General features: G+C 61.5%; 40 protein-coding genes and 1 tRNA gene. 15 read left to right on the top strand and 26 right to left on the bottom strand.

The window, feature by feature from the left end; all coding sequences use genetic code 11:
* Positions 1-39: 39 nt before the first annotated feature.
* The 4 genes from OPU69_RS17780 to OPU69_RS17765 all read right to left on the bottom strand — a co-directional run bounded on the left by OPU69_RS17780 (position 40) and on the right by OPU69_RS17765 (position 6,829).
* Positions 40-816 (bottom strand): PD-(D/E)XK motif protein, encoded by a 777-nt coding sequence (locus tag OPU69_RS17780; RefSeq protein ID WP_498512850.1) that lies wholly within the window; start codon positions 814-816, stop codon positions 40-42.
* Positions 813-3,506, bottom strand: coding sequence for a Z1 domain-containing protein (locus OPU69_RS17775; protein ID WP_498512848.1), 2,694 nt, complete (start codon positions 3,504-3,506; stop codon positions 813-815). The genes OPU69_RS17780 and OPU69_RS17775 overlap by 4 nt, the downstream gene beginning before the upstream one ends.
* A gap of 157 nt (positions 3,507-3,663) precedes the next feature.
* The gene (locus OPU69_RS17770) at positions 3,664-5,469 is read right to left on the bottom strand and encodes a DUF262 domain-containing protein (protein ID WP_498512846.1); all 1,806 of its coding nucleotides are present in this window, start codon (positions 5,467-5,469) and stop codon (positions 3,664-3,666) included.
* 28 nt (positions 5,470-5,497) lie between these two features.
* A complete protein-coding gene (locus OPU69_RS17765; protein ID WP_498512844.1) occupies positions 5,498-6,829 on the bottom strand; it encodes a DNA cytosine methyltransferase in 1,332 nt (443 codons plus the stop codon).
* A 389-nt stretch (positions 6,830-7,218) separates the two neighbouring features.
* Between OPU69_RS17765 and OPU69_RS17760 the strand changes: the two genes are divergently transcribed.
* Complete coding sequence (locus OPU69_RS17760) at positions 7,219-7,437, top strand: hypothetical protein (protein WP_498512842.1); 219 nt, start codon at positions 7,219-7,221, stop codon at positions 7,435-7,437.
* Positions 7,438-7,440: 3 nt separating this feature from the next.
* Here OPU69_RS17760 and OPU69_RS17755 read toward each other — a convergent pair whose 3' ends face one another.
* Genes OPU69_RS17755 through OPU69_RS17670 form a run of 18 tightly spaced genes read right to left on the bottom strand, consistent with a single transcriptional unit; the run spans position 7,441 to position 25,510 of the window.
* On the bottom strand, positions 7,441-10,143 hold the full coding sequence (locus tag OPU69_RS17755) for a conjugal transfer protein TraG N-terminal domain-containing protein (RefSeq protein WP_498512840.1): 2,703 nt from the start codon (positions 10,141-10,143) through the stop codon (positions 7,441-7,443).
* A 33-nt stretch (positions 10,144-10,176) separates the two neighbouring features.
* Entirely contained in the window at positions 10,177-11,613 is a 1,437-nt protein-coding gene (locus OPU69_RS17750; protein ID WP_498512838.1) for a conjugal transfer protein TraH, read from the bottom strand.
* Position 11,614: 1 nt separating this feature from the next.
* Positions 11,615-12,460 (bottom strand): conjugal transfer protein TraF, encoded by an 846-nt coding sequence (locus OPU69_RS17745; protein WP_054725518.1) that lies wholly within the window; start codon positions 12,458-12,460, stop codon positions 11,615-11,617.
* Positions 12,441-14,168: a conjugal transfer protein TraN gene (locus OPU69_RS17740; RefSeq protein WP_498512836.1), complete on the bottom strand. Its 1,728-nt coding sequence runs from the start codon at positions 14,166-14,168 to the stop codon at positions 12,441-12,443. Before OPU69_RS17740 ends, OPU69_RS17745 begins: the two co-directional genes overlap by 20 nt.
* Positions 14,165-14,929: a type-F conjugative transfer system pilin assembly protein TrbC gene (trbC, locus tag OPU69_RS17735; protein ID WP_498512834.1), complete on the bottom strand. Its 765-nt coding sequence runs from the start codon at positions 14,927-14,929 to the stop codon at positions 14,165-14,167. Before trbC ends, OPU69_RS17740 begins: the two co-directional genes overlap by 4 nt.
* Complete coding sequence (gene traU / locus OPU69_RS17730; protein WP_498512832.1) at positions 14,926-15,954, bottom strand: conjugal transfer pilus assembly protein TraU; 1,029 nt, start codon at positions 15,952-15,954, stop codon at positions 14,926-14,928. The genes trbC and traU overlap by 4 nt, the downstream gene beginning before the upstream one ends.
* Positions 15,951-16,598 carry a type-F conjugative transfer system protein TraW gene (gene traW / locus OPU69_RS17725; protein ID WP_498512830.1) on the bottom strand — a complete coding sequence of 216 codons (648 nt, stop codon included), beginning with the start codon at positions 16,596-16,598 and terminating at the stop codon, positions 15,951-15,953. The genes traU and traW overlap by 4 nt, the downstream gene beginning before the upstream one ends.
* Positions 16,595-17,119 carry a S26 family signal peptidase gene (locus OPU69_RS17720; protein WP_498512828.1) on the bottom strand — a complete coding sequence of 175 codons (525 nt, stop codon included), beginning with the start codon at positions 17,117-17,119 and terminating at the stop codon, positions 16,595-16,597. Before OPU69_RS17720 ends, traW begins: the two co-directional genes overlap by 4 nt.
* A complete protein-coding gene (locus OPU69_RS17715; RefSeq protein WP_498512826.1) occupies positions 17,106-17,513 on the bottom strand; it encodes a type-F conjugative transfer system protein TrbI in 408 nt (135 codons plus the stop codon). The genes OPU69_RS17720 and OPU69_RS17715 overlap by 14 nt, the downstream gene beginning before the upstream one ends.
* On the bottom strand, positions 17,510-17,902 hold the full coding sequence (locus tag OPU69_RS17710; RefSeq protein WP_498512824.1) for a hypothetical protein: 393 nt from the start codon (positions 17,900-17,902) through the stop codon (positions 17,510-17,512). The genes OPU69_RS17715 and OPU69_RS17710 overlap by 4 nt, the downstream gene beginning before the upstream one ends.
* Positions 17,903-17,930: 28 nt before the next feature.
* A complete protein-coding gene (traC, locus tag OPU69_RS17705; RefSeq protein ID WP_498512822.1) occupies positions 17,931-20,474 on the bottom strand; it encodes a type IV secretion system protein TraC in 2,544 nt (847 codons plus the stop codon).
* Entirely contained in the window at positions 20,474-21,286 is an 813-nt protein-coding gene (locus OPU69_RS17700) for a conjugal transfer protein TraV (protein WP_498512820.1), read from the bottom strand. The genes traC and OPU69_RS17700 overlap by 1 nt, the downstream gene beginning before the upstream one ends.
* Before the next feature lie 4 nt (positions 21,287-21,290).
* Positions 21,291-22,193, bottom strand: coding sequence for a DsbC family protein (locus OPU69_RS17695; protein WP_498512818.1), 903 nt, complete (start codon positions 22,191-22,193; stop codon positions 21,291-21,293).
* Complete coding sequence (locus tag OPU69_RS17690; protein ID WP_498512816.1) at positions 22,190-23,530, bottom strand: TrbI/VirB10 family protein; 1,341 nt, start codon at positions 23,528-23,530, stop codon at positions 22,190-22,192. Before OPU69_RS17690 ends, OPU69_RS17695 begins: the two co-directional genes overlap by 4 nt.
* Positions 23,523-24,281, bottom strand: a complete 759-nt coding sequence (locus OPU69_RS17685) for a type-F conjugative transfer system secretin TraK (protein ID WP_498512852.1) — start codon at positions 24,279-24,281, stop codon at positions 23,523-23,525. Before OPU69_RS17685 ends, OPU69_RS17690 begins: the two co-directional genes overlap by 8 nt.
* Positions 24,281-24,853: a type IV conjugative transfer system protein TraE gene (locus OPU69_RS17680; protein WP_498512814.1), complete on the bottom strand. Its 573-nt coding sequence runs from the start codon at positions 24,851-24,853 to the stop codon at positions 24,281-24,283. Before OPU69_RS17680 ends, OPU69_RS17685 begins: the two co-directional genes overlap by 1 nt.
* Positions 24,854-24,865: 12 nt before the next feature.
* Entirely contained in the window at positions 24,866-25,153 is a 288-nt protein-coding gene (traL, locus tag OPU69_RS17675) for a type IV conjugative transfer system protein TraL (RefSeq protein WP_020819170.1), read from the bottom strand.
* A 27-nt stretch (positions 25,154-25,180) separates the two neighbouring features.
* Positions 25,181-25,510, bottom strand: coding sequence for a hypothetical protein (locus OPU69_RS17670; protein WP_054725555.1), 330 nt, complete (start codon positions 25,508-25,510; stop codon positions 25,181-25,183).
* 350 nt (positions 25,511-25,860) lie between these two features.
* Here OPU69_RS17670 and OPU69_RS17665 point away from each other — a divergent pair, with 350 nt between their 5' ends.
* The 3 genes from OPU69_RS17665 to OPU69_RS17655 are packed head-to-tail and all read left to right on the top strand — an operon-like array spanning position 25,861 to position 27,348.
* Positions 25,861-26,322 carry a transcriptional regulator gene (locus OPU69_RS17665; RefSeq protein ID WP_486570763.1) on the top strand — a complete coding sequence of 154 codons (462 nt, stop codon included), beginning with the start codon at positions 25,861-25,863 and terminating at the stop codon, positions 26,320-26,322.
* Positions 26,323-26,367: 45 nt separating this feature from the next.
* Complete coding sequence (locus OPU69_RS17660) at positions 26,368-26,607, top strand: AlpA family transcriptional regulator (protein WP_031286199.1); 240 nt, start codon at positions 26,368-26,370, stop codon at positions 26,605-26,607.
* A 48-nt stretch (positions 26,608-26,655) separates the two neighbouring features.
* Positions 26,656-27,348 carry a hypothetical protein gene (locus OPU69_RS17655; RefSeq protein ID WP_498512811.1) on the top strand — a complete coding sequence of 231 codons (693 nt, stop codon included), beginning with the start codon at positions 26,656-26,658 and terminating at the stop codon, positions 27,346-27,348.
* A gap of 21 nt (positions 27,349-27,369) precedes the next feature.
* Here OPU69_RS17655 and OPU69_RS17650 read toward each other — a convergent pair whose 3' ends face one another.
* Entirely contained in the window at positions 27,370-29,445 is a 2,076-nt protein-coding gene (locus OPU69_RS17650) for an AAA family ATPase (protein WP_498512809.1), read from the bottom strand.
* A gap of 104 nt (positions 29,446-29,549) precedes the next feature.
* Here OPU69_RS17650 and OPU69_RS17645 point away from each other — a divergent pair, with 104 nt between their 5' ends.
* The 7 genes from OPU69_RS17645 (at position 29,550) to OPU69_RS17615 (ending at position 43,179) form a co-directional block, all read left to right on the top strand.
* Positions 29,550-30,542 carry a helix-turn-helix transcriptional regulator gene (locus OPU69_RS17645; RefSeq protein WP_498512807.1) on the top strand — a complete coding sequence of 331 codons (993 nt, stop codon included), beginning with the start codon at positions 29,550-29,552 and terminating at the stop codon, positions 30,540-30,542.
* Between the two features lie 109 nt (positions 30,543-30,651).
* The gene (locus tag OPU69_RS17640; RefSeq protein ID WP_498512805.1) at positions 30,652-33,315 is read left to right on the top strand and encodes a PD-(D/E)XK nuclease family protein; all 2,664 of its coding nucleotides are present in this window, start codon (positions 30,652-30,654) and stop codon (positions 33,313-33,315) included.
* Positions 33,308-36,466 (top strand): UvrD-helicase domain-containing protein, encoded by a 3,159-nt coding sequence (locus OPU69_RS17635; protein ID WP_498512803.1) that lies wholly within the window; start codon positions 33,308-33,310, stop codon positions 36,464-36,466. The genes OPU69_RS17640 and OPU69_RS17635 overlap by 8 nt, the downstream gene beginning before the upstream one ends.
* 36 nt (positions 36,467-36,502) lie before the next feature.
* A complete protein-coding gene (locus tag OPU69_RS17630; RefSeq protein ID WP_498512801.1) occupies positions 36,503-37,711 on the top strand; it encodes a DUF6361 family protein in 1,209 nt (402 codons plus the stop codon).
* The gene (locus OPU69_RS17625) at positions 37,708-39,552 is read left to right on the top strand and encodes a phospholipase D family protein (protein ID WP_498512799.1); all 1,845 of its coding nucleotides are present in this window, start codon (positions 37,708-37,710) and stop codon (positions 39,550-39,552) included. Before OPU69_RS17630 ends, OPU69_RS17625 begins: the two co-directional genes overlap by 4 nt.
* Positions 39,549-42,629, top strand: a complete 3,081-nt coding sequence (locus tag OPU69_RS17620) for a C-terminal helicase domain-containing protein (protein ID WP_498512797.1) — start codon at positions 39,549-39,551, stop codon at positions 42,627-42,629. The genes OPU69_RS17625 and OPU69_RS17620 overlap by 4 nt, the downstream gene beginning before the upstream one ends.
* Before the next feature lie 64 nt (positions 42,630-42,693).
* Positions 42,694-43,179: a GIY-YIG nuclease family protein gene (locus tag OPU69_RS17615; protein WP_498512795.1), complete on the top strand. Its 486-nt coding sequence runs from the start codon at positions 42,694-42,696 to the stop codon at positions 43,177-43,179.
* Between the two features lie 159 nt (positions 43,180-43,338).
* On the opposite strand, the gene OPU69_RS17610 is transcribed toward OPU69_RS17615, so the two are convergent.
* Positions 43,339-43,854, bottom strand: a complete 516-nt coding sequence (locus OPU69_RS17610) for a hypothetical protein (RefSeq protein ID WP_498512793.1) — start codon at positions 43,852-43,854, stop codon at positions 43,339-43,341.
* A gap of 273 nt (positions 43,855-44,127) precedes the next feature.
* On the opposite strand from OPU69_RS17610, the gene OPU69_RS17605 reads away from it, so the two are divergent.
* The 3 genes from OPU69_RS17605 (at position 44,128) to OPU69_RS17595 (ending at position 47,145) form a co-directional block, all read left to right on the top strand.
* Entirely contained in the window at positions 44,128-44,784 is a 657-nt protein-coding gene (locus tag OPU69_RS17605; RefSeq protein ID WP_498512792.1) for a hypothetical protein, read from the top strand.
* Positions 44,785-44,812: 28 nt separating this feature from the next.
* A complete protein-coding gene (locus OPU69_RS17600; protein ID WP_498512790.1) occupies positions 44,813-45,589 on the top strand; it encodes an NYN domain-containing protein in 777 nt (258 codons plus the stop codon).
* A gap of 92 nt (positions 45,590-45,681) precedes the next feature.
* Positions 45,682-47,145: an ADP-ribosylglycohydrolase family protein gene (locus OPU69_RS17595; RefSeq protein WP_066275471.1), complete on the top strand. Its 1,464-nt coding sequence runs from the start codon at positions 45,682-45,684 to the stop codon at positions 47,143-47,145.
* Positions 47,146-47,337: 192 nt separating this feature from the next.
* Here OPU69_RS17595 and OPU69_RS17590 read toward each other — a convergent pair whose 3' ends face one another.
* The gene (locus OPU69_RS17590; protein ID WP_066275477.1) at positions 47,338-48,450 is read right to left on the bottom strand and encodes an IS110 family RNA-guided transposase; all 1,113 of its coding nucleotides are present in this window, start codon (positions 48,448-48,450) and stop codon (positions 47,338-47,340) included.
* Positions 48,451-48,569: 119 nt separating this feature from the next.
* On the opposite strand from OPU69_RS17590, the gene OPU69_RS17585 reads away from it, so the two are divergent.
* Complete coding sequence (locus OPU69_RS17585) at positions 48,570-49,181, top strand: S24 family peptidase (protein WP_066275480.1); 612 nt, start codon at positions 48,570-48,572, stop codon at positions 49,179-49,181.
* Between the two features lie 297 nt (positions 49,182-49,478).
* Here OPU69_RS17585 and OPU69_RS17580 read toward each other — a convergent pair.
* Positions 49,479-49,546, bottom strand: a tRNA-OTHER gene (locus OPU69_RS17580).
* Between the last annotated feature and the right edge of the window lie 133 nt (positions 49,547-49,679).

Here is a 49,679-nt window from a genome sequence, read left to right as displayed (position 1 = left end):
CCTGCTCCCCTGGAACTGGCGACCCGCTCAAATCCACCGTCAGGCTGCCTGAACCGCGGTACTCACCGCAGGCTTACTCAACAATCCAATAATACTGTCGACAATCGCCGGAAGTGTTTCGCCAACCGAGGTCGACGCGACGAGGCCGATGCTGAGTAGATGAAGTTGCTCCCGTCCCCCTGAAGGTAGGGTCGTGGGCTCGAGTTGGTGCAACCCACTGAACTCGTGGGCAGAGAAGCTCGACTGTGTCGTCTTTACCTCTATTGCATGGTCACCGATACGAAAGTCACGACCGCCGTCTTGCCAGCCCTGCCAATATTCGAGCGCTCGCATCATCTCAGTGGGGCGATTTGTGCGCGTCAGCAGCAACTGCCTAAGCACGGTCAACTCCCCGATCAGGCCGATGACCACATTTTCCGGCAATGCGCCCCTGCGGATTGCCATCTCGATGATTGGCTCGACGTCGCTGAATGCGGGTTGCGGGCCGTGCGGAGTTGTAATCCCCGCGCGCAGCAACTCAATCGCGATTAAGGCAGCAACTGAGGCGAAGTGCGGCGCGGCGGGCAAGACGATCCGACTAGCGGAGAAGGGCTCACCTCCTTCCTCTGGACGCCACTCGCCGTGTTGGAGATGGCGGCGAACGAGAGGCGACGAAGCCTGCACCTCGGTCCCGCGAATGAAAATCTCAAAGTCCCCGGATGGCGTACGGCCGATGGCCAGCGGTACCGCGAGCCATCGCATCTTGCGGGCCTGCCCTTGAGGAACGTCCAGTGCCTCCAATTCGGCTCGCAGCGCCTCGAAGTGAAAGTCGCTCATGTGCGAAGCGCCGCGATATGGTCTGGGCCACCATGCGGTAACCCCAAGCCGATCGCCAAGAAATCGGTCGGCAACTCAGGCGCGCTGACGACATGAAGCAGAGCCAAGCCTGGATGCCCCCTGGGCCGCCAACTAGCTCCACCTTGGATGCCAGGGACTGGCGTCGTGCGGTGGTAGTAATAGTCCACCAACTCGTCGCCATGATAGGAGCCGCCATAGCCTCGAGTGCCCCATAAGGTTTGCAATGCTGCGCCGCTTTCGTTGCGATCTCTAGTCACCGCCCGGATGCCAAGAGCCGCAAGTCGCGGATCACGCGCCTGTGCTTGGCCGTGGCGAAAGGCGAGGTAGAAGTCAGGCATGCTTGCGTGCATCGTGTCGGAATAGTTCCATGGCACCTCGGGCCTGTCGGTAGGATAGAAGCCGGGAGCGGAGTGGTCGCCGGTCAGCGAGGCCCATAAGCGGAGATAGGCCGCGATCGAATATGGGCAGGATTGCGGCTCCGTGCCGTAACCTTGAGAATTGCGCATGGGCGGCGAAAAAAGAGGGTCATCGATCCCCAACAAGCGCGCGTAATGGTCCCAGCGCTGGCTGAGTTCGTTACCTAGGTCAGGGTCATGATGCGAGTAGCGAAGCCCATCTAGTAGGTCGGCAAGGGCCCTAGCGCTTATGGGCTCGGAGCGGATGATACCACGCTCCAAGCCATTATCGTCCTTTAACGGCACCCATTCACCGTCCCCCAGCAGGTCCACCGCGAGTTGGATATTGTGACGTGCCAAGTCGTCATCCTCCGATTCGACGAGGCGGACCGAAGGCCGCGGCCCAGGTGACAGGGGAACCTTGCGCGCCTCCACCTTGCTGGTGGCGACGAAGCTTGCGCCCTGCAGCACGAGGGCGGGGCCACTCACGTCGTCATCGCCATCCATGACGGAGATGATCTCGGATTTTAGTGCATTATCATTGACATGATACCGGCGGAACAACTGCAACTGGTCCTCATAGGTGAAGACGCGGCAGAAAGGCAGGAAGTCACCGCGATAGCCAAACCATCGCTGCATCTGCATCTGCGTGTCAGCGGCAGGCTCAGCTGCGCCGCGCAAGAAAAGGCTGGTCGTGAGCCCCTCAAGCGTAAGACCGCGTGACAGGACGTTGCCGGCGACGAAGATCGAGAGGCTATCTGGCGGCACATGGAACCCCGCCTCATCCTCGCCAACCTCGAACCGAGGCCGGTCATCGGAGGCAGGATCGCTGTTGAGCACACGGATCCGCAGGTTTGGAAAGATACGGTCGACGAGCGCTGCTCTGACCTGTGGCCAGCTTGCTGGAGAGATTGGCTGATACGGCGTGTGCGGAAGGCTGGCGAAACCGATACGAGTTGCCTCAAAACGAGCCAGCCACGCTGACCACTGATCCTCCTCCAAGCTGAGCCGCCGAGCCAGCGCGTCGCGCGGCACGACCAGCAGTTCGGAAACCTCATCGTTGAGTTCGACTTCCACCTCCTTTCCCGGCTCGGCTAAGGCCCACCGAACTATATCCTGCGCGGTGCTGAAATGATCTTCTTTTCGGGCCGAGGGGTGGATCAGCATGGTGTGGGGACCCGCGGCAGCTTGGCGCGCCTCGGCCTCAGTGTCGTAGCGGCGCTCGTGATCATATGCCGCCTCCCAGCCTGGCTGAAGGCTCCGTACTGCAGCGCCCACCAGGAAGCAGCGAATGGCATCGGAGAGCATGGTCCAGCGTAGCGCATCGCGGCGTGCAGAAAGTTCTGCCTCGCTCTCGCCGGGGCGCAGGTCCGGGAATAGCGAGGTTTGGCAGAGCGCCCCGGTGCCTGCGTGCCGCAACTTTTCGTAGAAGATATCACCGCCGCAATAATAGGAGCGAACCCCGGTCGGCTCTGCATAAGACAGTGATCTTGGCTCAAGCGACCCGATAGCGCCTGGCGTCCGCAAGGCCGCATTAAAATCACGCGGACTGAGCGGGTTGTGCGTCGCTTGCAGGAAGTTCGCCTGCGGTGTCGCGGTGTAGGCGACATAGGTCGCAAGCATGTTGGGGTGTCGTGTCGTAGCCTCGTCCGGGTCACCGCTCCACAATGAGGCGATGAGCCGGGGCGTCAGCTTCTGTGACCGATCACTGTCCAGCACGCTTGCGTCGTCCGCTTCATCGTCGAGCAGCACCATTGAGTAGGGCCTGTCTCGTGCATCGAGGAGGTCCTGCGTCACGACGTCGGCGAGGAATCGTCGAAGCATGATGAGGTGATCGTCCTCCTTGGGCACGACACAAATGATTGGCCGGCCCGCTTTCAACGCTTGGCGAGCCATTGGTCGTTGAAGATAGCGGGCCGGGTCCGCTCGTTGCTCATGCAGGATGTCGGCGGGTTGGGGAAGGATCAGGCGCTGGTTGCGTCGACAGTAGGCATTCTCCGGCGTAGAACCGTCGAGTTGCGCGAGCAGGCGTTCGTAGGTTTGCAGCCAAAGGCTAACCCTGGTGCCAGCAAGGAGGATCAGTAGGTCAACTCCTGCATCGAGCGCGAGTGCAGCGACACCGAGCATGCTTGCGGTCTTGCCGGACTGCACCGAGCCGACGACCATGCCTGTCCGGACCCGTGAAGTCGGCCAGGCTGCTTCGTCAAGCGCCCCGTCAACGCCAGGCAGCGCTCTCTCGACCACGTAACGCGCGTCGGCTTCCAGCGCGGCCAAGGCTGTTCCAGACAGCCGACCAGCAACATTGGCACGATAGCGTGCCCACCAAGAGGCTTCGTCACGCGATGTTTCTGCGCTTACGTCATGTGCGTCAACAAGCCCACCTACTGGGACAATCGTCACTGGGCCGACGCTGGGCTCGCCTACGGTCATATCAGATCATCGGGATCTTGCGGATCTCAAGAAGTGCCTCGATTGCACTATCTCCGTATCGGTCGCGCACTGCGGCATCCGCGTCAGCGATGTTGACCCCGAGTGTCTCCAGGATGCTGGTCGAGGCGTTCGCGATGTGCGCCCACTGGGTCTTGTTTTGCGTGCTCTGGGGACCAACCATCTTCGCGGTCAGGTCGCGGACGGCGTCAATACCATCCTCCAGCTTCTGATTCTCGCCGGTGATCACGAGCACGAGGCAGGCCAGCACGCTGGCCACGACCGGCAACTCCTCCCACCGAGAGGCCATCTCACTCTTGCCTTTGCGCCGGAACTTTGGGTGCCAGGCATCGGAGGTCTGCTGGTGAAGGTCCAAGGCCGCGATAAGGTCACGAGCCAAGTTTTCGAGCGTCGTTTTCGACCGGAATTGCGCGAGGCGATCGCTGTCGATGGAGCGCAGGAATTCGTCGATATGGCTGGCTGTGGACGGTGTGCGATAAGCTTTATCGGGACCTTGGGCGGGCTTAAGGATCAGCGTCGCCACGGTCCACAACAGGACCTTGGTGCGCTTGAACCGAGTGATGCCAAACCCCAGCGCCTTGATGTTCTCGTGCGCTTCGGTCGGGTCGATCCCTGCCTTCACGAGTTCCGGGGCGATCTCGGGTTCGGGACGGTCGCCGCCAACGAAAAGCATGAGCCGTGAGATCATCAGATGGTTGAAGACCGCGTTGCGGATCTCCTCTGCGTTCAGCTTCATCCCCTGTTGGTTGTAGAGGCGAAAGACCTTGTGGATGTCGCGAACCTGGGTATCGCGGTAAATGAGCACGGGAATAAAGTAGTCGCAGGCGCGCTCAAACAGGTCGGCCACGGTGATGGACTCACCGGCGATCCTAACTTGCTTATCTTTGATCTCGCAATAGTATCGGCCTCCAAGCAGCTTAAGCGGGTCATTGTCATCGGTATACTTTTTAGTTTTAAAGGGTAGGTACTTCTCCCGGATGTCAGTCGCTCTCAGGTTGTTGCGTCGAGCAAACTGGCTGAAGTTGGTATCAAAGAGCTGATAGTCTTTCATTCCCTTAGCATTTTCACGGCCTTCCGGATGCGCGCCCATGAAGCGGAGAATCGCGGTCAGACGCTGCTTGCCGTCTACAATCTGGAAGCGCTGGCTGCTCGAAACCCGAGCTAGAATAATTGAAGGTAATGGGATGCCTCGCAGGATCGATTCGATCAGCATCTGCGAGTCTGCGTTCGACCAGACGAAGTCGCGCTGGTAAGTCGGATTTAGCTCAAGCTGTCCCTGCTGCGCCCTACCAGCGAGGTCGTAGATGCGCCATTTGTCTACCGTAGCGTTGATTGACAGTGGCTCGGTTGCTGGAGCCTCGTTCCAAGCGTCGATCCATGCTTCGGTGGCGGCTGCCACCGACAATTCATCCTCTAGCATCTGAAGGAAGGCAGAACGATTGCTGACTGCGCGGCTGAGCCTCTCTTCCAGGGTTTGAGCGCCCATCTCGGTCAGGAGGACATGTCCATCACTCACCTCAAAGCTTGCTTCTGCCTTACCAGGGGAGAGCTCATCGAAGAGCCGCAGGGCTACGGCCTTGGGCGACTCTTTGTCATCGAAGGTAGTGTCCAGGTTGAGCCAAATCGCCACCTCTAGGACGCGGGCAAGCCAAGCGCTTGAGGTGAAGTCGATGTCCGAGCCATCGAACGAGCGTGGCCCCTTACGGCCCCCTTCTAGCTTTGGCACCAAGCTCGGCTGCGACAACTCCGACAACAGCGTCGCAATCTGGTCAAAATCCAAGTCTTCCAAGGCATCTTCCCCTTTTGGCCGCTATGGCTCAGGCAGCTGCCTCAAGCGATGATGGGCGGTTATTTACTGATAGCTGGAGGTATCCAACCTTCGGATCGTCCCGTCCGAGTAGCGCCCCCGCAACAGCCCTGATGACGTCGACGTTGACAGCATTTCCGAGCGCCTTGAACGCCCCGGTCTGTGTTTCAGGAAGAAATTGCAGTTCACCCATGCTTTGAAGGCGAGCGCACTCGCGCATGGTCATGTAGCGCCGCTCCCAAGGGATGACGGGCACCTGACTGGTCGTGAGCGCGACCAGCGATGGCGCGGCGGTCGGGCGCTTTGCTCGGATGCCCGATGCGCGGAACTGGATTATGCATTGGTTGAGGTCGCGTGGGCCGCCCTTCCAGTTCCACTCAAGCTTCTGGAAGCTGGGGGCAAAGTTGAGGATGGTTGGCAACCACCTGTCAATTACCGCCTTGTGCTCCCGATAGAACTGGCGATTTTGTTCAATGAACCTGATCTTCCAATCTGGGAAGGATACGTTCGTGTCGCGCGCATATGGAGGCAGTGCATCGAGGACCTCCGCTTCTGATAACCCGCGAAGAGTTCTTCCGAAGGCGCCTCGGAATGATTGAATCTCCATAAGGCCATGCCCGGCGGGGGAGCCGGTACGGGCAGGATAGGTTGCACCGAACTCCATTGCCCAAATTGGGAAGGAGGGGAGATCTGAGGTCGATGGTAGGGCGTCGAGGAGCGCCTGCCATGCGTCGAGATAGCCGATGAAAGATGGAGGGAGCGGCTTCGCGTCGTTCGGCGACTTGTCCAGGATCGACCGAATATCAACCTCGCTTGCATCATGAGTCGGCTCTGGCCATGCGAAGTGGCCAAGCCCTTGCCGAGCGCCAACGATGATCGCACGTTCGCGAAGCTGGGGTACGCCGAACATGTGTGGCGAAAGGAGCGCTGAGTCGATGTCGTACCCGACACCTCGCAGGCGCTTCTTCACCTTGTGCCAGGTGTTCCCGTTATCATGCCGCATAATGTTTGGGACGTTCTCGATGATGAGGTAGCTCGGTTCATGACGCTCCAGGATCATGATCATATAGTCGAACAAGTCGCCCCATTGGGGGCAGTCAAAACCTTTCTGCTCGCCCGCCTTCGAGAAGGGCTGACAAGGGAAGCCAGCGCAAAGAATGTCATGCGAGGGTACTTCCTCGATAGCCTGGCGAATATCCCCATGCGGCTTCACGCCGAAGTTGCGATTGTAGAGGTCGGCCAGATCGCTATTAAGTTCAGACGCAAAGACGCATTCGTGTCCCAAGCTTTCCAGCGCTTGATGGAAGCCGCCGAGGCCAGCAAACAAGTCGATGAACTTCATGGTTTGCGCTCCAGCGGGAAGGAAAGTTGCTGAGCTGCGGATTGTTGAAGCAGGTTTCGAACCGCTAAACGGACAAGGTACTGCAGGTTTAGCGGAGGGTTTACCGACTGACCTAGCGCGACGAGAGCGTCATAGTCGATTTGATCGACGGACACGGTAAACCGCTTCTGTTTCGGCAAGGATAACATACTCAAGGCTCCCCTGCACCAGAATGCACCAAATTGCACTAGTATGCACGTCGATTTTGATCGGCGGAGATTTTCCGCACGTCTCGCCATTCGATCTGAGTAGGCTCTTCTTGCTGGGGGCCCGAAAGGCGTTGGCCGATTTTCCTCGCTCCGCGCCGGTGTTTTTGCTATATTCTTGGCTCAAATGAGATGGCTGCCATCATGAAAAATTTCGACAGTGAACGCGCGGTGGCAAGCGGAAGCCCCAAATGGGAGGGGCTGGCTGAAATCGATCAGGCAATCCGCGACAACCGCGTGATGGAGTATCGGATCAAGAAGTCTTGGGCTGATCCGTGGTCTCGGACCCTGAGTATCGGCGTCGTGCTTATCCTTGCCCTTTTCGCTGGATTCGTGATTTATTGGGACCTTCTGAGGGCCTGACGCCTACCACTCTTTGACGTCATCGGCAGCCTCCGCACTAGCGCCTTGTGCCCCCTTGGTGATCGCGTCCAGACGTCCCCTGGAGCCGGTAATCTTCTGGTGACCGGTCACCTGAGCGTTTCGCACCTCTTCTTGGAGATCGCCGGCACTCACGCGGGGCACTGAACCGGAACCCCCGCCACCTGTCTGAACTCGGCCGCGAACCGACCCCGCGCTAGAGATTGCCGGACGAGATACGGGCGGTCCGGGCGTGAGTGCGATGCGATCTTCGATCCCCTCACGGAGTTGCTCGGCATAGCTCTCGATGAACTTTGCCTGCAACGCTTGGCCTTCTGGACTGAGCTGGAAACTGACGTCGTCGAACCGCGCGGTTCCATAGAAATCGCGGTTGCTCTCGATCTCAGCAAGGCCCCATTCGCGGTAGGCTTGGGACAGATTGAGGCTGCCTGCAGCGCTGTTGCCCTGGACGAAGGACACCTGGCTCTCGAGGCGGTGGGCAAGCTCCTCGGCGCGGCGAGCCTCCCGGCTGTAGCTTTGCGCCTCGGTCAGCGACGCGGTCATGCCGCTTGCAGTTGTTGAGATCGACGAGTTGCTCGAGGTGTTCACTGAGCGTACGAACCCATCGCGGGTGCTCGACCAATTTCGGCTGTCAGACATCTGGGACAGGCTCCCAAAGATCCGCGAACGATCTTCCGAGGCGATACCGATGTCGCTGTCGGTCCAGGCCTGGTTTCGACCACCCTTGGCTCCGATGTTCGCCGATGCCACTCCATTCGTGATGCCGGCACTTGCGCCAGCCTCTCCATTCAGAAACCAGGAAACAGTTATGTCATCGGCCGCTCTGCGCGATAGCCCGAATTGCCGCTGCAGATTGGTCGATGCCTGATCGACCTCGCTGAATGCCGTCTGGATGCTGTCGGAGTTCGAGGTGCCGGTCGCGCTCTCGAAGGATGCGCCTCGGCTGAACTGGTCCCTGAGCTCGCGGAACTTCGTGACGGCGCTGGTCGTCGATTCCGTCGCGACATTGGCATAGGTCTCACTGTTGGCGCGGGCCTGCGATGCCATCGTCGAAAGGCGCGCGGTGAACTCCTGGCCCAGCGTCGGCGTGAAGGGATAGCTGGAGGTTGGGATCTGATCGTAGCTGCCATCCGGGAAGCTTGTGGTCATCGAGCCGGTCTCGCTGAATGTCCGCGTCTGCGGTGCACCATAGGTGAAGCTCGGAGCAATCGTGCCTTGGGCGAACTGACGCGTGAGGACGCTCGAGTTTTCGAAGCTGGTGTTGCCGAGTGACACGTTGCCGGTGCTCGCCTCCCGGGCCGCTTCTTCCGCCGCGTTCTGGCTCGGGTTGAGGTAGCTCGTCGCGTGGTGCGAGATCGCCATGGCGCCCTTGGCCACACCGCCTGCCAGGAACGGGACCGAGGCGATGAGGTAGCCTGCCAGCAGACCGATATCGCTGTTGACGTCAGCCATGCCGGTAAAGCTTGCAAGGCTGAGGCCGTTGCTGCCCGTGACCGCGCTCATGTCAGCCGCGCCCTTGTACATCAGCATCATGTGGAGGATCACGAACAGCGGCCCCCAGGCCGCGAGATAGAAGAAGCCCGTCACATAGCCCTTGAGTGCGACCGGCCCCGTCTTGGGGAGCAGGAACAGCGGGAAAAGCACCGGGAAGAGGGCGTAGAACAGCACGGTCAGCACGACGTTCAGGAGCGGGACCCACTTCATTGCGTTGCTCGCGATCGAACCATAAGTCCGCTCGGTCTGAATGTCGGCGCGGGTCTGGGCATAAACGTCAACGTTGCCCGCGCCGCTGCTGCCGGACATCGAGTGCATGGCCTGGCTCATCGCGTTGATGGTCAGCGTCTGCTTGAAGATCTCGGTCGCATTAGCCGAGACCCCGGTCAGGTACTGATAGGCGACTGGCAGATCTGCGAAGAGCTTCGCCTTGGCGAGCGCGGCCGTCTGATTGGGGTAAAGCTGTCGGCCGAACACCGATCCCATCGCGTCGACCAGTCCGGCCCACTGCGCATTGAGCGTGTCGTAGGCCTCGCGGCAGGTGACAATGTTCGAGCTCACCTGGCCCGTGGTCGCATCGCGGGTCAGGAACCGCTGCGCGCGTGCCTGGCTGCCCGGTGCGATCGTCGCCCAGATGTCACCCGTCTCCGCCAGCTCCTTCATCGAGTAGCGGCCGAGCAGTACGTCGTAGAACACGCATTGCCGGAAATGCTCATCGAGATTAGCGGCGAACTCGGGATCGGAAATCCGCAAGGATCGGGTCGCATCGTAGAGCCGCGCGCCGTAGATCATGCCGTTCTTCGAATAGTTGAGATCACCCGGCAGGCCAAACACCACCTCGGCCGATCCCGTGAGATAGTCGCCGACCTGGCTGGTAAAGCTCGCCATGAGTGCCAGGCCCAGTGGCACATTGCTGACATTGGCAGGCGCAAGGCTGGGGTTGAGCCGGTCGGTCACATGGACGTCGAGCCGCGGCACCATCAGGCAAGAGTAGATGAGGGTCGCGCCGAGGAACCAGTTGATCCACGCCCGCCAGTCCTGATTGAACGCCAGGGTCAGGGCGGACAGGCCAAGGCCCATCACCATGACCACCTGGAGCAGGCTTTTATAGCCGCCGTTACCGGTCCAGGCAGCGACTGCCTGGAAGACGTTGACCAGATAGTCGCCGCCACCGACCGTGAAAATCTCGACCATGTCTATTGTTCCGCCTGGATGTGGTTGGTCCGGTCAGTGGGTGAGGGCGCGGCTCTGGACGCCGCGCGACCAGTCGAGCGATGCGGCCATTCCGGGTGACATCGAGGCAGCCAGCACGTTCTCGATGAACGCCGTCTTCTCGATGATCTGCAGCACCGCATTGACCTTGAGATGCGTGTTGGCCTGCCGGTCAGCCAGCGCCTGACGCACGACATTGACCTGGCTCTGCCACATCGCGATCTTTGCTTCGTCGGCCCCAATGAAGCTCGACATTGAGCGGCCAGCCTCGCTGACAATGCGATCGAGCACGGCAAACAGCAGGTCGACACTGGCGATCTCGGCCAGGGTCTCGCGGTCGTCGGTCGGCATGCCGCGGCCATAGGCCGCCTGGACGGTCAGGATCTTGTAGAGCGGGATCGATGCGACCTGCAGCAGTTCCTTCTGCTCTTCGCTGATCGCAGTATCGTCGCGGATGGCCTGAACCATCCCGCCAATGAGCGCGGCCACGCGTGGCCGCAGCGCTTTCGATGCCGGCAGGCTCAGCGACTTGAACCCTGGATCGAGGCACTTCTCCGCCTCGTCGCAGTCGAAGATCAAGACGTTGCCGCTTGTGGTACCGTCCAGCAACGAGGTGACGAGCGTCGATGATGCTTCGCCGACGATCGGCACGAACTTGCCGGGCTCATTGTCCTTGGGCGGCACGTAGATGATCGTTCCCAGCAGCGTCATCGCATATTCGGCGAACTCCTCGTCGAACTGGCCCCCTGGCGAAAAGAACGCCGACTTCTTGAGGATCGTCCACGTGTAGTTTCGGGGTACACCGGGATTGACGTCATCGTACTTGCCCGAGCCTTGCGCTGTCGTGCTCGAACGCTGCCCCTTGGTGCCGCAGCCGTGCTTGGCTGCGGCATAATCGGTGAAGATGCCTTCGGAGTTGCCGATGGCTTCGCAGATCGCCTTGTCGGCAAGGTCGCCCTTGGGCCAGATCCCGCCCACCAAGCCCTGCGCCATCTCGCAGGAATTGATGTTGAGGTTGTTCATGAGCTGAGCCTTCTGGCTGAACTCCTGCATGATCTTCGAGCATTCCGGACAGACCGTGTCGATCGCCAGGCTGAAGGCGAAGCCGACTGCATTGTTGGCGACTGCCTTCAGCATCGCCACGATCTCGCTCGCGTTGATGAAGCTGAACGAGCCGGCGAAGATGTCGATGCCACCGCACCCAGCACGGGCGCGCGGCAGCTGGAGGTTGGCGATGTTGGTCGTCTTCTGCGGGAAGCGCGTCCAGACATTGCCGAGGCTGTAATAACCGGCTGACTGCCCCTGGAACGCGGTCGGCCCGTTGACGTTGGCTGCGCCTCCGACGTCGTTCAGAAACGAGTCCATCGAGCTGCCGACATCCGCCGATGCGCCGGATAGCGGGAGGGTGAGGGGAAGGGTCGCTGCAAGGATCGCAGCGACGACTCTTTTCATCCTAGTAGTCACGTCCAGCTTCCTTCGATGTGAGGAGGTAAATCCGGTCCTGAAGCTCGTCGGCGCTCATGACGCCGTAGCCGATCGGAATGGGGCGGCCGGTCAGGGCGTCCCAGAGCACGACCGCTGGCGTGATTTTGGGCTCCAAGCCCATGCGGCTGCGCTGGTTGGTCTCGACCGTGTAGTTCGGGAAATGTCGCGATGGACCGCCATCGGTCGAAATCGCCCGCACCGCGATGTGCCAGGTCGAGGCAACGCTCTGCACGATCGGCGACATGACCTCGCAGGCACCGCAGCTCTGGGCGAAGAAGTAGAAGAGACCGTAACGCTCGGAGAGCTCGGCCATTGCCGCGTTCCGCTCCGCGCTGCGCGCATCCTGCCACTGGCGCTTGCCAAGCGTCGAGACCGGCCGCTGCAGCGTGTAGTCGAGTTCGGGATCCTGCCAGATGGCCCGCTGCCAGACGTCGCTGAAGAGCGACGCCCGGTCGAGCTGGGCGCGCTGGAACCGGATGTAGGCCGTCACATTGGCAGGCGTGGGCTCGAGGATCGCCTTGGCCTTGAGCTCCCGCAAGGTCGCCGTGATCGCGTCAAGCTGGCTCGTGGCGCTCGCCGCCGGCGCGGGTGCCTGCTGTTCCGGCGGCTTGGGCCGGTTGCAGTAGAACCAGTACCCAAGCCGGCGCTCCTCGCAGTAGAAGCTGTCCTGCTGCTCGTTCGTCTCGGCGCGTGGCGGCGCATCGGTTTGGGTGGTGGTCGTCTGCGCGGTCGCGGGCGAAAGGAAACAAGCGGCATTGGAAATCGCGCAGGCGGCAAGCAGCCGCCACGCGGCCTTACTGGCGTGCGCGGGCATAGTAGTCCTCGATCTTCTGTTGGATGTCCTGGGTGGCCTGCAGTTCGTCAGGCAAACGGGCGGCGTCGGTGAACTCGGCATAGACTTCGCTGAAGTCCATCCGACTGAGGTCGAGCTGGGCGAACTCGTCGATGGTGAAGCCCTGGCATTGTTCGGTCTTGGGCTTGCCCCAAGGCTTGTTCAGCTGCTGGCGGCCCTGCTCCTGCAGGATCCGGGAAAGCTTGGACTCGAAGCAGCAGTAGACCTTCTTCTTGGTCAGGCAGACGCCGAGGAAGCTGTCCGAGCAATAGGTGCCGACATAGGCGCACAGGCCCTGGGCATCCCGCTGATGGAGCAGCATCTCCTCGCGGCTGCAGCCGAGCGCGACGAGCAGCTGGATGCCGGGGATGAGCGGGAAGCCTTTGCCCTTGCAGCAGTTGAGTACACCGAAGACCTTGGACGAGCAGGTGTTGCGCGTGCCTTTGAACAAGGTGAGCGTGTCGGGATCGAACTCACGCCGGGCCTGCGCCATCGCATTGAGCGCGACAGCGGCATCCTTGAACTCGTCGTTGGCCTCGCGCTGGATGGTCTCGCACGAGCCATCAATGCAGTAGACGTCGCCGTCGCAGATGAACTGGTTGGTGCTCGCGGGCTGGTCCGGGACCGGGCAATCATAGACCCGCTCCCAGGTGCGGCAGGGCTCGCCAGCGAGACAGTCTTCGCGCACCAGCTTACAGCCCGGTGTGGCTTCAAGCGTCTGGCAGTCCTGAGCCTGCGTGAACTGTGCGCAGCTGTAACTGCGGCTCCATGCCCAGCAAGGCTGCGTCACGGCGATGCCATCGACGATGCGGGTCACCGGATCGCTGTCGGTGCAAGTCTCGGTGTCCTGCTGGCACGAGTTGTCGGCTGCGAGGCCAGCACACTGGCTTTCGTCGCGTGTGGTCGTGACGACGTTCTCGCCCGTCACCGTATAAGGCGTCGCGCCCTCGACCGGCGCGGTGCAACTGACGAGATCAATCCTGAGATCGCCGGAGTTGCAGCCCCAGTAGATCCCGAAATAGGGATCGCACAGGTTGATCGGATAGGACTGCGTGACCGTGCATTGCGGTGCGGAGTAGCGGTTGCAGTTGTAGACCGAAGCCGGGTCGACCCCGCTGCCGCCCACGCAGTAGTAGCCGTAGACCTGACGTTGCTCGACCCGCGCGGTCAATGTCACGGGGCAGGTCCGCGTTTCTTGGCTGGCGGTGTAACCGACATTGCAGGTCGCCATGTAGCGCGCCGCAGTTCCGCTGGCTGGCGGCAAGGGCACGCAGCGCCCCTGTGTGCCGCCGATGGCCATCCCGCTCGTATAGGCGAGCGGGTCATCGCTGATCACATTGCTGCGTGCGATCGTCGCATCGAGATCCTGCGGCGCAAACCGGGCGCGGCGGTCCATGGAGTCCCGCATAGTCTTGTAGCCGGTACTGGTCGTGGCCTGGCTGGCCGCTTCGCGGCTCATCCGATCCGGATCATCGAAATAGCCCGACTGACTTGGTGTGCCGCCAAAATTGGGAATGCGGCTGGCGTCAGGGTTTGTCGTCGCCGCGCTTTGCGCCGAGGCCGCCTTGTCTCGCCCGAAAGCCTTGCCGTCTGCCTTGGCAGCATCGGTCGTGGTCTGGGCGTGAAGCGGCCCGGTCAGGGTGAGCAGGAGCGCACTCAAGCAGGCGACAGGAAGGAATAGCCGTTTCATGGAACCTGCCTTTCAAGACGGGCGAGGTGCTGGGCCGCGAGCAAAGCGCCAGGGCCGCCGCCGCGCGCGAAGGTCTCAAGCGCGTAGGCTGCGCTGACATTGCCGCTCATCCGGTCGTGGGGCGGAACTTGCGTGCGGCAGTCGAAGCCATCACAGAGGTCGAAGTCGCTGCTGGTCACGACGTAGGCAGGAACCGCCTCAATCCCGAAGGCGCGGAACAGGCGCGGGTCGATGCCGACGCCGTCCAGTTGTTCCCCCGGCTTTGCCACTTTGGCCAATGCGTCCGTGAGAGCCTTGGCGCTGTTGCCAGGCAACCCGCGCAGGGCGACGATGCCGCCCGCCTTGGCCACGTCGTCGATCATTGCGCGCAGCGACGCTGGCGGCATCGAGAGCGAAGCAAAGGCGATGAACCTTGGCGCTTCGCCCATGCCTTCGCTGGTCATGGTGCCAGCATTGGCAACCATCCGGTCGAAATCGAACGTATCGGCCGCATCTGGCTTCGCACTTGTGGCGGCCTCGCGCGTATAGCGGCGGCCGTGCGCCTGCGCTTCGTCGGTGCTTGCCCTGGCTTCCCGCGCCAGAGTTTCGGCCCTTGCCCGAGCATTGGCGGAGAGGGCTTCGGCATCGTTGGCACCGGCGCTGGCCCGCGCCCGGATGGCCGCCAGATCAAGGTCCGGTTCGGCTGTCTGTGCGGATGCGCCAGCTAGGGCGGCAAGGCTCGAAAGCGATGCCACTACAATGAGATGAGGGAGTGTTTTCATAGCGCGCAGCAGTTCCGCTTGCGCCAGACCAGATAGCCCATGTCCTCGCCAATGGCGGGATAGACCTGGCCTGCCGACATGAAGGTGGTGGAGGCACCAATGGGCGCGCAGGCGTAGCGGCCCTTGGTCTGCGGATTGGGATTGGTGGCTTGGAACCGGTACTGCTGCTTGCGCATCACCGGCATCAGGTACTTGCCGCAAAGCCCCTTGCTGCCCATCGTCCCCCAGGCGACGAGTTCGCGGTGGAGCTTGTAGGAGAAGCGGGCGAGTGCGAGCCGCGAGGCCTGGACATGGCCAATGGTTGCCGAGACATTGCCGTTGAGTGGATACATCGTACCCTGACAGCCCGCGCACCAGAACAGTTCATCGGTCGGCAGCTTGGCCGTTGCCGCCACGCAGTCGGCCGCGCAGGCCGCAAGCGCCAGCGGATTGGCGAACAGGACCGCCTCGGGGTTGATGATCGCGGTGAGTTCGCTGTCCTGCCAGAGCGGATCGATCTCGGTGATGTAGAGAATGTCGATCGAGCCGGATTCGAGGCAGAGGAAATCGGCAACGATCTCCATCCAGTAGATCAGCGGATAGGCATACCAGTGGACATGCCACTGTGAGTTGTACTGGGTATTGCCGCCGATCGCAGATGGCCCCGCCATCGACTTGAAGCCGATGTCGAACCCCGGATCGAGCTTCATCCCGCCCAGATTGACGAAGCACCACGGCTTCATGCTGACATCGGCAAGCCGGACTGGCTCCCAGAACCCCATGGCAATCCCGGGCCGCAGCCCGCACAGGCACACCGGCAGAGCGGGGTTGCTGGTGTCGGGCCGACTTGACGGCCAGATCTTCAAGCCTCCGATCGAAATCGGGAAAAGGCACGACCAGCAGATGTCCGTGATCGGATTGACGAACTTGCCGGTGCAGCGGCCCGGACCGGCCGCAGCCTGTGCGGGAGCGCTGGAGATGGTGCTCAGGCTGGTGAGCAGAAGTGCTCCGCAAAGCCATGACAAAAGGCGATGTTTCCTGCTCATGATGTCGCCCGCTCTTTGGGAGTGACCGGCTGCTCGGTGATGAGGAGCGCGCGGCCCTGCTGCTCGACGGTTGCGGGCACCGCGCGAATGCCGAAGTGCTTCACCAGCGTGCCGCCCTGGTCGAAGTAGAAGCGCCGCTGGCGGGCTTTCATGAGTTCGAGCGGCGCACCCCGCACGAGGATGAGCTTGGCCTTCATGCTGGCATAACGACGGATGGCCCAGGCGAGCTGTGCCGGGTCGTCGCCATCGAGGAAGACGAGGGGAGCCCGCAGCGGCACGGTATCGAGCGGATTGACGCGCGTGCCTGCGGCAATGATGAGCCGGCCCTTGTCGTCAGCAATGTCGCGTTCGACGGTGATCGTCGGATCGAAACGCCAGCTGCGCAGCGCCGAGGCGAGGGAGATGCCTGCGACAGGCTCAGGCCGGTTGACCCGGGCGATCGTTCGCCGCTTCAGCTCTTCATTGAGACGGGCGGTCTCGCCGGTCTTCTCGAGCTGCGTAAGCCTGGCATGGATCTGCTGGAGCAGGTCCGGCTCGACCACTGGCCAGACCGTGCCGTGCTGGCCGTAGTCGCGAGCCATTGCCTGGGGTGCTATGGCAACCGCAAGCGCAGTCGCGCAAACGGGCAAGGTGATGAGCCTCACAGGATCGGCCTCCCGACCCCGAGAATGCGTGGGCCGCAAATCCAACCGATCGCGGCGTAGCGGCTGTCGAAACCGTCCTTGTGTTCGCTTGTGACGAAATAGCAGCCTTGCGGAACGCGGCCCGTCGGGCCAAGCGCGAGGGGTTCACCAAGGCGGCTTGTGAGCTTGGCCTTGGCGACAGCCTGCCCGTTTACGAAGTAGGTGCGGTCGTGCTCGGTGACGATGTCGCCCGGCACACCGCTCACCCGCTTACCGAACGGTTTCGGCTCCGCCCCGAAATGTTTCACCAGCAACGGCGAGGCAGGCGGGTCAAACAAGATGATATCCCCGCGGTGCACGGCCGCCCCGCGCGTCACCCAGAGGGCCCAGTAGGGCAGGCTGGGGCTCACGTTGATCATCAGCGCATGGCCCTGCGCGAAGGCGCCAAGTGAGGAGAGCGCCAGCGCCCCGGCGCCAAGCCCGCCCCAGAGCGCGAGCCGGCGCGCGGGCGCAGAGCGGATCAGGCGATCAGCGGGCTGCATCGGGAATGGCTCCCATCCGGCGTACAACATCCGCGCGCACAGATTGCGTCAGGTCCGGTGTGCTCCCGGCGACCACGGCTTCGGCAACGAGGACCGTCCGGCCTTCGCGTCCGAGCTTCTGTACCGAGGCTTCCACGGCCTTGAGGTAGGCCTGGACGCGCAGCCTGGTCTCTTCGGGCGGCCGGCCGGCACGCGCTTCGGCTTCGATGAAGTCGCCCATGATCCGGCTCAGCTGGACCGTGACGACCTCACGCTTCTCCACGGTGAGCAGCTTGTCGGTCGCCCAGACACCCCACAGCACCTGACCAACCATGCCGACGCCGACAGCGACAGCGGTGAGATTGATCGATGCTAGCCGTACGCGCAGGCTCGATGTTGCTATAATGTTCTTCACAGCTTTTCTCCCGAGAGTTCGCGGTCGAGATCACGGATGAAGCGCGGCATGCGTGCCATCACGATCAGCGTCGCGAGAGCGACAGCAACGAACTTGAATTCGCCGAGGAACGTCACGCGCCGCTCGAGATCGGCCCCCAGGAAGCGGTATGCGAGATTGGCGACATGGGCGAAGAAGGCATCGGGATTTCCGCCCGACAGAAGGAGGAAGAATAGCAGCGGCAGGCCCAGCGCCATCAGATAGGACGAGCCCAGAAACAGGCTGCCGCGAAGCACGATGTAGCAGCCATCGGCCATGCGCGAGCGCCAGGTGGGCACTCGAAGGCTGGCGGGCTGCTCGACTTCGGACGGGGCGGTCCGGTCGAATGGGGTGACGAGGTGGAGAGGCATGGAAATAGGGATCCTTGTTGAATGAATGTCAGCGGTTGGCGAAGGCGATGCGTTCGATGGCATCGGCGAGCTGGTGGCCCCGCGCGATCTCGGCATCGATGGCGGCGAAAGTCTGGGGCGAACTCGAGAACAGCGTTGCCGAATAGTCGTCGAGCACGAGCCGCCCGATCGCCTCGGTCTCCGGCCCCTTGATGAACACCTCGGAATAGTCGCTGCCGGACCGCTTGAGGCTGCGGATCAGCGTCTCGGTGCGATCGTCCATATCGAGGCGCTTGCTCGCCTTGAAATCGGCAATCGTCTCCGGCTTCTGCTGCAGGATCAGCATCCAGTCGCTGTTCTCGAGCGCTGCCGTCGCCCCGTCGGACTTGTAGTAGTCGTTGAGTGATTGGGTGGCGGTCGCGAGGGCGCCGCCATATTTCCGGCAGGTGCGGGCATAGGTTTCGACGAATTCACCCATCGATCCGCCCTTCAGCATCGACCACGCCTCATCGATCAGCAGGAGCTTGCGCAGCGACCTTGGGCTGCGCGTCATCGCCTGGCTGGTCATGAACATGATCGCCGAGAGCACCACGCTGCGCAGGTCTTCCCGGCTCGCGAGGTCGGACATCTCGAACACCGTGAAATCCGCATCGAGGTCGAGACTGGCCTGGCCTTCGAAGAAGGCGCCGTAGGTCCCGCCCGCCATGTAGGGCGCGAGCGCGGTCGCGATATCGGCCGCGGTGTCATGCCCAAGATTGCCGAGCATCTCGCCGACGGTCGTGACCGTGGCTGCAGCGCCGTGTTCAGCCCAGACCATGTTGACCGCCCGGTCGATCAGCCCGCGCTCGGTATCGGTCAGCTTTGCGCTGTGGCGGGCCATTTGCCCGACGATCGCCTTGATCATTCCGAAGCAGTCGAGGCGATAATCCTCGTCCTCGGCGGCGCGGGTTCCGTCGATCATCGAGAAGGGGTTGAGGCAGAAGCCCGCTTTCATCGTGAACTCGACAAAGCGGCCGCCTTGCAGCTTGACCGAGTGCTCGAAGCTGCGGCCATCGTCGATCACGACCACCTGCGCGCCGGCGCCGCGCAGGGCGGCGCACATCTCCTGGAGCAGGACCGACTTGCCCGATCCAGACTTGCCGCAGATAGCGACATTGTGGTTGCCAGCCTCGTTCTCGAACGGCGACCAGAAGAAGGGCTGACCGCGCCGACCGACGAACAGCAGGTGAGGGTGGGCGCTTCCGAGATACTCGCCCTGCATGGGCGCGATATTGGCTGCAGTAGTCGACAGGACGGTCTTGAACCGCTTGAGCCGCTCCATGTCGGCACCGAGCCCGTCGGCTAGCGTCAGCGGCATCGCCGCGAGCAGCCCCTGGATCTGCAGATAGCGCTCGTCGGTGAGATCCCAGCCAGCCGCCTTGTAGATCGACTTGATCGCGCGTTCGTGGCGGTCGCCTTGGCCCAGTGGCGAATAGGTCGTCACGCCGTAGAACACGCGCACCAGACGGCGGCCTTCCTGGAGCTCGGCCTGAACATGTTGCCACTCGGCGGCCTGTTCGCCGATCCTGGGCAGGAACCGGGCGCTGCGGGTTCCGGCGAGGCTGGTTGTCCGCATGAACTTGAAGCCGGCCTTGGCCGATGCTGCCTCCTGGTCCGGATAGACGAGACACAGCATGGTGGCGGCCGGGCAGGGGAAGCGCAGCTTGTCGGTGAACAGGTCGCCGATCAGCCGCGCGCATTCCCATGGGGCCCAGCGCGACGGCATGTTGCGGACGGCAAAGTGCCGGACATCGAAAGCATCGGGATAGACGGTCCCGATCTCGGGCACCCCGTCATTGACCTTGCCGGTGGGACGGAACCGCTCGGTCACGAGGCGCATGCGATCCTCTGCCACGACCAGTTCGATGTCGTGGCGGATCGCCTGGGAGGCGATCGGATCGTTGGGGTTGTAGGGCACCGCGTCGTCCTGCGGCGCGGTGGTGGGCGAGGTCAGATCATCGATGACCGCGATCAGCGCTTCCGGCCCGACTTCGACCACGCCGAGGTTCAGCGACTTGAGCATCGCCATCAGCCCCTCGCGGGTTTGCTTGAGATCTTCGTTGCTGACCGCCTTCGATGTCGGCACGCCGACTGATACGATGACCTGGTGATGCCGTGCATGGAATGGCGCGTCCGCAGAGCCTGACTCCCAGACGAGTGAATAGAGCCGCCGCGCGCGGTGGCGGGCAATCGCCTCATAGACCCCGCCCTGGATGTACCGTGGCGCGAACCACGGGGCGACAATCCGGCTGATGCGGGGGCTCGCGAGGTGCAGCACCTGCAGGCACGCGCCGGCTGGCAAGCCTTCCGAAAAGAACTGCCCGAGGATTTCCCCGGTGCGCTCGTCCGCCCCGATCAGCGGCGTGACCGAGAGGACAAACCCTTTCGAGCGTGCGTTGAAGTACAGCCGGGTTGCCGGATCATAGACCCGGTAAGGCAGCCAGTCGGAGAGCATGTCGACCATCAACTGCGGACGTGCCTTCTCGGCATGTTCGGCATCCCCCAGCAATCCGCTGAGCAGCCGGTCGACGACCGTCTTGAGTTTTTCGGCCATCACTTGGGCTCCTTGGACTGCGAGGTGCTGACGTTGGCCTGACCGCCGGATCCGGTTGCCGGGCGGATCGCGGCTTTCGCGGCTTCAATCGCCGCTGCGCTGGGGAACACGGGAGCGCTGTGCCCCGCCTCTGGCCGAGGGGTCCGATCACGCGGGGGAGGCGACGTGTCGAACCCCTCGACCGCCGGTGCCTTGGCACCGGCAACGGCCTCGCGCGCCGTGGAGGGGAGGACCAGCGGCGAGGCATCTGAAACTGCATTTTCGGAACTGGGGGCATCAGCGCCCAGGTTATCAAAGGCGCTGGTCCCATCCGTGGGCGCGGACGAGAAGGGCGGCGCAAGATCGGCGGTAGCATCCGGGTGTTCGTCAGCGTCTTCGTGCGCAGACGCAGCTTGAGCGGCCTTCAACTGCCGGCGGACCTGGCGCATCACGGACCCGCTCTTGTCCTCACCCGCCTTGCGGCGCAGCTCGGTTGCCCAGCGCGGGTTATCGACGACCGTCCAGGCGACAGCTTCATCATGGAGCGTTCCTGCCTCATCGACATGCGCTGGGAAGACGACCCGCAGGGTCCGCTCCGCCGTACGCGTGGTATCTGCGTCCACCACGCCCGACCGGGGGCGTGTCTCGGCATGAGGCGCCGTGCGAGACGACAGAGTGTTCGTCGCCTTGGCATCGATGACGTGGGCCGGTGCGCAGTCGCCCTTGGGCGCCCGGCAGGTGAAGTCGCCTTCGACATTGGTGCCGAACGTGGCGCAGCCACTGGCGAAGCCGGCCAGACAGACGCAGGTGAGAAGACGTGTCGGAAACCGCATGGGTTTATCCTTTCGGAGCTGGGGTGGGGGCAGCGCGCAGGAATTCCCGGAGCACTGCGGCAGGGCGGTAGCCTTCGAGAACGGCGCCATCGGCGGGGCGCACGATTACGGGTGTGCCGCCAAAGCCGTGAGCGCGCGCGAACTCCTCATTGGCATCGAGGCCGCTCGTGTCGCAGGGTTTGGGATTGGCGAGCGCGAGGCCCGAATAGGCCATGTGGAGGGCGACTTCGGGGCGCGGCGAGCACAGCACCCGTTCCGCATCACGGCGGCTCTCCGCCCCGAAAATCGAGATCGGCCGTTCTTCGACCCGCGCCCCGATCGCCTTCAGTTCGGCCTCAAGCTTCTTGCAGTAGCCGCAGTGGAAGTCCGAGAAGACGACGACACGTGGACCATTGGCAGGCCCCCAGGTGATCGCGCCGTTCGGAGGAAGTTTACCGAGCGGAACATGGCGCGGTGCCGCGTTCCGGGCTGAGGCCCCGGATGGGCTTGGGCCGCCTTCTGCTTGCGCTTCGGGATTGCTGCGCCGCGCAGCGCCTGCCGCCAGCAGATCCGGATTGAGGGCGAGCAGCCGCGCAGCCGTCAGATCCTGACGGGCTTCCATGTCGTAGACCCGGCCGATCACCAGATACTTCGCAGCCCGGTCGACGTAGAAGAGCGTCGATTTGGATGCGACTTCGCACAAGCCCCCAAGGCCCTTGCAGTTGATCGCGTCGATCGGCGTCTTGGGCAGGCGCAGCTTGAGCGCTTCACGCACCTTCGCCGTGTCCGGAGCGGCAGCAGGGGCTGCAAGGCTTGCCACACCCCATCCGGTCGCGCCCGACAAGGCGATGATTGCTGCCACCCCAGCGGCCAGGCGCAACCAGCGGCGCCGACCATTACCGTGCTCTAAAAGCGAGTTTTCGATCATTGGGAGTTCCTCACGTAGACGCCGTCGAGGAACACGATCTCGACATCGATGCCGGTCGGCATCTCGACGACGGGTTGGTACTGTTCGGCGCGCTCGATCAGGTATTTGCTGACCGTGTCGGCGGCATCGGCGGCGCCCTGGCCAAGCCCGCCGCCGAGGATGTCGCCCGCAGACAGCTTGGAGCGGCTGCCGTCGGGGTTGGTCGTGACACCGGAAAAGACGCTGTTGGCGTTGGCGGAGAAGCCGCGCCCGAAACCGCCGACGATACCTGCCAGCAGAGCCTGGCTGACCAGACTGCCCTCGCGACTGACAATGCGGCCGCGCACCCCGGACTTGCCAGCAAAGCTGATGAACCCTTTGACTTCGCTCACCGCGACCCGGCCGCCAGGCTGATCGCAGGTCATCCGGGCGAGCTTCACATAGACCTTCTCGCTGCTGAGATCCCCGCGCGCTGCACCGTTCACAACGCAGCCCTGGATCCGGGTGGTCAGAACCTTCCCGTTCTGCATGACGGATCGGGCAGGCCCCGTGATCCTCAGCACCACGGGCAGCGGATCGGTCTGGCTGGCGACGCCCGCCGAGGCGTCGACGCCGACGATGACCCTGGCCGGCGCATAGGAATTGGGCGGCAGGTAATCAGGCGAGTCCTCGACGACGACCGGCGGCGCATCGGGGCGACCCACTCTGAGACCACTGCTTGCCGCCTTGTCGGAGCTGAAGCTCATCAGCTTCACCTCGCCAGGCGAAGGGATCATGCCGCCCTGCGGATCACCGCCTGCAGACACAGCACTGGGCTGAGGCGAACGTCCCCGCGCGTCATAACCGCCTGCCTGCGGCCCATAGGCCGGTGGCGGTACAGCGGGTGCCGTCGTCGTGGGCTGAGCGGCAAGCCGCGTCTTCAGTTCAGCATTCTCAGCAGAGATCGCATCGATCGCAGCCTGCCCATCGACCCGCATGGCCTGGTTTTCGGATCTGAGAGCCGCGAGCTGCGCCTCGATCTCCGTCCGCGGGATGCTCCCATCCTTCAGCGCCTTCTGTTCGCGCGTGACCGCATCCAGCCGGTTACCATAGGTCGCCACGAACTCGCGCTGCGACAGATCGCGGTTGACCAGACCTGCCGTGTCGATCGTCTGCGCCGCATTGGGATCGTCGGTCTTGGCCTTGTCATCACCGCCAAGGATGAACCAACTCCCGCCGAGCAGCGCGAGCGCTCCCAGCGAGCCCAGCAGCAGCTTCTGACGGCGCGCAGTGCGGGCGTTAAGCCCGGAAAGTTCGGACGGTGAAGCGGTCGCGGCCTGGAGAGGGGCCGTGCCGTTCGCATTGACTGCATCAGTCATGGCCGGTCTCCCCGTTTGCGCCGACAACAAAGGCCGTGGTGCTGGCCCCGGGTTCGAGCTTCGGCTCGGCAATCGAGACGGCGAGGGTGTCGCGCGGTGCGAGATCGCGCTCGGCCAGCGTCACGGGCTTCGATCCGCGATTGTGGACGCGAACAACTTTCCCGGTGAGGCTGGCGCCCCGATAGTCAGCGATGAGCTGGACTTCGAGATCGCCGACCCGCACGGGCACGGCGGTCGCCTGGCGGACCTCGTAGCCATCGACAGTCCGGTCATTGGCCATGGCCTGGATGAGCCTGACGGCGCTTGACTCGATCGGGGTCTGGCTTTCCCAGTCCGCTGCCCGGTTTCTCGCGATCGCGGGGTTGGTCACGAAGACCTGGGTCGCCGGGATTTGCTCAACCCGGCACGCGACCTTGTAGACGAAGCCCTTTTTCGTGGTGGCGAAGAAGCTGATTGCCCGGGCCGCGTAGGTTTCCGGCACCGACACGTAAATGTCGCCGCGCACCGGCTCGTTAGTCACCGCAAAGTCGTTGTAGGGCGTGCCAGTCGAGATCTTCGAGACGCTGGCGAACTGGTCGTCGACCAGCGCAAAGCGGGTCAGTTCCCGCGCTGAAACGCTGCACTCGATCCCGGCGCCGTCAGCCGCTTGCTTGAACTGGTCGGCGGCAAAAGCGGGGGATGTCGCTGCTGCGAGCAGCGCTGCCGCGCTCAGAAGTGAGCCCCGTGCATGGGCCCCTTTTCGGTAAGCCATCACTGGGCCTCCTTCGATTTGTCCTGTGGGGGGAGCTGGGCGAACCCTGCCAGCGCCAGGCGCAGGCCGCGGTAAGTCCAGCTGAAGCGGAAACGGCGCTCGTCGCTGGCAATCACCTGCGCGCCGACGAAGGTCTTGAGAGTTCCGGTCACATCCGATGTCAGACCCTTGGGATCCACGCTCATCGACCGGATCACGAATGCCTGGGTAACGTCCGAGCCGCGTTGCTCCTCGACAATCCCCACTAGCTCAGCTTTCAGCCGCCCATAGCTTGCGGGATCCGCCAGCTTCAGGATCTCGTTCATCCAGTAATCGAGGCCCTCCGGGCTGCGATTGAGGAGAACAAGGGCGGCATCGCGGGTGACAAGCTCAAGATAGTCGGCCTCGACCCCGGCGCTGCTCACCGTGAGTTGCTTGGGAACGGTCGGCACCAGCACGACCTCGCGGTCGCGGGTGGCGGCAAGGCTCCCTGCCACGACCAGTGCGAGGCCGAGACCCGCGCTGGTGAGCGCGAACAGGTTCCGCTGGCGCAGCAGCGATTGCTGACGTTCGTGGGATATGTCGGAAAACATGAGTTTCTCCCCTCAACCGGCAAGCAGTCGGCAGTGGGAAGGCGGCGTTGCCTTGAGACCCAGAAATCCTGCAGGCAGATACCAATATGCGGCATGGGCTACCCAGGAGCTGGCGCGTCCTGCTTTTGCCTTTCGCAGTGCGAACCAGGCGCCGAAGGCGACGATGATGCCGATGAAGATATGCTGGGTGAGGATCCCCCAGGTGAAGGGGGCCAGCATTCCCGCGAACTCGTCGATGGTCCAGAAGCCGATAAGCTCTGGGTCATCGAGGCGTCGGGGAATGATGTAGGGGTCTGCCATGGCGCCGTCGCCTTCCCGTCCGACCGCTTAGATGACCGCGGTCACGACCGAGGTGACGATCGGAACACCCGTGCCGACGCCGATACCGACGCCCACGGGAACGGCGACCTGGCCCAGCGAAAACCGCCCGGATGCCAGACCGATCAGGCCACCGGCGAGGCTGAGGACCGTGATGATCTTGCCGCCCGAGCCTTCCAGGAAATCCGTGAACTTGGTGAGGGCAGGGGTGAAGGTCGTGTCCGCGCCAGCATAGGCGGCGCTCGCCGCAAGCGCCGCGACTGCGACCGGGATGGCAATGTTGAGGGTCTTGCCGAGACCCTTGACGCTGGCGCGCCGGGGGAGGGTGAGGGACTGCATGTGAAGCTCCGGTTGGAGGGGTGGTCACAGCGTTCTTGCGTTCGCTGTGTGTTCCACATGCATCTAGGAAATGATCGTAGGAAAGGGTTGGCATCTGATCCGCTTTGGAGACGGATGGATGCGGACACATTTTTCAGCGCCCGTCGGTCTTCAACAGCGATGATGGCGATAATGTAGGGTTTTTATGTCGAAGATCGCCGCCCGATGCGCCGTGATCCGCCGACGACTCGGGCCGAGGAACTGATTCGCCTTTAAACGAGATGTTCCGCGTATGTTCTTTTCATTTTCCTACATGGGATGCTTCGCGTTATGCCTGCGAGTCGCACCAGTGCAGAAGCGAGGAGACAACCATGTACCATCCAACCGCCGCCGCCAGACCGGCCAATGAAAGCCTGGCTCGCGTGCTTGCCCATGCGATCGATGCCGCCGGCAAACCCCGCCACAGGATTGCCAATGAATGCGGAATGCATCGCGAGACCCTGCTTCGCGTTGCGCGCGGCGAGCGGCCCATCGGGCTCGACGAAGCAGCTCGTGTGCTCGCCGCCTGTGGAGCACATCCCCGAGCCAGCATGATCCTCGCTCTCGCCGGGCAGGAAGATCTCGCCTGCGAGTGGATGCATGGTGAGATGGGCGAATTTCTCGAAGAGTTCTTCACCAGCCTGCCCGTCCATCTGCAGCGGACCCTCGGCCGCCGGATCGAGGATCTGCGGCCTAGGTGGGCCAACGGCACCTCACAGCTTGTGGCGCGAATGCTCGCCAAGCACATCGATGATTTTGTGGGCCGCGACATCGCAATGTCGCTGTCACGGTAAGCCTAAGAGTTCGGAGGGGACCGAACTTTACGATTGAGATCAGCAATGTCGCATTCAGCACAAGATGAAACGCCCTACCTGCCGCCGGCGGAAACTGTGCCGCCGGCCCGACTTCTTCGACTGCCGGAAGTGATGGCCCGCGTCGGGTTGCGTCGTTCAGCCATCTATCAGCGGATGAGCGAAGGGCGTTTCCCCAAGTCACGATCGCTGGGGCCCAAATGTGCAGTTTGGGTCGAAGCGGAAATTGATGAGTGGATCCGCGCCGTATCGCGAATTCCAAACTGATCACGCCGTGATCTATTCCGTTAGGATTCCTCGCGCTAAGCTGCGCGCATGGTTTATCGATATCCGCTGGGCAATACTCTTCATCCCGAAGCTCTGAAGGAGAAGCAGCGTTCGCTGCGGGACGGCTTCCAGAAGCCTTTGGGGCTTCGCGTGCACCGTGCGCTATCGTGGCTTCGACGAGCCGAAGCTGAGGATGAAGACCATGATGTCCGCTTCATCCTTCTCTGGATTGGATTTAACGCGGCCTATGCCGGTGATGTCGAAGAATCGGCCAGTAGCTCAGCGCCGGAGGGCGAGCGCGGCCTCTTTCAAGCATTTTTCTCGACCTTGGTGAAGTTTGACGCCCGTCACCGCGTCTACGATGCCGTCTGGCAACGGTTCAGCCAGGAAATCCGACTGCTTCTGGATAATCGCTATGTCTATCACCCGTTCTGGCAGCACCAGAATGGTGTCCCGGGCTATGCGGATTGGGAGCAAAAGCTTGAGCGGAGCCGGACTGCTATCAATCATGCCTTGCGCGAGCACGACACTGCCCGGATTCTCTCGATCCTCTTTGATCGGCTTTACGTTCTGAGGAACCAGTTGGTGCATGGCGGCGCAACCTGGAACAGCGACGTCAACCGTGACCAAGTCAGGGATGGCGCGTCTCTTCTGGGTTGCCTGCTGCCCATCTTCGTCGACCTGATGATGGATAACCCGGATCACGCTTGGCCGATGCCGAATTACCCTGTGGTCGACTAGCTCAGCCGCTTCGGGGTGAATTCACGCTGCCTCGTCCAAATCTTCTGCGCGTTGACGTGGTGCAGGGGGCGAGTGGAGGTGAAACCCCATCGTACCCCGCACCTGGTCGCCACGGGCATCAATCTCGTCACGCAGCCACCGCACGAGGACAGCTGGATCCTTTTCCGCCAACAGATCCGCACGGTGCGCAACGACCGCAAAGTCACCTGGCGTTTGGCCATGGTGGATGGGCCACTCTGAGGGCCAGTCGAGGCCAAACCGGGCTTGGAAAAGCTTGCCTGCCTGCGCTGGCGTCATGGCATTGAACACAGCCCGGATCGTGAAGCGACGCTGGGTCGCTGGATCGAGGTTGTCGGCCAGATTGGTCGTGGCGATGAAGGGAGTGCGGAGGTGTTCGAGCTGTACCAGCATCTCGTTGACCTGGCTGACCTCCCAGCTCCGTTGACCGGCTTCCCGGCGGTAAAGGAAGCTGTCGACCTCATCGATCAATAGCAGCGCGCCGCGTTCGGCGGCCTTGGCGAAGGCTTCAGCGATGTTCTGTTCGGTCTCGCCTACATAGGGACTCATCAGGTCCGAGCACCGCCGCTCTTCAATATCCAATCCCATGGTCTCGGCGAGGTGCCGTGCAAAGGCCGATTTACCTGTACCTGAAGGCCCTGACAGCAACAGGCTCCAGCCCCGGTCTGGGGTCGCGGCCAGACGCTCAGCAAGACGAGACAAATCAGTGTCCGCCCGCGACAGCTTCGGATCATAAATCGAACTGCCTGGTGCATCGGGGGCGCAGGACTGGCCGAGGGCCCGCATCACGCTGTGGATGGCGGTCTTCGCAACGTCGGCCCCGCCGCTGGCGAGATGGGCGGCTTTCAGGCCGGCCGCAACGACTGCAGGCGGCGCCTTCAGGCTCGCGATCTCACGCAGTTCAGCCGTGCTCAGGGCAACCGATGCTGTCTCAGCGGACCTTTGGGCAACCCGCTCTCGCACTGCAAAGCGCGGCCTATCGAAGCCAATCGCGAGGGTCATGCGCCGCAAGACGGCAGGGTCCAGTCGCGAACGCTGATTGACGATCCAGATCGTGGAAACCTGGGGAGCCTCAACGAGGCGGTTGATCCATTGCTTGGAACTGCCCTTGCGCTCGCTCATCATCAGAACATCGTCGGCTTCGTCGACGACGATAACCCGGTCCCGGTGATGGCGGCACATGGCGCGCAGGATCATGAGATGATCGAGACGCTCGGAGCGATCAGGCTCGTTGCCGAAGTCGTCGCTCAAACCGGCAAAGATCGCGCCGCTTCCTGCTTCACTGGCGAGCGAACGGGCAAACTCGGTCTTTCCCGTGCCGGGCTCGCCGAACAACAGAATGCTGACGGGTTCCTTGCTCACAAGGATCTTGAGTGCGACGCCCCGCAATGGATCGAGGTGCTCGAAATCATCCCAAAGCAGTCCCCCTTGCTCCGGTTCAGGCATGAGCCAGCGCAGCATGTCCTCCCGGGTTTCCGCATGAACCCGAATGAGGCGCCTGAGCAGCGGGCTCAGGCTGTATTCTCCGTCACGGTCGTCATGAAGGAGACGGGACGCGAAGAGCGGGGCGCCGGGCATCAATTTCTGCTCGACGGTATTGTTGGCAAGGCCAGATAGCTGAGCAACGGCACTGGGGGTGAGGTTGCTGCATGACATGGGGGCACGGCGCACGAGCTCCCGCCAGCACTCAAATTTCCCCCAGCGAGCGAAAATAGTGAGGATCGTGATTTCAGCGGAATCCAGACCGAACAGTTCACCAACCCATGCAAAGACATTGTCCAACTGGGCTTGCTTGGCACGCTTCGCTGCCAATTGCCGAGCTACCGCCCGCATTTCGACCAAGGAGGGCTTTTCCCTATTGGCGAGCTTTTGCAGCGCCGCAACCGGCACCTCCCGGTCAATGAGATCAATCAGATCCTCACCGCACCGCTTCACCTGGTTGACGCTCAACCCCTGCAATACGCGCGCAGCAGCATGCGCGAAATGCGCTGTTTCGCCCTGCTCGTTCTGGCCGAACTCCGCTTGTGCTGCCCTTTGACGTGCCATGTTGTGCGCAATCTCCCTGAGCTCCAGTTCCATGAGGAGCCTTCAAACATACGAGTGCGACAATAATGGTCGTATAATGTGGGGATTACGCGTGATCCGACTTGCGCTTGAAGAGCAGGCAGTTAGCAGTAGCTGGAATGACAAAGCGCCTCAGTAATCTCGATCGCACACTAAAACTGGTGCATGCGTTGACGCAAAGCATCGAAGGCTTGTCGCTCGATGAGATGGCTGCATTGCTCGAGGTGAACCGTAGAACTGTTGAGCGTCTGCGCAACGTCATACTCATTCATTTCGACTTGGAAGAAACGGTTGATGGCCGCATCAAACGGTTCAGGATCAAGGATAGCCCGGGTCGGGCTTATGCGAGGCCAAACGCTGCCGAAGTCGCCGCCCTCCAGGCCGTGGTTGAAGCCGGACGCATTGAAGGCACCGCCAACACCGAAGCACTTGAGAAGCTGCTGTCGAAGATCAAGATCGCCTTCGACAGCGCCGAGCGGCGCCGCCTGGACAATGATCTCGATCTGCTCACCCGGCTGCAGCGATCGCGAGTTGCCGCAGGGCCTGCGGTCATCGCTTCGCCCGGGGATCTGACAACGATCCAGTCAGCGATCCTTGCCGCCCACTGTGTCGATTTCGACTATCAGCCCGATTGGGCGGCTGAGCCTTCTTGGCGGCGCGTCATCCCGTATGGATTGATCCACGGCCCGATCACCTATCTGCTGGGCAAGATGCCGGATCGGGATGATCCGCCATTCACCTTTCGGCTCGACCGTATGAGCAACGTTCGAGACAGCGGGATCGTCGGCTGCCCACCGGATGATTGGGATCTCGACGCCTGGATGGCCCGCAGTTTCGGCATCTGGCAAGAAGAAGACCATGACATTGTGCTGAGGGTCCTCCCGCATGCGGTGGAGCGTGCGCGCGCATGGCGATTCCACCCGCATCAGCAGTTCGAAGATGATGGCGAGGAACTGCTGGTGCGGTTTCGTTCCGGCGGCCTGTTCGAACTCGCCAATCATCTGTTCGGATGGGCGGGCGACTTGGTCATCGAAGGGCCCGCTGCATTGAAGGAAACGATGGAGAAGCGTCTCTCCGCTGCTCAGGAAATGCTACGACCGAATATGTCGTAATGGTTTGGCAGGGATAGGGCAGGGCATAGTGCGACGATTGTCGGGGGGATTCGTTTGAATGTTTGAGAATTGCCATCTTCGGATCGGCGACGCGCCATTTGCGAGCTGCATGCCGCTCAGCTCCCAACTCCTGGCGAGCCTCTATGCCTTGCCTCACTGTACCGAGAAGCCCCTGCGCGAGGTCCTGGAAACGTTGGGCGACAATGTGCCCTGGGCGGAAAGCTTCGCGGTCGCCCCTGAACAGACAGCCTCGGCCATCGGGGCCATGCTGGGCCATCTGATGATGGCCACGCGAGACCTGGAGCCAGGATCGATAACGACCGATGCTTTGCCGTCGGATGGGCGGGCGCGCGTCCACATTGATGCGCTACGGGATCTTTGGGCTGGTAGTCCAGCGATTGTGCCGTCCGACCTGGCAACGCTGAAGGCAATTCTGGCCTGTGAAGCGGCCGAGGCACTGCAGTCGTTTCAAGTCATTTGGGATCGAAACTGCACCCAGCTGACGTCTCTCGAGCGTGCTGTGCTCGAGCACCTTGAAAGCCACCATGGCAAGCTCGACGAGGACGACATTGACCATGTGCGGTTGATTTCGGATCGCAAGATTTGCCGCGCGCCTGCCTCGGTCCTTGCCGGTCATGTCCAACGGCATCTTCTGGACCCGTCGGCGCCTGTCGCGCCCATGGACGACAGCCTCGCGGTTCTCTCCGTCCGGGATGCATTGACTGAATGCGAAGCAGCCGCAGCCATCGTCCAGCGCTGGCTGGCCGAAGATCAAACTCTGGCCGCCAGTGAGATCTGCATCATCTTGCCGTCCGGGCCGGAATACACTCATTACCTGTCCGAAGCTTTCGGGCAGGCCGGCCTTACGACATCGTCCTTGCCTGGTGTTCCGGACCGCAGAAATGTTGGGGGTGAGACGCTCCTGCATTTCCTGCAATGCCGGCGGCGCCCAGCGCCCGCCATGGCGCTCGCCTCGCTCTACTGCTCCCCGATCCTTTGCTGGCCCCCGGACGTGGGAACGGCCCTGGCCAGTGCAGTCATGGCCGGCGATTTTCAGCCGATGCTGGTGCAGAGCTTTAGCGGGAAACAGGCAGCGCTCTTCACGCTCATTCGGTCAGCATCACCTGCTACGAACGGTCAGCTCAAGGAGCAGATACGCTCCTTCCAAAGGCTGCTCAGTGATGACGAACTCTTCGCGCCAGATGTAGCCGAGGCGAAGCAGCTGGCATCGCGCCTCCTGGCTGCTCTCGGCAATGCCAATGATGCCGCCGAAGCAGAACTGGAAAAGGCCATTCAAATGGCCGCTGCTTATCAGGCGCCGCCTTGCCCACGGGGGAACTACTTCCTTGGCGGCATCTCGGTGATGCTGGCCCATGAAGCGCCCAAGCGGCAGTTCCGCAAGCTTCTCGTCCTGGGCTTCAACGATGGTGCCTATCCGCCATCTCCGTCGGGCAATCCGTTCTTCCTCGATAGCGAGGTTGTGGCGATTGCCGGGGCAACTGGCTTGCAGCTACCGTCGCAGGCTAAGCAGCTCGATGCAGCGCTCGAGCTGTTCGCGCGTCAGATTGGAGCCGCCAGTGAACAGGTGATCTTCCTCCTGTCAGAACGCGATCGTGGCGGCAGCTTTCTTTCCGTCTCGTCGAGCTTGCCTCTCATCGCGCGTCTCGTCGCAGGCTTGGAAGACCCAGAATCACTGGTCGTGCCGCTGACGCATAGCGAAGGGACTATCTGGGACAGGCTGGTGGCCTGGAAGCCACGTCCCGTGATGGAACCGCTCCAGCCGCTTGAGGTGCCGAGCCACTACGAGTTCGATCTCGATCTCCTTGGTCTACGCAAGAAGGATGATGGCAGCCCGAGGGCGCAGAGCCCGAGCCGTCTCGAGAAGCTGCTCATCAGCCCATTGGCCTGGGTTTTGGCCGAACTCGGCGCCGAGCATGTTTCGTGGCAGCCGGAGGCGCTTGACGTTATGCTGCGTGGCTCGCTCGCGCACGAGGTGTTTGAGCGCTTGTTCCCACCGGGCAAGGATCATCCTTCGAACGAAGTCATCGAAGAGAAGGTGCCTGAGCTGCTGCTGGAACGGATTCGTGCGATTGCGCCGTTCCTGCAGACGTCGGTCTGGGCTGTCGAACGCAATACGCTCGAGGCGGAGATTACAAAGGCGGCTAAGCACTGGTCGATGGTCCTCAGATCGCTCGATGCCGAGATCGTCGGCAACGAATTCTGGCTCTCAGGCACCCTGTTCGGCCATCCCGTCCACGGCAAAGCTGACTGCCTGCTTCGCCTTCCCGATGGGCAGCCGATTGTCGTCGATTACAAGAAGAGCAGCTCGGGAACGCGGCGCCAGCGCCTTCAAAAAGGCTGGGACCTGCAGGTCGACCTCTATCGACGCATGAGCGTGCGGATCGATGAGCGCAGCCATGAAGGCGTTGTCCGAATTGGCGAGACTCTGAGCGGTTGGTCCAAGCTCCCGGCCGTTGCCTATCATACGCTGAACGACGGGAACGTCCTCCTCAACGGGATTGAGGTCTTCGATAGCACGGAGGTCGAACTCGTTGCCGGCGACATCGCTGCCAATGCACTTGCCCTGATTTCGGCTCGGTTCGAGGCCCTCAAGGCTGGCCGACTAGAAACAAACACCACGGCCGATGCCAAATTCTTCCAGAAGGCAGCAGCCCTTGGCACCTACGCCTTGGAGGACAGTCCGTTGATCACCGCCTTCATGCGCGACGACACCGCTCCCTCCGTAACCCTTCCGGACGATCAAGATGACTGAACTTTCGATTGTACCCGCAGGGGCAGGGGCGGGCAAAACCCACCATATCCAGGAGACCCTCACCCAATGGGTCAGGGACGGCAAGGTGCGGCCCGAGAAGATCCTCGCGGTTACCTTTACCGAAGCCGCCGCCGGGGAACTGCGGCAGCGGATCAGGGGCGCGCTCATTGCGGACAGCAATCTTGCAGCAGCGCTGGCTGTCGAACGAGCCTATGTCTCTACCATCCACGGGCTGGGCCGCCGTTTGCTGATCGAGCATGCCTTCGCATCGGGGTCATCCCCGCAGCAGCGCCTTATCGCCGAAGACGAGCAAGACTTGCTGATCCGCCGCTCGATCGAAGAAAATCCAGGACTGAGCGAGATCACCCGGAACCTGGCCGCTCTTGGCTATCAAGGAAGCTTCTCCTCCGACGAAACCGCAGAGGACAGCTTCCGCAAGAGGTTGCTCGGCGTCATCGCTTTGTTGCGAACGCTAGGACCGCGGGGCAGCGATCCGGCCATGGCCGACTTTGTCGAGGCATCCATCCGAGCCGGGTACGGAGCGCCGATCGGCAAATCCGATACCCTGGCAGCAGGGCTGAAGAAGGCTGTTGATGCCTTGCTTACCGCCTTTCCGCGATCGCTCGCTGACGAGGCAGGCAGTGCCGCCGCCAAGACTGCATTCCGCGAGAATTTTCGGGCTCTGAAGCAGGCGCAGCAGCTCCTCGCCGCCAATGGTAAGGACTGGCGGCTGTGGCAAAGGCTGCGCGATCTCCGTCTGTCGAAGCGCGGCAGTCCGACCCCTGATGGATACGATGATCTTGCAACGGCGGTCATGCTGGCGGCCGACAGCCTCGTTTCTCATCCCGGACCGCTTGAGGATGCGGTCTCGCATGCGCGCGCTTTGGTGGAAGGCGCACAGTCGGCGATGACGGACTACGAGACCCGCAAGCGTGAGCTCGGCGTCATCGACTTTAGCGACATGGTGACGAACGCCGCGCGGATCCTCGAGGAAAAGCCAGCCGTGCTTGGCGCCATCATGGACGAGGTCGATTGCGTCATTGTCGACGAGTTCCAGGACACCAACCCGATCCAGTTCACCTTTCTGTGGGCACTCGCGCGTAGGGCCAAGCGGGCGCTGATCGTTGGGGACACCAAGCAGGCGATCATGGGCTTCCAGGGCGCGGATCCCCGGCTGACCGTCGCGCTTACACAGCAATTTGAAACCAGCCCACTCGACCGGAACTGGCGCTCCAATCCGCGCATCATGGATTTCGTGAACGCGCTGGGCCCGTGCCTATTCGGAGACGATTACACTGCGCTTGCCGCGCAGAACGCCGCCGGGCACGACACCGCCCTGGAGGTCATCGAGTTGGCCAACAAACGCGGCGCCCGCTCTGGCGGAAAGCCCCAGCATTTCATCGCTGATCGGCTCCTGTCTTTGCTGACGGATGATCAGGTCACCATCGTCGACAGGCATTCCAAGGCCCTGCGCGATCTGGAGCCGCGGGACGTTGCAATCCTGTGTCCGACGCACAACCACTGCGCGAGCTACGCGGCTGCGCTGCGTGCGCTGGGTTTGCCAGTCCGCGTCGCAGAAGGTGGCTGGTGGCAAAGCAAGATCGTCCAGGCTGCGTGCTTTGCTCTCCGCTTCGCCGTCGATTCTGCAGACAATCACGCAGCTATCTGCACCGCCACCCTCGGGCCTGGCGCAACGCATCTCACAGAAGCCCTCGGCGCGCTGGCCCGTAATGGCCAGATCGATACACCCGAGCTAGCGGCGTTGCAGGGGCTTTGGCCAGACTCCCTTGCGACGCCCGTGGACAGACTGATTCACCAGGTGATCCAGGTCGTCGGACTGCGGGACTGGTGCGACCGGCTTGACGACCCAGCCCAGATGAGAGCGGATCTCCTTCGCTTCGAGGCTGAAGCGGCGGCTTTCATGGAGGCACACCGCGATATGCGGGAAGCCTCCGGTTTCTATGGGCAGAGTGCCAACGTCTTCCTTGGCTGGCTTGAGAACAAGGTGGGATTGAAGGGCGAGGATTTGCGCCCCAATCCTGCCGGCGCAGAGGCCGACGGCATCGAGATCGTGACCTGGCACGCATCGAAGGGGCGGGAGTGGCCGATCGTGGTCGTATGCGGCCTGGACCACAAGCTTGATCCTCGTGCTGGAACATTCAGCACAAAGTTTCCAGGTTTCGACGATCTCGATCATGTGATCGAAGAGGCGACACTTGCCTATGCTCCTGATTTTGCTGCTCCAGAGGCGACGGCGCGCTTTCTCCATGAGCTCTATCCCGAGAGTGAAGAAACAGCGCGCCGATTGCTTTACGTCGCTCTGACGCGTGCGCGTGATCGCCTGATCATCGAATGGCCGCAGGACGACGACAAGGTTGAGCCGCCATTGCCGATCACGGCGCGCCGTCTTTTGAACGACGTCTGTGGCATCAAATTGCAGGGCAATCAGATCACTGTCGGTTCGGCGAACTTCCCATCGCGCATGACGATCTGTGACAAGGAGATCCCAGCATCGTTCGATACGGAAGGCGGAGTCTGCTTGGCGAGCAGCGACCGCGAACCCAGATTTGCCATTGAAAAGCGAGCGGTCGGCCCGCTGGTTTCGGTGGTCAGTCCCTCGCAGGCCGTCGCCACTGCTCGGCCGCTGCCTCGTCAAATCGAGACCCGGGCGATTTCCGCAGGTGTCCGGCTCACTGGATCGGATCTCGCCCAGGCAACGGATAAGGGAACTGCAGTCCACGAGGCATTGCGGATCCTGCTATGCCGGCCAGATCTGCGGGGCAGGGTAGGCGATCATTGCCGGGTTTCCGACGCTGAGGTCGAGCTTCTCGCGCAACAGGCGCAAGCGCTTCGCCAGACCCTCATGGAGCTTGGCTATCCGCGCCTGCATATCGAACAGCCAATCGAGCTCGAACTGTCCGACGGAGGACGTCAGAGCATCATTGTCGATCTCATCGCCGAGGGAACGGATGGCTTCATGATCGTGGACCACAAGAGTGGCACGGTTGCTGATCATGTGGCGCGATTTGAAACTTACTGGCCTCAGCTTGCGGCTTACACCGATGCCGTCGAATTGAAGGCAGGCAAGCCGGTTCGAGGTGCTGCCGTATTCTGGACCGAAACCGGTGAACTGACTGCGGGGCAGATGTAAGGTGACTCTCAGGCTTCAAAATAATGGAGGCAGCGCTTGGCTTCCTTCGGCATGACTTACCTCTCTCCCGACGCAATGCGCGAGGCGCGCAGGTTCATGAATTCCGACCAGCAGGGGGTTCGTGACGAGATCGGATTTCTCATCGTCCATCAGCGTTACGCCGATCGGTTTTTCCCAGGGACCTCGGTTCTTCACACCCGGCTGCGCTACGTTCTTTTCGTGCCATGGCTCTATCGCGACGAGTTCTTGAAGCCGGCAAAGGGGCAACGCACGCAGGACAGTATCAAGCGGCGGGAGTATTTGCTGACGGGGCGACTGATGAACGAGCCATCCGGCGTGATCGGCATCCGCAACTATCCTGCCCCGGTCGAACAGCGGCCGAGCCAGGTCTATTGGGGGGCCTTAAATCGATGGGGGCTTCTCCGCGAGCAGGATGGGGCCGGACCTTTGAGCCGCTATCAGGTCGAGCGGCTCATAGCGGGCAAGTCTACGAGCTCACTAAAGGACGACGAGGGGGCACCTATCTCGGACTCGTCCTGGCCTTTCCTGTGTCCGGATCCTCCCGACGAATGGCACCGGGCGGGCGAGGGCACCCTCAGTTTCGACCTGACCCATTCTGAACGCAGATTTTTGGCGAAGCGGCTGAGGAAGCTCACCTCACCCAAGAACCCGGGAGCGCTATCGGTTTTCTCGCTTTTGGTTGGGCACGATGTCGCGGCGAGCCCCACCGCGTGGAGTTCGCAAGTCCTGGACATAGCGGGCATCGAGCGGCCCGCACTTGAGCGGGCGGGGCAAGCCGCTGCTCTCGCTGCAATCGGGCGAGCGGTCTACGCTGCCCAAGTCGAAACCTTGTGCGAAGAGGTGGACGGCAGCAACCGTTCGCAGACACAGCGGGCCGCACTTCCGAGCATTCTGGAACGATGGGCTGCCCAAGCCGAGCGCCTCGAGTGGAGTGACTTTCTCGAGGACATGAACGACCGAAGCGAGCTTTCGCCAGTGGTGGCGACCGCACTTCATGACACCCTGGCATGGGTCCGGACCGGCCACACCGATCCAATGCGCCTTGAAGCAGTGTACCGCGACGCCGAAACCTTCCGCAAACATCGACGCGCCCGCCTGTCACTCAGTCAGTTCGGTGCCGATCAGCGAGCCGACTGGGACAATGATCATCACCCGCTGGGCTCTCCACTCCATTACCGCTGGGATCAGGTGCAAATGCTGCTGAAGGATCTCGTTGGCGCATGAGCTCTGCCGCAAAAGAATTTCCAGGACAGGCATTTCTCGAACTGCTGCGCCCACCAAAGCTAGCGCAAACCAGGTTGGCTCTGTTCGCCGCCTATTCTGCTGATCCAATCGTCCTCGGCGGCGCGCTGCTCAATCTCCATGGTCGTGGGCGAGACAGCGCTGGAGGCAACCGGTCCGATTTTGCTGGCGCGGTCGAGGCCTTGCGGGACAAGGTGCGCTTCATCGTCCAGCGCGGCCGCATTCACCGCGGCGCACGGTTGCCGAGGATCACTGCGGTCCTCGACCAGTTCGTCATTGAAATGCCTTACCGGGAGCGCTCCAGTAGCTGGCACCCCAAGGCCGCGCTGATGTGCTACGAAGGGGAGAAGTCTCAGCGAACCTGGCGGCTGTGGATTGGCAGCCGAAATCTCACCACGAGCCGGGATCTCGATCTCGGGCTGGTGCTCGACGGGGAAAGCCGGCGCCGCAAGGGTAGCCAGGTGATCGACGGCATCGCTGATCTTGGCGCCACACTCGCGGCTCAGGCCGTGTTGCCCGGGTTCGATCCCGACACCTTGAGGGCCGAGCTGCAAGGGGTGCGCTGGATAGCTCCCGAGGGTGTTGAGGTGTCGAGCATCGATCTGTGGACCAGGGGATCTGACCCCAGTCCGCCCTTCGCTGATGTGGCGGGGCACAAGGTTGTCGTGCTGAGCCCTTTTCTTTGCGACGCGTTCGTCGGCTCGCTTGCTCGCATGACAGCCGCTAGCTCGGATCGGACGTTGGTCACCAGCCTAGCTGCCCTGCGTAAGCTTGGCCCCGAAAGCCGTTCGCTTCTCGCACCGTTTCGGACGCTCGCGCTCGCAGCGCCTGATCCAGAAGGGGAGCAGACTGAAAATGCTGTTGAAGTGCAGCCATCTGAGCCCGCCAGCGAGGATGCCGATGAAGGGCGCCCTGGCGGCGCACATTCGGGCCTTCATGCGAAACTGTTTGCCGCCATAAAAAATGACCGTGTCGAGATCGTCGCTGGTAGCGCCAACGCGACGGAGCGAGCCTGGTCCGGCCGCAATGCAGAGGTCGTTGCCCGTTTTTCGGGAGGTAACTCCGAGATTGGCGGGATCATGGCGATCGTAGGCGCTGCCACGCCGGTGTCGCCGTCGCTTCTGCAAAGTCTCGGAGAAGCCGAGACCGACGCAAGCGAGCTTCAGCTGGAGCAGATTCGATGGGCGATCTCGGACATGCCGATCAAGCTGTTCCGAGAAGGCAAATTTTTCCAACTCATGTCCGAAAAGGTACCGATTTTGCCGGCAACGGCAAGGCTGGAGGTGGGGCTGGCAACCATGGCTTTGCACCCTTGGAATACCGAAATGACCAGGGTCGAACTTGGCGAAGTACCCATCTCCCTACAAACGGACCTCGTCCAGTTTCGACTGGTGGTCGGGGATGTCCCGCCTGCGTCATGGCTGCTGCGGGTCGCCGTTACGCCTGGGCTCGATGCCGAGCGTGATGCGGCGGCAATCAGTCGCTTCCTCAGTGTGGCTGGTCTCCAGACGTGGCTGCGTGAGATGCTTGAGGGCGGGACAGTGCCCGGGACAGAAGATGATTGGGACGCCGATGATGGTGGGCGCACTACGCGCCAGGCGAGCTGGAAATTCGACGGTCTCGCCCTCGAAGACATTTTGAATGCTTGGGCAAAAGACCGGGCAGAGAAGACCACTTCACTGCAACGTGTCGACGCCATGTTGGACCGCTACGTGGCAGCCATCTTGGCACACGGCGAGCATCTGTCGCCTCAGGATCGGCAGGATCTTCTCGATCTACAGCAAACTTGGAGCGTCGCGCGAGACGTGCTGATGACGAAATGAGTAGCACCCCGCGTCAATTCCAGCTGGCTACAGTCGAGGCCGCGGTAGCAGCGTTGATCGGCGCCGGTAGTCGCCGGTTTCTCGTTGCCGACGAGGTTGGGCTCGGCAAGACCACCGTCGCTCGCGAGGTTGTGAAGCGGCTCTCGGCTGGCGGACGCAAGCGGCTCACGGTCTACTACATCACCAACAACACGCGGGTCTCCGATCAGAACGCCTCGCGCCTGGTCGACTTCCTTGGAGACAAGGACGCCCGCAAACCAGCACTTTCGACTGTCGATCGCCTCGCCCTTATTCCGCTCGATCTGGGGTCCAAGAGCAAAAAGCCAGCGTCACCTCTGCGGGTTTATTCCCTCGCTCCCCAAACGTCATTTCCGTCGGAGACTGCGCGGCCAACGCCAGGCTCCGCGACCGAGAGGGCTTTTCTAGGCATGCTTCTCGAACGTGCGGTTCCGGGTGTGAGCGGTCTCCTGCCAAGCCGATTCATCCAGCAGCGCGCGGAGGTGAGTTGGGATCGAGCCTGCCGAACTGCGGAGGAAGCCTTTAAGACCATCGCCCCAAAGCTCATCGAAGCCTATCGCAAGGCATTGAAGGCCCGGTTCGATCCAGGGGGGAGCGGGCGAAAGCTGGGCCGCCGGATTGCAGAAGCCGCGGACGCAAAGTCGGCAGCGCGCACCCTAACCGTGCTCCGGCGCCTGCTTGCGGAGGCTTGCCTGGAGGCAACCCCACCTGACCTGATCATTTTTGACGAATTCCAGCGTTTTCGCGAACTGCTGCATCCCGCCGAGGGGGACCGGCTTGGTCTCGCACTCCTTGGCCGAGGCAAGAAGCGGCCCGCCATGCTGCTGCTCTCCGCGACGCCTTATCGGCTCTATGGAGATTCGTGGGATGGAAAAGACGGCCCACAAGCCCATGAGGAACTGTATGAGACGATCGAGTTCCTGACCGTCAATAGCGAGACGCGCAAGCGTGCCGAGGAGCTCTTTGTCAGCTTCGGGGAGATCCTGAGAGCCATTGGTGACCACGAGGGCGAAATGCTCGATCCCGTCCTTGAGCGCCGTGCCCGTGCCACGCGCGAGGAGATCGAGGCCTTGCTGCGCCCTTGCATCGCGCGAACTGAGCGTCCCGCCAATCCGGCTCTGGACCACCGGACCATTCGAATGCCGCTGCCGATAGCACCAGCAGACCTACGCGCCTTCAAGCACTTCGCCAGCAAGGTATCAGACCGGAACAAGACGGCCGCGGCCGCGTACTGGCTGTCCGTTCCGCTGCCCGCTCAGGCGCTTGGCTCGCGGTACAAAATCTCTGATACCATCGAGTTCGGTCATGCGCCCGGCATCCCTGTGCAGCGATCGAATCGCCAGGCAGGGGATAGCAAGGATGGCTGGGGCAGTCCCAAGTTCAGGGCTCTGCAGTCCTTGGCAAAGACACGAGACCTCGCTTTGCCATGGGTAGCGCCCTCAATTCCTTGGTGGCCGCTCGCCGGCCCATGGAAACACCGCCCTTCGCAGAAGACTCTTATGTTCAGCCGGTTCAGGGCAACGCCCCAAAGCGTCGCGGCACTGCTAAGCGCCAATGTCGAAGATGCCTATCTCCACAAATCGACCAAGTCTGGCAGGCGGCAATGGGAAAGCAAGCGTCTGGCCCCCAAATCAGGTCTGCCGGTCATGGCGCTCTTCCATCCATCGCCCTTTCTGGTTCAAGCGACAGACCCCCTGAAAGGCAATTGCACCACGGTACAACACGCACTCCGGACAGTGACCCGTCAGCTCCGCGCCGAACTCAAGGCGCTGGGGATCGCCGTGCGAACCTCGCCCAAGAAGGATGCTCAGCGCGCACGCCCCCTCTGGAACCTGCTGGCGGCAATCGAGCGGCGCACGAGCGACTATTCCTTGACCCAAACTGCCTGGCGGAAGGCGGCGGGGACAGAGGTCGTGCTAGGGCGCATCCTTTCGGACCGCGATCATGTGGAAGGGTTTACCACTGCGCTTGGCGGCAAGGATTGGATCAGCGCTGAAGAACTCCGCCGCCTCGCAGATCTGGCTCTTGGGTCGCCAGCCATCGCGGTTGCACGGGCCTGGATGCGACATTTTTCGGAAGCGCTCGAAGCCGATCATTTCGATCAGCTTGTCTGGTTCTGCTGGCATCGCCTTCGGCCATACCTCGACAACAAGGTATTCTGGGGTCGCCTCGGTGATGGCAATCCGACCGAGCTCCTCCTGGCGGCGGTTCGCGAGGGCGGGCTGGAGAGTGTCCTCGACGAGCATTTCTGGCTGGCGCAAGGACAGACGGGAGCGGCAAACCTCCTCGAGGATCTCGGATCAGCGCTTCACGCATCGCTGGGCTGGTTCACATTCCGGGGAATTCCTACCTCGTCGCAGCTGATCCGGTTACGGTGCCATGCCGCCGTACCCTTCAGCGGCACCGACGGTGTCGATGCCGAAGCCGCACAACGAGCTCTCAACGAAGTCGAAGCCGAAGCACCGCCCCGTGCCGAGGGCCTTAGGCGCGCCTTCAACACGCCGTTCTGGCCGCATGTCCTCGCGACCACATCGATTGGCCAGGAGGGTCTGGATTTTCACAGCTGGTGCCAGCGGATTGTCCATTGGGATCTGCCGGCAAGCCCAATCGATCTCGAGCAGCGGGAAGGGCGGATCGTGCGGTATGGCGGTCTCATGGTGCGCCGTCCGCTGGGCGCAGAAGTCGGCCACCAGGCGCTTGGCAGCCCGAATGACAAAAGATCACCGTGGACTAATGCTGCCGCGCTGGCTGAAGAACAGTACCCCAATGAAACGGGGCTCTCACCATGGTGGACCTTCAAGAATGCCGACGTTGAGCGTCATGTTCTTACCTTGGCCAAAAGCAGGGACATCCCACGGTTTGATCACCTACAGCGTCAGCGCCTGCTTTACAGACTAGCTTTGGGGCAGCCCAATCAGGAGGATCTGGTGAACCACCTTGCCAGAGGTAGCGACAACAAGATTCTCGCCATGAGCCAGCTTGCCCTTGATCTTCGTCCGCAGCGCAGCACGACCAACGCGAAAAATTCGGTTCAAAAGGACCATATGAATGGAGATTGACGCGTGGCGCCGGCAAGCTGTGGAGAGCCTAGAGAGAGCTGCCCGAAGCCTAGAGACAGTCGAAATGCTGGGTGAGACCTCAGTCAACTTCCCGCTGTCCGACATCCTGTCCCCTGATCGGGCATCCGAGATCGTCACCAGCCTGCGTCGCCGTTGCATGGCGCCCGCACTCGCCATCTACTGTTTTGAGCTTGTCGATCCAGCTGGCTACCCAGAGCTTCGCGCGAGCTATGACCGCAAGCCAGCGTCGTGTGACAGTACTGGTCAGAAGCTCAGCTACAGCCGGCTGCATGAAAACGTCTATCCTGGAGCGATTTATGTCGGAAGCTCAAAGTCCGTTGTCAGCCGGTTCTCTCAGCATCTGGGCTTGACCGGGGGGAACGGGACCTCTGCCATGCGTCTCAAGCAGTGGGCGGCACAGCACCCGTTCGACATAAGGACCACGGTCTGGTTCTTCGCCCCTGACCTTGACCAGCAGACGCTGTTACTGCTCGAGCAGGCCCTTTGGGATTACAAGCGTCCTCTGCTTGGTAAACGCAGCGGGCACTAATCGGCGAATGGTGCCAGATGGCGGCCGCGCAGTGGGGTTCACGATATTGCGAAGACGGTCTAGCGACATTCTACCCTGAATATCCTGATATGTTATCTGCGCGAGCAGCGATGCCCTGGATACGTCAAGCGAGGCCGGTCAGTCCGACCGGAATGGGCATCATTCTCGCGAAATCAGAATGTTTGCCGGAAAATTCTTATACTCCGCAGCCATGCTTTCGAAGGCATCTCCGGATTGTTCGAGGAACGCCTCAACGAATTCGGCTGGTGGCTCCTTGACAGCACCGTACACAAGGGGTGCTAAGGAGCCGGCTCTCCCCGGCCGTGGAAGCTTCCGATTCCAACCTGCGAGCTCATTTATCAGTTTGGCATAATGCCACAGGGCTACTGTTGCATCCTGCCGCCTCTCCCTTGGGACACCCTCGCATACACCAAGCCAGATTTCGTGGTTGAGCTGGTCCCGATACTCTACAAGGTGCGCGCCGAGCCAGTCCGGATTTTCGAACACCAAAGCCTGATAGTCCGCCCCCGCTTTAGTACCAAGTCGACGTGCCGCCCGTCGAGGAACCAAGATGATTGGACCTTCGTCTCGACCCACTTCGAGCGCCTGGAGAATGAGTTCGAAATTATCGCCAGTGTGCATTGAGTCCACCCAGCGGATCCGGAACTTATCCATATTTCTTGAACCCTTCCTTCTGCGTCGCCGGAGGATGAATGATTATCACGACAAATTCGGTCGCAGGATACAACTACTCATTCCATGGCGGCTGGCCGCCAGGCTTGCGTTCGGCTTCGTACCTTTTGATTGGTCAAATCTCAACAATTCGAAGCTGCGCAGGTAGTAACCATGCGACCGTTTTTGTCGTGGGTGGTCGCTTTTAGGAATTTGGCTTACGGCTGACCGAGAACGAGGGACAAGAATGGGCCTGATTGGGAAAAGGAAGATTGGATGGCTGGCCCAAGCGAATTGATCACGGCTGTAGAAATGGCCGCCGCCAGCGGCATAGACCCCAAGCGCCTGCGAGCAGCGCTTCGAGCTGCAAGTCTCGATTGGCATCCGCACAACGGTCGTTGGGAGGTTGTGCGAGGGAGCGATCAGCACCGAGACATCGAACGGGTCATAGCGCAGCTAACAGGAGCGAGTGTCAGGCTCCGATCGACGTCAAAGGCTGCACAAGGCGCTTGCAAGCCCGCAATTCGTGACGAGCATTACGTGCTCGATCTCTGCGACGCGGTTCTCGGGCTGAAGGCGGTCCGACAGCATTGCTTCCCGTTTCTGACCGGAGATCCAGATCGGCGTGGTCACCGGAAGCCATTACCTGTCGATGGCTTTTATCCTGCTCTTGGCCTCGTCGTGGAATATCATGAGCGCCAACACCGAGAACGTGTCGGATTCTTCGACGATAAGCCAACGGTTTCCGGGGTGCCTCGGGGTGAACAGCGCCGACTATATGATGAGCGCCGCGCCGATTTACTGCCGAAGCATGGCTATAGGTTGATTGTGCTCGAGGTAGGCGAATTCTTGCACGATAGGGCCAAGCGCCTGCTCAGGACCCCTCAAGATCAGGCCGTTGTCAGCCGCCGCCTTGCAAGCTTTATCGGCTGATTAATGGATATCAGGGCAATGGTGCAAAATGGCCAATGAACCCCGCACCCCCCGTCTTGCTGTCTTGATTGACGCAGACAATGCATCCTCCCGGATCGCACCGCGCCTCTTTGAAGAGATTGCAAAGATCGGTGAGGCAAGTGTCCGCCGCATTTATGGCGATTTCTCCGGGACCAGGCTTAAACCCTGGGCCGACGTTCTCGCCACTCATGCGATCAAGGCGCACCAGAACTTTGCGTACACCAGCGGCAAGAATGCCTCAGATATTGCTTTGGTCATCGACGCGATGGATCTTTTGCACACCGGTCGTTTTGACGGGTTTTGCCTTGTCTCCTCCGACAGTGATTTTACCGGTTTGGCATCGCGTATCCGTGAGCAGGGGATAGATGTCTATGGCTTCGGAGAGCAGAAAACACCCGAGAGCTTCCGCCAAGCGTGTCGCCGCTTCATCTACACTGAGAACCTGCTGCCAGAGGCGCCAACGTCAGATGAGCCAGGTCGACAGGATGCTCGTCCGGCTAGCGTAAAGAAATCGCCCACTGCTGCGGCACCTTTGATCCGAACCGCCATCTCGCAGCTCGATGATGAAGGGGGCTGGGTACCTCTTGGGCGGGTGGGTCAACGCCTTGCAGCGCTCGCTTCAGACTTTGACCCCCGAACCTATGGTGAAAGCAAGCTGAGCGATCTGGTCGAGAAGGCAGGCAGCTTTGAATCTCGCAGAACCGAGACCGGGCATTTGCAAATCCGGGTCTCTCCGTCTGGTAAAGCGGGCCAACCTAAACCCAAAAAGGCAACAGCCAGATGAAAGCCGGGCTTCGCCCTACCGCCACCAATACCTGTCAGGTGCCTTAGGTTTATACGACCGATAATGTCGTACATCGGTCATATCAAAGCGCGATGAGCAGAAATCTTCGAACAAGCACCACTGATCCGATCCAGATCCCTACACTTCCGGCGGCATCAGGACGCATCGGCATTTCCTTCTGTCCCGGAAAGCAAGGGCCTGCGCTCGCTGGCTTTACCTGGAAGCGTGATCTTGCGACCGATTTAGACGCGGTGCGTGGGTGGGGGGCTGCTGCCGTCGTCTCTTTGATTGAAAAGCACGAGATGGGTCTGCTGGGAGTCGCAGATCTGGAAGCTGCGGTTGTTGCGCGAGGGATGGAATGGCTTCATCTGCCGATCCCAGACGTTACGGCTCCAGCCGAAGATTTCGAGCAAAGATGGCGGACGGCCGGAGCTCGGTTGCGCGGCTTGCTCATCAACGGGAACGGCATTTTCGTCCACTGCCGCGGCGGGCTCGGCCGGGCCGGTACTGTGGCAGCGAGGCTGCTAATCGAACTTGGCCTTGCTGACGCTAGCAGTGCAATCGATCAAGTCCGCCGCGTCAGGCCTGGCGCAATTGAGACGAAGGCACAAGAAGATCACCTGCGACAGATCGAGCGTATCTATGATCGGTCCTATGGCTGTTTGGTTGGACTGGCGGTCGGAGATGCTGTGGGGACGACGCTCGAGTTCAAGCCGCGCGACAGCTATGCCCACATCACGGACATGGTCGGGGGAGGGCCATTCGGCCTGGATGCGGGGACCTGGACCGATGACACTTCCATGGCCCTGGCGCTGGGAGAAGCTCTGCTCGCCAGCGCGGCCAAGGGCTCGGCTTTTGAGCCGGGCGAAGCACAACAGCGCTTTGTCGATTGGTGGAGGAAAGGCGCCTTCAGTCCCACCGGCAGTTGTTTCGATATCGGGATCGCAACCCGGCAGGCCCTATCTCGGTTCGAGGAAACGGGCGACCCGATTGCCGGCTCGACCGATCCGTACTCGGCAGGCAACGGCTCACTAATGAGGCTCGCGCCAGTCGCGATCTGGGGGATACAGCAAGATCCCGCAGTAGTGACACGAGTAGCCCGCCGACAGAGCATGACCACGCACGCTGCAGATGCGTGCCTCGAGGCCTGTGAAGCGTATGCACTGGTCTTGCGGGCGGCTATCCTAGGTGCCAGCTTTGAGGATGCCCTGGCGGTTCCCTCGGGCGAATATGGACCTGAGGTCGGTCCAATCATGGCCGGTAGCTGGCGCGGGAAAGCACGCGATCAGATTTCGAGCAGCGGATTCGTAGCGCACAGCCTCGAAGCAGCGATCTGGTCCGTGGCAAACACGACGAGCTTTGACGATGCCGTGCTGTTGGCAGCCAACCTCGGTGACGATGCCGACACTACTGCCGCAATTGCCGGGCAGTTGGCCGGCGCAATTTACGGCGCATCGTCGATCCGCCGATCATGGCTAGAAAAGCTGGCATGGCGCGAGGAAATTGAGACTCTCGCGCGTAAACTGGCGTTCCCGGCAGTCGCGCTCTTAAACTAACGTCGCGGCCGATACATGGCAGCGAACGGCGGCGTTGCTGTTCGGTCCGCTTTGGTGCCCATGGGCGCATAATGTGTCATGCTTGATGCCCTATCGCTGAATTAGCGGATAATGCGTCAGGTTTGACCCTTTACAGAAGGCGCCGGCAGCGGGATCAGACGGCAGGCTTGGCCCAATTACCTACAACGGGATCTAGGTCCCAGAAATACGTACGGGGTCCAAGCCTGCCTCCTCCGGCTGGAGGAACCGCGGTTTCGATTTGTCTGGATCAAACGAGGCGTCAGTCTTCCACATTGCCATCATGATCACAGCGAGCTTCCTTGCGACGGCAACGCGAGCCTTGAGAAATCCGATCTTTGTTGCCAGCCGGAGGCCCCAAGTACGCAATGAACTTTCGGTTTTGATTGTGCGAAGCAGCACGGTGGCTGCCGTGATTAGGTGCGACCTGGTCAGCTTGTTCCCGTAACGGCTGATCCGGCCGCGGCGCGCGGTGGCGCCGGATTGATACAGATTGGGCGTTAGGCCGAGATAAGGCCCGACATCTCGATTGCTTCTAAAGCGGTACGGGTCTCCGACGGCGCTGTAAAATGACAGCGCTGTGATTGTCCCAACGCCAGGAATCGTCTGAAATCTGGCGCAGACCGGGATGCTGGCGGCCATTGTGCGCATCTTTCGATCCAAATCCAAGATATGAGAGCGCAGATCTTCTCCCATCCTGACCAGGGGATCCAAATCGACGCGGATCGTCACGCCGTTGGTGCTCAAAAGCCTGAGTTGGTTCGCGACTTCAGCCGCGAGCGATCCTCGCCCATTCAGGAGCTTGATACTGGCACCGTGCAACCTGAATATGGACTGGAGCAGCGCATCCGTCCTGGCTCGATGCTTTAGCAGGGTTCGACGGATGTTGATCATTATCCGGATGTCCTGGTGCTCCACCGGTTTGATGAAAACATGGGGACCGAAGGACGGCGCCAGTCGGCCAAGCTCAGCGAGACCTTTGGCATCATTCGCATCAGTCTTTTGACGTCGGATCGCCAGGAATTTGCTTGATTTGCGAACGTCGACGACTTGAACGGGAAACCCGAACGAACGGAGATCCCGAACCATTTGAGTGCCGACACCGGCCTCGATCGTAATAGACTGGACAGGCCCAACGCCGAACCGTCGAAGGATATCTCTTATCGGAGCAGCGCGGGTCTCAGTCATTGCCTCGAAGAATACGTGTCCTTCGGCATCGACGAGGCAGACCGCAGTCTCCGAGTGGCCGGCGTCGAGGCCGACCCAGTAGCGCAGGTGCCGTGGCATTTTGCTCCCGTACGACGTTTGTTTCTTTCGCTTGCCCTACTGACCTTGTCGGGGCTGTCCGACTAGGATTCGTCCTCCGGCATGTGATAGAGAGGTAGGAAATCGAAGGAGATGATAGGATGGAGCCGCGGGAGGCGTTGGATGGCCTAATCAGCGAGCGAGGAGAGACCTACGCATCGATCTCGCGCCTCCTCGGGAGAAACTCGGCATACATCCAGCAGTTCATTAAACGAGGTTCTCCAGCCCGCCTTGACCAAAGCGATATAGCGCTGCTGGCATTGCATTTTGACGTGCCCGTAGAGATGCTGGGTGGAAAGGAGGGGCCGACAGTCGGGCAGCGTTCGATAATCAAAGTCCCCCTACTGAACGGGACAGGCAACGATTCACGCTCACAATGGCGGTTGGTTGATGCGGCTTGGCTAGGTCGGCTGTGTGATCAGCCCGCCAGTGTCGCAATCTTGCCAATTGTTGGTGAGGCGATGGAGCCGACCCTCTGCAATGGCGACGAGGTTATGATTAGCCGAGTTCGCTTCCAGGAGAGCGTGCGTGAAGGCCTTTATGCCATTCGTGGGTCTTCTGAAATCTTCGTAAGGCGGATAGCGATCGACCCAACGAAGAACCGTCTGACCGTTCTTACCGATCACCCCGCATATCCGAGCTGGCAGGGCATCCAGCGCAAGGGCGTCGATATTGTCGGCCGGGTGATCTGGATCGGAGCTCGGGTAGCCTAGCTGTCATTATGACCCCGCGCTGCCGGAGGCTCTAAGCGGCCATCCCAGCGTGCCGTGCTGCTTAGACGCGAGGTGGGATTAGCCGACGCAGTGGTCGGTACGTGATCCGACGACTCGCGTTATGGCAGACGACCACTCGCAGACGCTGAATTCACCACCAAGACCGCTGATGCGTAGCGCTTGAGCAACCTCAGCGCTGCATTAGCGCGTTGCTACCTAGAGAGCTACCTAGCACACAATCGATCTATGCCGCCCGATCTGACTAGGGAGATAACTTCTTGAAAAGTAAGGAGAAGGTGGTGGACGCACTAGGGCTCGAACCTAGGACCCGCTGATTAAGAGCGGTTTTGTGTCTGCATGCGTCCTTAATTGTCCGCAAGCATGCACCCTGTTCATCTGAAGACGCCTCTGCCGGTCCGCGGTATCCATCCGGCGGGGGCCGCCTTGTCTGGGTAGGTATTGAGCGCTCTTTAGCGTGCTCTTGTGAGCGCGCTTAGG

It is taken from the genome of Blastomonas sp. 34TW, from assembly GCF_059803595.1.
Note: the sequence above shows the minus strand (reverse complement) of the source record. Positions and strands in the feature narration are given on the sequence as shown.

Bases quoted from the DNA above. Each gene is read 5' to 3' on its own strand.
- OPU69_RS17755 (WP_498512840.1), bottom strand. From the start codon at position 10,143: ATGGTCGAGATTTTCACGGTCGGTGGCGGCGACTATCTGGTCAACGTC.
- OPU69_RS17695 (WP_498512818.1), bottom strand. From the start codon at position 22,193: ATGATCGAAAACTCGCTTTTAGAGCACGGTAATGGTCGGCGCCGCTGG.
- OPU69_RS17605 (WP_498512792.1), top strand. From the start codon at position 44,128: ATGGCTGGCCCAAGCGAATTGATCACGGCTGTAGAAATGGCCGCCGCC.
- OPU69_RS17685 (WP_498512852.1), bottom strand. From the start codon at position 24,281: ATGGCTTACCGAAAAGGGGCCCATGCACGGGGCTCACTTCTGAGCGCG.
- traL (WP_020819170.1), bottom strand. From the start codon at position 25,153: ATGGCAGACCCCTACATCATTCCCCGACGCCTCGATGACCCAGAGCTT.
- trbC (WP_498512834.1), bottom strand. From the start codon at position 14,929: ATGAAAACACTCCCTCATCTCATTGTAGTGGCATCGCTTTCGAGCCTT.
- OPU69_RS17600 (WP_498512790.1), top strand. From the start codon at position 44,813: ATGGCCAATGAACCCCGCACCCCCCGTCTTGCTGTCTTGATTGACGCA.
- OPU69_RS17680 (WP_498512814.1), bottom strand. From the start codon at position 24,853: ATGTTTTCCGACATATCCCACGAACGTCAGCAATCGCTGCTGCGCCAG.
- OPU69_RS17740 (WP_498512836.1), bottom strand. From the start codon at position 14,168: ATGAAACGGCTATTCCTTCCTGTCGCCTGCTTGAGTGCGCTCCTGCTC.
- OPU69_RS17650 (WP_498512809.1), bottom strand. From the start codon at position 29,445: ATGGAACTGGAGCTCAGGGAGATTGCGCACAACATGGCACGTCAAAGG.
- OPU69_RS17690 (WP_498512816.1), bottom strand. From the start codon at position 23,530: ATGACTGATGCAGTCAATGCGAACGGCACGGCCCCTCTCCAGGCCGCG.
- OPU69_RS17610 (WP_498512793.1), bottom strand. From the start codon at position 43,854: ATGGATAAGTTCCGGATCCGCTGGGTGGACTCAATGCACACTGGCGAT.
- OPU69_RS17670 (WP_054725555.1), bottom strand. From the start codon at position 25,510: ATGCAGTCCCTCACCCTCCCCCGGCGCGCCAGCGTCAAGGGTCTCGGC.
- OPU69_RS17700 (WP_498512820.1), bottom strand. From the start codon at position 21,286: ATGCGGTTTCCGACACGTCTTCTCACCTGCGTCTGTCTGGCCGGCTTC.
- OPU69_RS17780 (WP_498512850.1), bottom strand. From the start codon at position 816: ATGAGCGACTTTCACTTCGAGGCGCTGCGAGCCGAATTGGAGGCACTG.
- OPU69_RS17720 (WP_498512828.1), bottom strand. From the start codon at position 17,119: ATGCAGCCCGCTGATCGCCTGATCCGCTCTGCGCCCGCGCGCCGGCTC.
- OPU69_RS17585 (WP_066275480.1), top strand. From the start codon at position 48,570: ATGGAGCCGCGGGAGGCGTTGGATGGCCTAATCAGCGAGCGAGGAGAG.
- OPU69_RS17750 (WP_498512838.1), bottom strand. From the start codon at position 11,613: ATGAAAAGAGTCGTCGCTGCGATCCTTGCAGCGACCCTTCCCCTCACC.
- OPU69_RS17595 (WP_066275471.1), top strand. From the start codon at position 45,682: ATGAGCAGAAATCTTCGAACAAGCACCACTGATCCGATCCAGATCCCT.
- OPU69_RS17625 (WP_498512799.1), top strand. From the start codon at position 37,708: ATGAGCTCTGCCGCAAAAGAATTTCCAGGACAGGCATTTCTCGAACTG.
- OPU69_RS17590 (WP_066275477.1), bottom strand. From the start codon at position 48,450: ATGCCACGGCACCTGCGCTACTGGGTCGGCCTCGACGCCGGCCACTCG.
- OPU69_RS17635 (WP_498512803.1), top strand. From the start codon at position 33,308: ATGACTGAACTTTCGATTGTACCCGCAGGGGCAGGGGCGGGCAAAACC.
- OPU69_RS17745 (WP_054725518.1), bottom strand. From the start codon at position 12,460: ATGCCCGCGCACGCCAGTAAGGCCGCGTGGCGGCTGCTTGCCGCCTGC.
- OPU69_RS17645 (WP_498512807.1), top strand. From the start codon at position 29,550: ATGACAAAGCGCCTCAGTAATCTCGATCGCACACTAAAACTGGTGCAT.
- OPU69_RS17760 (WP_498512842.1), top strand. From the start codon at position 7,219: ATGAAAAATTTCGACAGTGAACGCGCGGTGGCAAGCGGAAGCCCCAAA.
- OPU69_RS17665 (WP_486570763.1), top strand. From the start codon at position 25,861: ATGTACCATCCAACCGCCGCCGCCAGACCGGCCAATGAAAGCCTGGCT.
- traC (WP_498512822.1), bottom strand. From the start codon at position 20,474: ATGGCCGAAAAACTCAAGACGGTCGTCGACCGGCTGCTCAGCGGATTG.
- OPU69_RS17620 (WP_498512797.1), top strand. From the start codon at position 39,549: ATGAGTAGCACCCCGCGTCAATTCCAGCTGGCTACAGTCGAGGCCGCG.
- OPU69_RS17710 (WP_498512824.1), bottom strand. From the start codon at position 17,902: ATGCCTCTCCACCTCGTCACCCCATTCGACCGGACCGCCCCGTCCGAA.
- OPU69_RS17765 (WP_498512844.1), bottom strand. From the start codon at position 6,829: ATGAAGTTCATCGACTTGTTTGCTGGCCTCGGCGGCTTCCATCAAGCG.
- traU (WP_498512832.1), bottom strand. From the start codon at position 15,954: ATGAGCAGGAAACATCGCCTTTTGTCATGGCTTTGCGGAGCACTTCTG.
- OPU69_RS17640 (WP_498512805.1), top strand. From the start codon at position 30,652: ATGCCGCTCAGCTCCCAACTCCTGGCGAGCCTCTATGCCTTGCCTCAC.
- OPU69_RS17660 (WP_031286199.1), top strand. From the start codon at position 26,368: ATGTCGCATTCAGCACAAGATGAAACGCCCTACCTGCCGCCGGCGGAA.
- OPU69_RS17615 (WP_498512795.1), top strand. From the start codon at position 42,694: ATGCTGGGTGAGACCTCAGTCAACTTCCCGCTGTCCGACATCCTGTCC.
- OPU69_RS17655 (WP_498512811.1), top strand. From the start codon at position 26,656: ATGGTTTATCGATATCCGCTGGGCAATACTCTTCATCCCGAAGCTCTG.